At 45.2% G+C, this 55,650-nt stretch carries 71 protein-coding genes, 1 rRNA gene and 1 other annotated feature (2 of these 73 only partly in view); of the genes, 69 read left to right on the top strand and 3 right to left on the bottom strand.

What is annotated here, in order from left to right; translation table 11 throughout:
- From radA to rpsI, 62 genes are all read left to right on the top strand, one after another.
- Positions 1–1,147, top strand: the 3' portion of a protein-coding gene (gene radA, locus NSQ58_RS01720; RefSeq protein WP_013312184.1) for a DNA repair protein RadA. 227 nt of this gene lie to the left of the window's left edge; the window shows 1,147 of its 1,374 coding nt (coding positions 228–1,374); its start codon lies off the left edge, out of view; its stop codon occupies positions 1,145–1,147.
- Between the two features lie 12 nt (positions 1,148–1,159).
- Positions 1,160–2,236 (top strand): DNA integrity scanning diadenylate cyclase DisA, encoded by a 1,077-nt coding sequence (gene disA, locus NSQ58_RS01715; protein ID WP_013373290.1) that lies wholly within the window; start codon positions 1,160–1,162, stop codon positions 2,234–2,236.
- Between the two features lie 54 nt (positions 2,237–2,290).
- A complete protein-coding gene (gene pssA, locus NSQ58_RS01710) occupies positions 2,291–3,037 on the top strand; it encodes a CDP-diacylglycerol--serine O-phosphatidyltransferase (RefSeq protein WP_023990570.1) in 747 nt (248 codons plus the stop codon).
- A gap of 193 nt (positions 3,038–3,230) precedes the next feature.
- Positions 3,231–4,316 carry a PIN/TRAM domain-containing protein gene (locus NSQ58_RS01705; RefSeq protein WP_023990569.1) on the top strand — a complete coding sequence of 362 codons (1,086 nt, stop codon included), beginning with the start codon at positions 3,231–3,233 and terminating at the stop codon, positions 4,314–4,316.
- Between the two features lie 70 nt (positions 4,317–4,386).
- Positions 4,387–5,085 carry a 2-C-methyl-D-erythritol 4-phosphate cytidylyltransferase gene (gene ispD, locus NSQ58_RS01700; protein WP_023990568.1) on the top strand — a complete coding sequence of 233 codons (699 nt, stop codon included), beginning with the start codon at positions 4,387–4,389 and terminating at the stop codon, positions 5,083–5,085.
- Positions 5,082–5,558: a 2-C-methyl-D-erythritol 2,4-cyclodiphosphate synthase gene (ispF, locus tag NSQ58_RS01695; RefSeq protein ID WP_023990567.1), complete on the top strand. Its 477-nt coding sequence runs from the start codon at positions 5,082–5,084 to the stop codon at positions 5,556–5,558. The genes ispD and ispF overlap by 4 nt, the downstream gene beginning before the upstream one ends.
- Before the next feature lie 39 nt (positions 5,559–5,597).
- A complete protein-coding gene (gene gltX, locus NSQ58_RS01690) occupies positions 5,598–7,058 on the top strand; it encodes a glutamate--tRNA ligase (RefSeq protein WP_028542624.1) in 1,461 nt (486 codons plus the stop codon).
- A gap of 488 nt (positions 7,059–7,546) precedes the next feature.
- Positions 7,547–8,227, top strand: a complete 681-nt coding sequence (gene cysE / locus NSQ58_RS01685) for a serine O-acetyltransferase (protein ID WP_013312176.1) — start codon at positions 7,547–7,549, stop codon at positions 8,225–8,227.
- Positions 8,228–8,251: 24 nt separating this feature from the next.
- Entirely contained in the window at positions 8,252–9,655 is a 1,404-nt protein-coding gene (gene cysS / locus NSQ58_RS01680; protein WP_025723808.1) for a cysteine--tRNA ligase, read from the top strand.
- Positions 9,652–10,110 carry a Mini-ribonuclease 3 gene (locus tag NSQ58_RS01675; RefSeq protein WP_341056775.1) on the top strand — a complete coding sequence of 153 codons (459 nt, stop codon included), beginning with the start codon at positions 9,652–9,654 and terminating at the stop codon, positions 10,108–10,110. Before cysS ends, NSQ58_RS01675 begins: the two co-directional genes overlap by 4 nt.
- Positions 10,111–10,165: 55 nt before the next feature.
- The gene (gene rlmB, locus NSQ58_RS01670) at positions 10,166–10,912 is read left to right on the top strand and encodes a 23S rRNA (guanosine(2251)-2'-O)-methyltransferase RlmB (protein ID WP_023990564.1); all 747 of its coding nucleotides are present in this window, start codon (positions 10,166–10,168) and stop codon (positions 10,910–10,912) included.
- Between the two features lie 4 nt (positions 10,913–10,916).
- Positions 10,917–11,438: an NYN domain-containing protein gene (locus NSQ58_RS01665; protein WP_023990563.1), complete on the top strand. Its 522-nt coding sequence runs from the start codon at positions 10,917–10,919 to the stop codon at positions 11,436–11,438.
- A 162-nt stretch (positions 11,439–11,600) separates the two neighbouring features.
- Positions 11,601–12,245, top strand: a complete 645-nt coding sequence (gene sigH / locus NSQ58_RS01660; protein WP_016324748.1) for an RNA polymerase sporulation sigma factor SigH — start codon at positions 11,601–11,603, stop codon at positions 12,243–12,245.
- 334 nt (positions 12,246–12,579) lie between these two features.
- The gene (gene rpmG / locus NSQ58_RS01655) at positions 12,580–12,729 is read left to right on the top strand and encodes a 50S ribosomal protein L33 (protein ID WP_023990562.1); all 150 of its coding nucleotides are present in this window, start codon (positions 12,580–12,582) and stop codon (positions 12,727–12,729) included.
- Between the two features lie 20 nt (positions 12,730–12,749).
- The gene (gene secE, locus NSQ58_RS01650; RefSeq protein ID WP_013312170.1) at positions 12,750–12,941 is read left to right on the top strand and encodes a preprotein translocase subunit SecE; all 192 of its coding nucleotides are present in this window, start codon (positions 12,750–12,752) and stop codon (positions 12,939–12,941) included.
- Positions 12,942–12,963: 22 nt separating this feature from the next.
- On the top strand, positions 12,964–13,497 hold the full coding sequence (gene nusG / locus NSQ58_RS01645; RefSeq protein ID WP_007432596.1) for a transcription termination/antitermination protein NusG: 534 nt from the start codon (positions 12,964–12,966) through the stop codon (positions 13,495–13,497).
- Between the two features lie 73 nt (positions 13,498–13,570).
- Complete coding sequence (gene rplK, locus NSQ58_RS01640; RefSeq protein ID WP_007432595.1) at positions 13,571–13,996, top strand: 50S ribosomal protein L11; 426 nt, start codon at positions 13,571–13,573, stop codon at positions 13,994–13,996.
- An 87-nt stretch (positions 13,997–14,083) separates the two neighbouring features.
- The gene (gene rplA / locus NSQ58_RS01635; protein WP_013312169.1) at positions 14,084–14,776 is read left to right on the top strand and encodes a 50S ribosomal protein L1; all 693 of its coding nucleotides are present in this window, start codon (positions 14,084–14,086) and stop codon (positions 14,774–14,776) included.
- A gap of 68 nt (positions 14,777–14,844) precedes the next feature.
- Positions 14,845–14,996, top strand: a sequence feature (ribosomal protein L10 leader region).
- Positions 14,997–15,070: 74 nt separating this feature from the next.
- Positions 15,071–15,574: a 50S ribosomal protein L10 gene (gene rplJ / locus NSQ58_RS01630; RefSeq protein WP_013312168.1), complete on the top strand. Its 504-nt coding sequence runs from the start codon at positions 15,071–15,073 to the stop codon at positions 15,572–15,574.
- Between the two features lie 68 nt (positions 15,575–15,642).
- Positions 15,643–16,008, top strand: coding sequence for a 50S ribosomal protein L7/L12 (gene rplL / locus NSQ58_RS01625; protein ID WP_010348819.1), 366 nt, complete (start codon positions 15,643–15,645; stop codon positions 16,006–16,008).
- Positions 16,009–16,156: 148 nt separating this feature from the next.
- A complete protein-coding gene (locus NSQ58_RS01620; protein ID WP_071558184.1) occupies positions 16,157–16,759 on the top strand; it encodes a class I SAM-dependent methyltransferase in 603 nt (200 codons plus the stop codon).
- A 355-nt stretch (positions 16,760–17,114) separates the two neighbouring features.
- The gene (rpoB, locus tag NSQ58_RS01615; protein ID WP_028542620.1) at positions 17,115–20,660 is read left to right on the top strand and encodes a DNA-directed RNA polymerase subunit beta; all 3,546 of its coding nucleotides are present in this window, start codon (positions 17,115–17,117) and stop codon (positions 20,658–20,660) included.
- 140 nt (positions 20,661–20,800) lie between these two features.
- On the top strand, positions 20,801–24,415 hold the full coding sequence (gene rpoC / locus NSQ58_RS01610; RefSeq protein ID WP_013312165.1) for a DNA-directed RNA polymerase subunit beta': 3,615 nt from the start codon (positions 20,801–20,803) through the stop codon (positions 24,413–24,415).
- A 217-nt stretch (positions 24,416–24,632) separates the two neighbouring features.
- A complete protein-coding gene (locus tag NSQ58_RS01605) occupies positions 24,633–24,884 on the top strand; it encodes a ribosomal L7Ae/L30e/S12e/Gadd45 family protein (protein ID WP_007432588.1) in 252 nt (83 codons plus the stop codon).
- A gap of 144 nt (positions 24,885–25,028) precedes the next feature.
- Positions 25,029–25,451: a 30S ribosomal protein S12 gene (gene rpsL / locus NSQ58_RS01600; protein WP_007432587.1), complete on the top strand. Its 423-nt coding sequence runs from the start codon at positions 25,029–25,031 to the stop codon at positions 25,449–25,451.
- A gap of 51 nt (positions 25,452–25,502) precedes the next feature.
- Entirely contained in the window at positions 25,503–25,973 is a 471-nt protein-coding gene (rpsG, locus tag NSQ58_RS01595) for a 30S ribosomal protein S7 (protein WP_007432586.1), read from the top strand.
- A gap of 47 nt (positions 25,974–26,020) precedes the next feature.
- Positions 26,021–28,099 carry an elongation factor G gene (gene fusA / locus NSQ58_RS01590; protein WP_023990559.1) on the top strand — a complete coding sequence of 693 codons (2,079 nt, stop codon included), beginning with the start codon at positions 26,021–26,023 and terminating at the stop codon, positions 28,097–28,099.
- A gap of 94 nt (positions 28,100–28,193) precedes the next feature.
- Positions 28,194–29,384, top strand: a complete 1,191-nt coding sequence (gene tuf / locus NSQ58_RS01585) for an elongation factor Tu (protein ID WP_028542619.1) — start codon at positions 28,194–28,196, stop codon at positions 29,382–29,384.
- 338 nt (positions 29,385–29,722) lie between these two features.
- Positions 29,723–30,031: a 30S ribosomal protein S10 gene (rpsJ, locus tag NSQ58_RS01580; RefSeq protein ID WP_005544556.1), complete on the top strand. Its 309-nt coding sequence runs from the start codon at positions 29,723–29,725 to the stop codon at positions 30,029–30,031.
- Positions 30,032–30,063: 32 nt separating this feature from the next.
- Complete coding sequence (rplC, locus tag NSQ58_RS01575) at positions 30,064–30,687, top strand: 50S ribosomal protein L3 (RefSeq protein WP_013312161.1); 624 nt, start codon at positions 30,064–30,066, stop codon at positions 30,685–30,687.
- Positions 30,688–30,713: 26 nt separating this feature from the next.
- Positions 30,714–31,337 carry a 50S ribosomal protein L4 gene (rplD, locus tag NSQ58_RS01570; RefSeq protein WP_013312160.1) on the top strand — a complete coding sequence of 208 codons (624 nt, stop codon included), beginning with the start codon at positions 30,714–30,716 and terminating at the stop codon, positions 31,335–31,337.
- Complete coding sequence (gene rplW, locus NSQ58_RS01565) at positions 31,337–31,627, top strand: 50S ribosomal protein L23 (protein WP_013312159.1); 291 nt, start codon at positions 31,337–31,339, stop codon at positions 31,625–31,627. Before rplD ends, rplW begins: the two co-directional genes overlap by 1 nt.
- 30 nt (positions 31,628–31,657) lie before the next feature.
- Positions 31,658–32,488: a 50S ribosomal protein L2 gene (rplB, locus tag NSQ58_RS01560; RefSeq protein WP_023990557.1), complete on the top strand. Its 831-nt coding sequence runs from the start codon at positions 31,658–31,660 to the stop codon at positions 32,486–32,488.
- Between the two features lie 72 nt (positions 32,489–32,560).
- Positions 32,561–32,839 (top strand): 30S ribosomal protein S19, encoded by a 279-nt coding sequence (gene rpsS, locus NSQ58_RS01555; RefSeq protein WP_007432579.1) that lies wholly within the window; start codon positions 32,561–32,563, stop codon positions 32,837–32,839.
- A gap of 36 nt (positions 32,840–32,875) precedes the next feature.
- The gene (gene rplV / locus NSQ58_RS01550) at positions 32,876–33,208 is read left to right on the top strand and encodes a 50S ribosomal protein L22 (protein ID WP_013312157.1); all 333 of its coding nucleotides are present in this window, start codon (positions 32,876–32,878) and stop codon (positions 33,206–33,208) included.
- A 13-nt stretch (positions 33,209–33,221) separates the two neighbouring features.
- Positions 33,222–33,887, top strand: a complete 666-nt coding sequence (gene rpsC, locus NSQ58_RS01545) for a 30S ribosomal protein S3 (protein WP_013312156.1) — start codon at positions 33,222–33,224, stop codon at positions 33,885–33,887.
- Positions 33,888–33,889: 2 nt separating this feature from the next.
- Positions 33,890–34,324, top strand: coding sequence for a 50S ribosomal protein L16 (gene rplP, locus NSQ58_RS01540; RefSeq protein WP_007432576.1), 435 nt, complete (start codon positions 33,890–33,892; stop codon positions 34,322–34,324).
- Positions 34,314–34,511: a 50S ribosomal protein L29 gene (gene rpmC, locus NSQ58_RS01535; RefSeq protein ID WP_007432575.1), complete on the top strand. Its 198-nt coding sequence runs from the start codon at positions 34,314–34,316 to the stop codon at positions 34,509–34,511. Before rplP ends, rpmC begins: the two co-directional genes overlap by 11 nt.
- A gap of 50 nt (positions 34,512–34,561) precedes the next feature.
- Positions 34,562–34,825, top strand: coding sequence for a 30S ribosomal protein S17 (gene rpsQ / locus NSQ58_RS01530; RefSeq protein WP_007432574.1), 264 nt, complete (start codon positions 34,562–34,564; stop codon positions 34,823–34,825).
- A 34-nt stretch (positions 34,826–34,859) separates the two neighbouring features.
- Positions 34,860–35,228 carry a 50S ribosomal protein L14 gene (gene rplN / locus NSQ58_RS01525; RefSeq protein WP_007432573.1) on the top strand — a complete coding sequence of 123 codons (369 nt, stop codon included), beginning with the start codon at positions 34,860–34,862 and terminating at the stop codon, positions 35,226–35,228.
- A gap of 36 nt (positions 35,229–35,264) precedes the next feature.
- Entirely contained in the window at positions 35,265–35,618 is a 354-nt protein-coding gene (gene rplX / locus NSQ58_RS01520; protein WP_013312155.1) for a 50S ribosomal protein L24, read from the top strand.
- Positions 35,619–35,649: 31 nt separating this feature from the next.
- Positions 35,650–36,195, top strand: a complete 546-nt coding sequence (gene rplE / locus NSQ58_RS01515; RefSeq protein ID WP_007432571.1) for a 50S ribosomal protein L5 — start codon at positions 35,650–35,652, stop codon at positions 36,193–36,195.
- Positions 36,196–36,271: 76 nt separating this feature from the next.
- Positions 36,272–36,457: a type Z 30S ribosomal protein S14 gene (locus NSQ58_RS01510; RefSeq protein ID WP_013312154.1), complete on the top strand. Its 186-nt coding sequence runs from the start codon at positions 36,272–36,274 to the stop codon at positions 36,455–36,457.
- Positions 36,458–36,489: 32 nt separating this feature from the next.
- Positions 36,490–36,888 (top strand): 30S ribosomal protein S8, encoded by a 399-nt coding sequence (gene rpsH, locus NSQ58_RS01505; protein ID WP_007432570.1) that lies wholly within the window; start codon positions 36,490–36,492, stop codon positions 36,886–36,888.
- A gap of 33 nt (positions 36,889–36,921) precedes the next feature.
- Positions 36,922–37,464 (top strand): 50S ribosomal protein L6, encoded by a 543-nt coding sequence (gene rplF, locus NSQ58_RS01500; RefSeq protein WP_013312152.1) that lies wholly within the window; start codon positions 36,922–36,924, stop codon positions 37,462–37,464.
- A gap of 115 nt (positions 37,465–37,579) precedes the next feature.
- Positions 37,580–37,948, top strand: coding sequence for a 50S ribosomal protein L18 (rplR, locus tag NSQ58_RS01495; RefSeq protein ID WP_007432568.1), 369 nt, complete (start codon positions 37,580–37,582; stop codon positions 37,946–37,948).
- A gap of 27 nt (positions 37,949–37,975) precedes the next feature.
- Positions 37,976–38,473, top strand: coding sequence for a 30S ribosomal protein S5 (gene rpsE, locus NSQ58_RS01490; RefSeq protein WP_013312151.1), 498 nt, complete (start codon positions 37,976–37,978; stop codon positions 38,471–38,473).
- Between the two features lie 12 nt (positions 38,474–38,485).
- Positions 38,486–38,671, top strand: coding sequence for a 50S ribosomal protein L30 (gene rpmD / locus NSQ58_RS01485; RefSeq protein ID WP_013312150.1), 186 nt, complete (start codon positions 38,486–38,488; stop codon positions 38,669–38,671).
- Positions 38,672–38,714: 43 nt separating this feature from the next.
- Positions 38,715–39,155: a 50S ribosomal protein L15 gene (gene rplO, locus NSQ58_RS01480; RefSeq protein ID WP_013312149.1), complete on the top strand. Its 441-nt coding sequence runs from the start codon at positions 38,715–38,717 to the stop codon at positions 39,153–39,155.
- Complete coding sequence (gene secY, locus NSQ58_RS01475) at positions 39,155–40,453, top strand: preprotein translocase subunit SecY (RefSeq protein ID WP_013312148.1); 1,299 nt, start codon at positions 39,155–39,157, stop codon at positions 40,451–40,453. The genes rplO and secY overlap by 1 nt, the downstream gene beginning before the upstream one ends.
- A gap of 90 nt (positions 40,454–40,543) precedes the next feature.
- Positions 40,544–41,188 (top strand): adenylate kinase, encoded by a 645-nt coding sequence (locus NSQ58_RS01470; protein WP_013312147.1) that lies wholly within the window; start codon positions 40,544–40,546, stop codon positions 41,186–41,188.
- Positions 41,189–41,193: 5 nt separating this feature from the next.
- On the top strand, positions 41,194–41,733 hold the full coding sequence (locus tag NSQ58_RS01465; protein WP_023990556.1) for a M24 family metallopeptidase: 540 nt from the start codon (positions 41,194–41,196) through the stop codon (positions 41,731–41,733).
- A gap of 9 nt (positions 41,734–41,742) precedes the next feature.
- Positions 41,743–42,051: a KOW domain-containing RNA-binding protein gene (locus tag NSQ58_RS01460; protein ID WP_013312145.1), complete on the top strand. Its 309-nt coding sequence runs from the start codon at positions 41,743–41,745 to the stop codon at positions 42,049–42,051.
- Between the two features lie 2 nt (positions 42,052–42,053).
- Complete coding sequence (infA, locus tag NSQ58_RS01455; RefSeq protein ID WP_006212898.1) at positions 42,054–42,269, top strand: translation initiation factor IF-1; 216 nt, start codon at positions 42,054–42,056, stop codon at positions 42,267–42,269.
- Between the two features lie 117 nt (positions 42,270–42,386).
- Complete coding sequence (gene rpmJ, locus NSQ58_RS01450) at positions 42,387–42,500, top strand: 50S ribosomal protein L36 (protein ID WP_003333770.1); 114 nt, start codon at positions 42,387–42,389, stop codon at positions 42,498–42,500.
- Between the two features lie 21 nt (positions 42,501–42,521).
- The gene (gene rpsM / locus NSQ58_RS01445) at positions 42,522–42,890 is read left to right on the top strand and encodes a 30S ribosomal protein S13 (RefSeq protein ID WP_007432560.1); all 369 of its coding nucleotides are present in this window, start codon (positions 42,522–42,524) and stop codon (positions 42,888–42,890) included.
- 19 nt (positions 42,891–42,909) lie between these two features.
- Entirely contained in the window at positions 42,910–43,305 is a 396-nt protein-coding gene (rpsK, locus tag NSQ58_RS01440) for a 30S ribosomal protein S11 (protein ID WP_013312144.1), read from the top strand.
- 135 nt (positions 43,306–43,440) lie between these two features.
- A complete protein-coding gene (locus NSQ58_RS01435) occupies positions 43,441–44,385 on the top strand; it encodes a DNA-directed RNA polymerase subunit alpha (protein ID WP_007432558.1) in 945 nt (314 codons plus the stop codon).
- A 34-nt stretch (positions 44,386–44,419) separates the two neighbouring features.
- Positions 44,420–44,785 carry a 50S ribosomal protein L17 gene (gene rplQ / locus NSQ58_RS01430; RefSeq protein WP_013312143.1) on the top strand — a complete coding sequence of 122 codons (366 nt, stop codon included), beginning with the start codon at positions 44,420–44,422 and terminating at the stop codon, positions 44,783–44,785.
- A gap of 151 nt (positions 44,786–44,936) precedes the next feature.
- Positions 44,937–45,722 carry a tRNA pseudouridine(38-40) synthase TruA gene (gene truA, locus NSQ58_RS01425; RefSeq protein WP_023990555.1) on the top strand — a complete coding sequence of 262 codons (786 nt, stop codon included), beginning with the start codon at positions 44,937–44,939 and terminating at the stop codon, positions 45,720–45,722.
- Between the two features lie 183 nt (positions 45,723–45,905).
- Positions 45,906–46,343 carry a 50S ribosomal protein L13 gene (gene rplM, locus NSQ58_RS01420; RefSeq protein ID WP_013312141.1) on the top strand — a complete coding sequence of 146 codons (438 nt, stop codon included), beginning with the start codon at positions 45,906–45,908 and terminating at the stop codon, positions 46,341–46,343.
- 20 nt (positions 46,344–46,363) lie between these two features.
- Positions 46,364–46,756, top strand: coding sequence for a 30S ribosomal protein S9 (rpsI, locus tag NSQ58_RS01415; protein ID WP_013312140.1), 393 nt, complete (start codon positions 46,364–46,366; stop codon positions 46,754–46,756).
- A 507-nt stretch (positions 46,757–47,263) separates the two neighbouring features.
- Here the strand turns inward: rpsI and NSQ58_RS26720 are convergent.
- Positions 47,264–47,506, bottom strand: a complete 243-nt coding sequence (locus tag NSQ58_RS26720; protein WP_279836224.1) for a hypothetical protein — start codon at positions 47,504–47,506, stop codon at positions 47,264–47,266.
- A gap of 969 nt (positions 47,507–48,475) precedes the next feature.
- On the opposite strand from NSQ58_RS26720, the gene NSQ58_RS01410 reads away from it, so the two are divergent.
- From NSQ58_RS01410 to NSQ58_RS01395, 4 genes are all read left to right on the top strand, one after another.
- A complete protein-coding gene (locus tag NSQ58_RS01410) occupies positions 48,476–49,168 on the top strand; it encodes a phosphoadenylyl-sulfate reductase (RefSeq protein WP_264454483.1) in 693 nt (230 codons plus the stop codon).
- A gap of 53 nt (positions 49,169–49,221) precedes the next feature.
- Positions 49,222–50,391 (top strand): sulfate adenylyltransferase, encoded by a 1,170-nt coding sequence (sat, locus tag NSQ58_RS01405; RefSeq protein WP_341056774.1) that lies wholly within the window; start codon positions 49,222–49,224, stop codon positions 50,389–50,391.
- Positions 50,392–50,459: 68 nt separating this feature from the next.
- The gene (gene cwlD / locus NSQ58_RS01400) at positions 50,460–51,236 is read left to right on the top strand and encodes an N-acetylmuramoyl-L-alanine amidase CwlD (RefSeq protein ID WP_341056773.1); all 777 of its coding nucleotides are present in this window, start codon (positions 50,460–50,462) and stop codon (positions 51,234–51,236) included.
- A 59-nt stretch (positions 51,237–51,295) separates the two neighbouring features.
- Entirely contained in the window at positions 51,296–52,402 is a 1,107-nt protein-coding gene (locus tag NSQ58_RS01395; RefSeq protein ID WP_068939388.1) for an Mrp/NBP35 family ATP-binding protein, read from the top strand.
- 34 nt (positions 52,403–52,436) lie between these two features.
- Here the strand turns inward: NSQ58_RS01395 and gerD are convergent, their stop codons facing one another.
- Together gerD and pdaB are read right to left on the bottom strand one after the other, a co-directional pair.
- Positions 52,437–53,171 (bottom strand): spore germination lipoprotein GerD, encoded by a 735-nt coding sequence (gene gerD, locus NSQ58_RS01390; protein WP_341056772.1) that lies wholly within the window; start codon positions 53,169–53,171, stop codon positions 52,437–52,439.
- Between the two features lie 106 nt (positions 53,172–53,277).
- Entirely contained in the window at positions 53,278–54,057 is a 780-nt protein-coding gene (pdaB, locus tag NSQ58_RS01385) for a polysaccharide deacetylase family sporulation protein PdaB (RefSeq protein ID WP_023990485.1), read from the bottom strand.
- A 95-nt stretch (positions 54,058–54,152) separates the two neighbouring features.
- Here pdaB and NSQ58_RS01380 point away from each other — a divergent pair, with 95 nt between their 5' ends.
- From NSQ58_RS01380 to NSQ58_RS01370, 3 genes are all read left to right on the top strand, one after another.
- Positions 54,153–54,767 carry a stage II sporulation protein M gene (locus NSQ58_RS01380; RefSeq protein WP_338532885.1) on the top strand — a complete coding sequence of 205 codons (615 nt, stop codon included), beginning with the start codon at positions 54,153–54,155 and terminating at the stop codon, positions 54,765–54,767.
- Positions 54,768–54,959: 192 nt separating this feature from the next.
- Positions 54,960–55,190 carry a hypothetical protein gene (locus tag NSQ58_RS01375; RefSeq protein ID WP_013312131.1) on the top strand — a complete coding sequence of 77 codons (231 nt, stop codon included), beginning with the start codon at positions 54,960–54,962 and terminating at the stop codon, positions 55,188–55,190.
- A 423-nt stretch (positions 55,191–55,613) separates the two neighbouring features.
- Positions 55,614–55,650, top strand: a 16S ribosomal RNA gene (locus NSQ58_RS01370); it runs 1,519 nt beyond the window's last position.

Genomic DNA, 55,650 nt, shown 5'->3' with positions numbered 1-55,650 from the left:
AATTGGCGAATTGAATCGAGTACTCGGTGGAGGTGTGGTGCCGGGTTCACTCGTTTTGGTGGGCGGTGATCCGGGAATCGGTAAATCTACGCTTATGCTGCAAACATCTAATGAGCTAGCTTTAACTGGTTTAAAGGTGCTGTACGTGTCTGGTGAGGAATCTGTCCGTCAAACGAAACTACGTGCAGATCGGCTCGGTGCCTTGTCCCCCAGCCTATACGTATTATGTGAGACGAATTTGGAGACGATTGAAGAAGCGGTGGACAGCTTGAAGCCGGAATTTTTGGTCATCGACTCGATACAGACCGTATATTTGCCTGAGGTGACGAGTGCACCAGGTAGTGTGGCTCAGGTGCGGGAGTGTACTTCACGCTTTATGCGAATTGCCAAGGGGCTAGGTATTGCTACGGTATTGGTAGGACATGTGACCAAGGAAGGGGCCATTGCAGGTCCACGTTTGTTGGAACATATGGTTGATTGTGTGCTTTATTTTGAAGGAGAGCGTCATCATACGTATCGGCTTTTGCGTGCAGTTAAAAACCGTTTCGGTTCTACAAATGAAATTGGTATTTTTGAAATGGCTGAAAGCGGTTTGCGTGAGGTGTCAAATCCTTCTGAACTATTCCTGTCTGAACGACCACTGGGGGTAGCGGGTTCTACTGTTGTAGCCAGTATGGAAGGAACCCGACCTGTATTGGTTGAACTGCAAGCATTGATTGCAGCTACGCATTTTCCATCTCCGCGCCGAATGGGCACAGGAGTCGATCATCATCGAATGGGATTAATCATAGCCGTGCTAGAAAAGCGGATGGGCATGTTTTTGCAAAACCAGGACGCCTATCTCAACGTAGCTGGAGGCGTGAAGTTGGATGAACCGGCGGTGGATTTGGCTATAGCTGTGAGCATTGCTTCCAGCTTTAGGGATGCTCCTACCAAGCCGTACGACGTGATTTTTGGCGAGGTGGGACTGACAGGTGAGGTGCGTGCGGTATCCCGAGCAGAACAGCGAGTACGGGAAGCGGAGAAACTAGGTTTCAAACGGGTGATCATGCCGGAGAAAAGCTTGAAGGGCTGGACACATCCGAAAGGGATTCAAATTATAGGAGTAGGAACGGTGGCAGATGCACTGGCAGCCGCATTAGATTAGGGGGCATTGAGAATGAAAGAAGCGAGCCAACTGGATAAAATGAACGATTTGCTGCGGCTTGTGGCACCGGGAACTCCCTTTCGCGACGGGTTGGAAAACGTTTTGCGTGCCAAAACGGGTGCTCTTCTGGTCGTTGGCTATAGCCCAGAAGTTATGGAAGTGGTGGATGGCGGTTTCTCCATTAATTGTGATTTTTCGCCGAATTATTTGTATGAGTTGGCTAAAATGGACGGCGCAATCATATTGAGCGAGGATTTAAAACGAATTTTATATGCCAATACGCAACTGATTCCGGACTCCTCCATTTCTTCAATTGAAACAGGAATTCGGCACCGGACAGCAGAACGAGTTGCAAAGCAGACTGGCAAACTAGTGGTTTCTATTTCCCAGCGGCGTAATATTATTACCTTGTATCAGGGGACATTACGGTATGCGCTCAAGGAAATCGGGGTTATTTTGACGAAAGCCAATCAGGCTATTCAGACGTTAGAGAAATATAGATCCGTGTTGGGGCAAGCCTCTACGAATTTGACAGCTTCTGAATTTGAAGAGCTGGTTACCATGCCGGAGGTCGTTAATGTCATCCAGCGGATCGAAATGGTGCTGCGCATCAAAATGGAGATCAAACGATTTATTAACGAGCTCGGAAATGAGGGCCGTCTGATTAGTATGCAGATGGAAGAGCTTGTCAGCAACATTGAGGAAGAAGCATGGTTGCTGTATAAGGATTATGCCAAAGACGATAGCGACGAGAAGATTCGTGAAATTATATTGGGACTCAAACGTTCTACGGACGACGAATTGTTGGATGTGAATCATATTGTACGTTTACTAGGCTACCCTTCTTCAGCTGCGACATCAGAAGAGTATATTGCTGCACGCGGCTATCGGGTACTGAACAAGATACCGCGTTTGCCGAATGTGATTATTCATAATCTGGTGGAGCGGTTTGGACGTTTTCCGCATGTCATGACAGCAACGATAGAAGAACTGGATGAAGTGGATGGTATTGGAGAGGTTCGTGCGCGTACGATTAAAGAAGGTCTTAAACGTTTGCAGGAACAAGTTTTCATTGACAGGCAAATGTAAATGTAATACAGTGAAAGGATTATAATGGAACAATTCATACATTGAGGTGAAGAGATGATTACCAAATCAATTCCGAACATGTGTACCTTAGGTAACTTGTTTCTCGGAATGATCGCCATTTTATTGGCTGTAGACGGAAAATACAGTCTTGCCGCTATTATGGTTATTGTCGCCATGTTGTTGGACGGACTGGATGGAAGGATGGCCCGGGTCCTGAATGCCCAAAGCGAATTCGGTAAAGAACTGGACTCCTTATCAGATATGATATCTTTTGGTGTTGCTCCCGCAGTTATTATGTACATGGTTGCTTTTCATGATGCGAATTCGGCTCTCGCTTGGACGGTTACTGCCATTTTCCCGATGTGCGGAGCGTTGCGTTTGGCTCGATTTAACGTACGTCCTGGTGTACCAGGTTATTTTACGGGTTTGCCAATTCCGGCAGCAGGTGGGGTATTAGCGACTTTGTCCTTATTCCATAACGATATTTCATTGTTATACATGTCGATTGCCATGTTGCTGGTTTCTTATTTGATGGTCAGCTCCATGAGATATCCTAATTTTAAAAAGGTCGGCCTCCCAAAAAAAGCGATCTGGGTTGCTCCATGGGTCGTAATTGCAGCGGTGGTGTTGGCTGTTAAATTCCCTGACCAGCTGTCGAAGCTGATTTTTGTACCGCTGGTGCTGTATGCATTGTATGGCATGAAGCTGAACATTCGTAAGCTGTCACGCAGACGTGGACGTGGTCGGGAGCGTTCCAGTCAGGAAGAACAGGACGATCAATATCGTCATTCACAGCGTTAGTATCAAGCAAGAATAAGAATAAGCATTTATTTCCTTGAAGCATTTCAGGGAGATAAATGCTTTTTTTTATGCATAAAAAGTGAAAATACAGGGTTAGTTATGTTGGAAATGGATCATACTGGTAAGAGAAATGCTATGTATCCAATAAATAGCAGACTATATGAAAAGAAAATAAAGGAGGTATAGAGACTCAATGTGGAGAAAGGCTATTTTAACTTTTACAGGATTGTGCGGAGCATGGTTTGGCTATACGTTATACCAGCGGGTAGGAGGCATTGTAACGTGGATGCCGCAATGGTTGAGTGATGGGTCTTTACCAGGAATGATTGTTTGGATGATGGCGGGAGCAGTGCTATTTATGGCTGGGTGTTCATTCGCAGGGGCATCCGTGGCGAATCGGTTGCAGCAGGGCATTGAAGGCTTGGTACGAATTCCGATGAACGAGATGATGGCAGGTGTGATTGGTTTAGCGGTGGGATTGATACTTTCCTTAGCAGTTTACCCGCTTTTTTCATGGTTGGGGGCCCCGGGTCAACTTATCCAGACGGCTGTTACCGTGATATGCGGATATGTAGGATTGATGGTTGGGCTAGAAAAGCGGGACGAGCTGTCATCCTTTTGGAGTTCTGGTTTTTTTGGTCGGGGAACGGGTGTAGAAGAACGCAAGCTGGAGGAACATAAAATATTGGACACCAGCGTCATTATAGATGGGCGTATTGCGGATATTTGCAAGACAGGTTTTATTGAAGGAACAATTGTAATTCCTGAATTTGTGCTGGAGGAGCTTCAGCATATTGCAGATTCATCAGATTTACTTAAGCGTAATCGTGGACGGCGAGGTCTGGATATTTTGAATAAAATCCAAAAAGAACTGGATGTAAATGTACTCATTTACGAAGGTGATTTTGAGGAAATTTCAGAGGTCGACAGTAAGTTGGTTAAGCTGGCAAAGGTGTTACAGGGTAAAGTTGTAACTAATGATTTTAACCTGAATAAAGTATGCGAACTTCAAGGTGTATCAGTGCTGAATATTAACGATTTGGCGAATGCAGTGAAGCCTGTCGTACTGCCCGGTGAGGAAATTATGGTGCAGATTATTAAAGACGGCAAGGAGCATGGGCAGGGTGTAGCCTATCTGGATGATGGCACGATGATTGTTGTAGAAGGCGGACGTGACTATATTGGCTCTCTGATGGAGGTGCTGGTCACGAGTGTACTTCAGACCTCCGCCGGCCGTATGATCTTTGCCAAACCGAAATTATTGGAAAAAGCTCAATAAACGCGGTATGATGAAGTAGATGTGTTATCATACGGATCGTCCAAGTGCGATCAGGGCAGGAGTTATTTGAATGAACAATCGGGTAGGAGTTGTCATTGTGGCAGCAGGGCGCGGCTCCCGTATGGGGACGCAGGAGAGCAAGCAATTTCTGCTTTTGCGGGACAAGCCCATCTTCATACATACACTTGAAATATTCGCAGCTATGCCCGAAGTGGATGAAATGGTGATGGTGACTGGGACAGGAGATGTGGAACGCTGCCGAGATTGGATTCATCAATACAAAATCGGTAAAAATGTACGGGTGGTGGCTGGTGGCAGTGAACGCCAGCATTCGGTTTATCGCGGTCTGCGCCACTTACAAGCGGGTTGGGTGATGGTGCATGATGGTGTGCGTCCACTAATTCAACCTGAGCTTGTACGTTCATGCCTTGAGGCAGCCCAGCGTACTGGTGCTTCTGTAGCAGCAGTACCTGTAAAGGATACAGTCAAGCAAGTGAACGGGGATGGTATCATTACAGCAACGCCGGATCGCCGAAGTCTGTGGAGTATTCAAACGCCACAGACTTTTCGTCTTTCCGATCTGCTGCGAGCCTATGAGGAAGCGGAGCAGTCGGGATTCTTGGGAACAGATGATTCTATGCTGATAGAGCGGCTAGGAATTCCGGTTACTGTCGTTCAAGGCAGCTACAAGAACATCAAAATTACTACGCCTGAGGATTTGGATATGGCGGCGTTATGGGTAAAAACAGAGGGAGAGGATATCAAGTGATCAGAGTGGGACAAGGATTTGACGTCCACCAGCTGGTGGAAGGAAGGCCATGCATCATCGGAGGTATAAACATTCCGTATGAAAAAGGTTTGTTGGGCCATTCCGATGCAGACGTGCTGCTACATGCCATTAGCGATGCCATCTTGGGCGCGCTTGGCTTGGGAGACATCGGGAAGCATTTTCCGGATAACGACCCAGAATTTAAGGATGCTGACAGTCTTAAGCTACTGGAGCATGTGTGGGGACTAGCTAAAGAGCGAGGATATCGCTTGGGGAATATTGATTCTACGATTATCGCACAAAAGCCCAAAATGGCATCGTATATTCCGCAGATGAATGAAGTCATCGCTCGGGCGCTGGAAGCAGAGGAGCTATCCCAGGTGAACGTCAAGGCGACCACGACAGAGCAACTCGGGTTTCCCGGACGGGGTGAAGGAATCGCGGCTCAATCGGTTGTCTGTCTTATCAAGTAAATGCTATCATCTTGAGTAATTCAATTTGGAGGAGATTATATGAGCACGGAAGTTCGTGTACGTTATGCACCAAGCCCTACAGGGCATCTGCACATTGGAAATGCCAGAACGGCATTATTTAATTATTTGTTTGCCCGCAATCAAGGTGGGAAATTTATTATTCGTATCGAAGACACAGATGTGAAGCGCAATATTGAGGGCGGAGAAGAAAGCCAACTTAAATATTTGAAATGGTTGGGTATGGACTGGGATGAGAGCGTAGACGTGGGAGGCGAGTTTGGACCTTATCGTCAGACTGAACGCTTGGACATATATAAAACGTACTGGCAGGATTTGCTGGACCGTGGTTTGGCTTACCGTTGTTACTGCACTGAAGAAGAGCTGGAGCGCGAGCGTGAAGAGCAGACGGCACGTGGGGAGACACCACGCTATTCTGGGAAACATCGTGATCTAACAGAAGAACAGTGCCAAGCATTTGAAGCAGAGGGCCGTGTACCAAGTATTCGTTTTCGCGTACCGGAAGATCGTGAATATACGTTTGACGATATCGTAAAAGGTCAAATTACATTCAATTCCAAGGAAAGCGGCGATTTTGTTATCGTCAAAAAGGATGGTATTCCGACATATAACTTCGCTGTAGCAGTTGACGATTATTTGATGAAAATATCGCATGTACTACGGGGCGAAGACCATGTTTCCAATACACCGCGGCAGTTGATGATCTTTGAAGCTCTTGGCTGGGAGCCGCCACGCTTCGGTCATATGACGCTGATTGTAGGTGAGGATCACAAAAAGCTCAGTAAGCGTAACGAATCCATTATTCAGTTCATGGAGCAGTATGACAAGTTGGGCTATCTGCCAGAAGCTATATTCAACTTTATTGCACTGCTGGGCTGGTCCCCGGAAGGCGAAGAAGAGATCTATGATCGGGAACAACTGATTTCGATTTTCGATCCTAATCGTTTGTCTAAAAGTCCGGCTGTGTTTGATACAAATAAGCTTGCTTACCTGAACAATCACTATATTAAAAAGGCTGATCCTGAGCGAATTGCCAGCATGGCGATTCCACATCTCCAGGCAGCGGGGCTGTTGCCGACTGAACTGTCTGCGGAACAACTGGATTGGGCTAAGGCCCTGGTTCGCTTATACCAGGAACAGATGACTTCTGCAGCCGATATTGTAGCGTTGTCTGAGTTGTTTTTCCGTTCACATCTGGAACTGGATGCTGAAGCAGCAGCTGTATTGGCCGAAGAGCAGGTTCCGGAGGTACTTAGAGCTTTTGCAGGTAAAGTTGAAACGAGCGAGGAATTTACAGCTCCACAAATGGCTAAGCTGATCAAGGAAGTTCAAAAGGAAACCGGTTTTAAGGGAAAACAACTATTCATGCCGATTCGTGTGGCTCTTACAGGCCAAACTCATGGACGGGATCTGAATGAAACTATCTTTTTGCTCGGACGTGACAAGGTACTGGATCGTCTTAAGGCACAAATTAAAGGCTGATGTTTCTTGTCAATTTGTTGTCTTTTCGCTATAATGACTCCATTGATACGGATTGATATTTACGTGTAAAGGCTGCGAACAGGAGAAGTACACTGCATAAGGGCATCTGCCAGAGAGGACGGTCGAGGGGAAACCCCAGGCTGAGAGCCGTCCAGATGACCTGCGGAGGAAATGCGCCTGGGAGCCGTGCGCCCGAACTCTCATTAGCGTCAAATGCTGATGTGACAAGGGCGTGCCGAGTCGTTCCCGTTACAGGACGCTAAAGACGAACTGCTCTGCTTTTTTATGCAGCAGGTATGTTCGAAGCAGAGTGGGACCACGTTCATGCGTCTCTGCAGCTTAGGCTGCGGAGGCGCTTTTTCTTTTTTATCAGACTCAGACTCATTATAGATAGAAAAATGTCGAAGAGTGCTGGTGGATGCGAAAATTGGCGGAACGTGAAGTGTTGTGATGATGCGGCAAGGATATGAAGGGAATAGGAGGGCGACATGTTCAGACATTTCAAATCCGACATTCAGACTGTTTTGGATAATGATCCGGCCGCCCGGAGTAAGCTTGAGGTCATTTTTACGTATTCCGGCGTTCATGCCCTTTGGGCACACCGAATCGCACATTGGTTTTATTTGCGAAACTGGTGTACTCTAGCCCGTGTTATATCCCAGGTATCGAGGTTTATGACAGGCATTGAAATTCATCCTGGCGCTCGTATCGGAGATCGGCTGTTCATTGACCATGGCATGGGAGTTGTCATCGGTGAAACCTGTGAGATTGGCGACGATGTCGTATTGTATCAGGGGGTCACACTCGGCGGGACTGGGAAAGAGAAAGGGAAGCGCCATCCGACCATTGGGAATAATGTTGTTATCGGCTCTGGTGCGAAGATATTGGGCTCTTTTACGATTGGGGCACAGTCCAACATTGGCTCCAACTCGGTTGTGCTCAAAGAAGTCCCACCAAACAGTACGGTGGTGGGCATCCCGGGGCGAGTTGTCAGACAGGATGGTAGGCGGCCAGACCGACTTAGTCATCAATTGCCTGATCCGGTTGTGGACTCTATGAGAGAACTTCAACGGGAAATTGAACGTTTGCGTGCTGAAATATCTGATTTGAAGGATGGGCCATCCGCTCAGAAACATCAGGTGACCCAAGAGAATAAATTAGAAAAATGATTTTCATGAGGGAGGAACATAACAATGCCGCTTCAAATTTATAATACAATGACGAGGAGTCGGGAGCCTTTTGTGCCACTGGAGCCTGGAAAGGTTAAAATGTATGTATGCGGACCTACCGTGTATGATTACATTCATATTGGCAATGCACGACCTGTAATTGTATTTGACGTGGTGCGGAGCTACCTGGAGTACTTGGGCTATGATGTAAACTATGTGGTGAATTTTACGGATGTCGATGATAAACTAATCCGCAAAGCTCGGGAACTTGATATGGATGTTTCGGCAGTTGCTGAGAAATTTATTGCTGCCTACCATGAGGATCTGGCAGGATTGAATGTTCCTGCTGCCAGCATGAACCCTCGTGTAACAGAGAGTATGGACCTGATTATTGATTTTATTAAGGAATTGGTAGACAAAGGCTATGCTTATGAAAATGATGGCGATGTATTCTATCGGACCAAAAAGTTCAAAGATTACGGACAACTATCAGGTCAAAATCTGGAAGAGCTTCAGTTCGGAATTCGCATCAATGTGGATGAACGCAAGGAAAATGCCGAGGATTTTGTACTCTGGAAGGCAGCGAAGCCGGGTGAAATTCATTGGTCGAGCCCTTGGGGAGATGGACGACCAGGCTGGCATATCGAATGCTCTGCTATGGCTCGCCATTATTTGGGGGATACACTGGATATTCATGGGGGCGGACAGGATCTGCAATTTCCGCATCATGAATGTGAATGCGCACAATCTGAAGTGATTACGGGTAAGCCTTTATCTCGCTACTGGATGCATAACGGATATATTCGCATAGATAATGAAAAAATGTCGAAATCACTCGGTAATGGTATTTTGGTTAAAGATTTGCGCGCTCACCACAAGCCGGAGGCTTTACGTTATTTTATGTTGTCGACACATTACCGGAATCCGTTGAACTATAACCAAGAGACTATGAGTCAGGCGGAGAACAGTGTCGAGCGGATCGCCAATGCAGTTGCCAATGTGAAGCATCGTTTAGCTAATGCGCTGGAAGGTAATGGGGGAGTATCGACGGAACTGCAAACGAAGCTCGACGGAATTTTGCAGCAGTTTGGCGAAAAAATGAATGATGATTTCAATACACCTGATGCGATTACTGCTGTATTTGATTGGGTTAGCGAAGCAAACCATTTGTTGCAGCGAGATGTCGTACATCAGGCGGAACTACAAGCTGTATTGCATACCTTTCATTCGATGAATAGCGTACTTCGCATTTATTCGGAACCGAGTGAAGAGTTGCTGGATGACGAAATCGAGCAGTTAATTGCAGAACGTGTCGAAGCTCGTAAGACCAAAAACTGGGGTAGAGCTGACGAAATTCGCGATCTGTTGGCTGCAAAAGGCATTGTGCTTGAAGATACGGCGCAGGGTATGCGGTGGCGGCGAAAATGAGTGATAAGCCAATGAACTCAGAAGCATCGGAAGGTACGGGGAACTGGTTCCCGTACCCTGCATCCAAGCCAGCCCGTTTGATGCCCCCCATTGCACTAGCTTACATTGGTGATGCAGTGTACGAGGTAGCTGTCCGGCAATATTTGTTGGCTCAGCCTAACCTGCGTCCAAACCATCTGCATCGGCGAGCCACAGGGCTAGTCTCCGCCAAGGCGCAGAGTCGCATGTTGGGGCTATTGGAAAAGGTACTGACGGAAGAAGAACGCGATATTGTCCGACAAGGAAGAAATGCTAAATCAGGAAGTTTGCCCAAAAATGCTGATGTGCTTGAGTATCGGCATGCCACTGCACTGGAAGGGTTGGTTGGATATCTTTATTGTGATGGACATTTGGACAGATTAAGAGAGTTGATTACGTTCGGAATTGCACAAATGGAAAATACAGAAAAATCATAAATGGGAACGGACTGGATGGAACAAGCATCGTCCGTTTCCCGGGAGGAAGCTAGAGATGGAAGAAGAATGGATTGCCGGTAAGCATTCGGTAACGGAGGCATTGCGTTCAGGCAGAACGATAAATAAAATATGGATTGCGGATAATGCACAAAAACATTTGACGCTGCCGATTACAGCTGAGGCGAAAAAAGCAGGAATCATTGTTTTGCAGGTGGACAAGCGTAAGCTGGATCAAATGGTTCCGGGCATTCAGCATCAGGGAGTGGTCGCGCAAGCTGCGCCTTTTGCCTATGTTGAAGTGGAAGAATTGCTCGCCACTGCTCGTGATAAGGGAGAAGAGCCGTTTTTAATTTTGCTGGATGAGATTGAAGACCCTCATAATTTGGGCTCCATCCTTCGTACAGCGGACTGTACTGGAGCGCATGGTGTTATTGTGCCGAAAAGGCGTTCTGCAGCTGTAACTGTAACGGTGTCCAAAACATCGGCAGGTGCTGTGGAGTACGTCCCGGTGGCGCGTGTAAACAATCTGGGACAAACCATTGACCGTCTTAAAGAAGAGGGTGTATGGGTAGTTGGTACGGATGTTACAGCGAAAGACCCTGTCTTTGGGAATGGAGTATTCACGGGACCGGTAGCCATTGTCATTGGTAACGAAAATAAAGGGATGGGCCGTTTGATCCGTGAGAAATGCGATGTACTCGTCAAGCTGCCAATGGCGGGGCAAATTAATTCCCTTAATGCTTCTGTAGCTGCAGGTGTTGTCATGTACGAAGTATTGCGCGGACGACAGGCACGGGGCTAACGATATGGCTGACATGCGGGATGTTCTGCTTGTGGACGGTTACAACATGATTGGAGCCTGGCCCGAACTTTCCGCACTGGTACAATCTGGTATGCAGGAAGCGAGGGACAGACTTCTTGAACGGCTGGCGGATCATCAGGCGTATTCCGGCAGAAGAGTCATCGTCGTATTTGATGCTTACAGGGTGCCAGGATTGGGTAAAACTTTTGCCCAGAGCAAAGTCCAGATTTATTTTACCAGAGAAAAAGAAACTGCTGATGAGTGCATCGAGCGATTAGTTCGGGAGCTGAGCAGTAAAAGAAGAAGTATTTACGTAGCCACAAGCGATCAGGTAGAACAACATGTCGCATTTGGACAAGGTGCACTCAGGGTGTCGGCGCGGGAATTACTGATCGAGATTGAGGAATCCGAAAGGGAAGTGCAGAAGCGAATCCAGCAGGATAGTGCCAAATTGTCCCGTAACTCGCTAGATGCCAAACTGAGTCCGGAGCTTCGAAAGTTGTTTGAACGATGGAGAAGAGAATAAACCAATAATTGGACCCTCCTCCATTTTGAAACCATTGACAATTTTGTTAGCGCTCTTCTTTTTTAGGTTGTTGTGGTTGACGGTATCAGGTTACATCGCGTATACTTGTCGTATATTTGAGAGAGTAACGGGTACCTTGCGTTGCAGCCGGAGGGATTGTTAGTGAGTGTGGACCTCAAGGATATCATGTTGTCAAAGTTTGATTACAAAAATGATGAAGACATTGTCGGAGCAGTCCATGAAGGTGATGGGGAAGCGCTGGAGTTTCTGATTAACAAATACCGAAACTTTGTGCGGGCCAAGGCCAGATCCTACTTCCTGATTGGTGCTGATCGCGAGGATATTATTCAGGAGGGCATGATTGGTCTCTACAAATCCATTCGTGATTTTAAGGGAGACAAGCTTGCTTCGTTCAAGGCTTTCGCCGAGTTGTGCATTACACGACAGATTATTACGGCAATTAAGACGGCTACACGACAAAAGCACATTCCTCTGAACTCTTACGTATCTCTGGACAAGCCCATCTATGATGAAGAGTCAGACCGGACGTTGCTCGATGTGATTTGCGGAACACAAGTAAGTGACCCTGAAGAGCTGATAATCAATCAGGAAGAGTTTGTGGGCCTTGAGGACAAGATGTCCGAGATTCTGAGCGAGCTGGAACGCAAGGTACTTATGTTGTATCTAGACGGACGTTCGTATCAGGAGATTGCAGAGGATCTTGACCGCCATGTGAAATCCATTGATAACGCGCTGCAACGGGTCAAGCGTAAACTTGAAAAGTATCTGGAAGTAAGAGATAGTTGAAAGTAGAGGCTGACAAGGAAAAGGCTCGAGTCCGAGTCTTTTTTTATTCGTTATAGGTAGGCTATGCAGGTTTATAAGTGTTACAAATGATTTATACTAAAAAAGATGAATAATAGATATCGCCTTGATTTTTGAAGCAGCTTTTCAGAGAACAGTTTTAAAGGATGCACAGATGTTAAAATGCACCACAGCCGGGACTGCGAATTGTATGCAAACATTCGTTGACATGGAAAACCCCGTGTGATAAAGTGTTTTAGGTAGGCCTAAATTCGCGGTTTTTTTTAGGATCAATTATGAGACTTCCGGTGTTGGATGTCTTCGGGAGGTGCACATCATGCGGGTAATTATTACTTTGGCTTGTACAACATGCAAACAAAGAAATTACACAACGACGAAAAACAAGCGTAATCACCCCGACCGCATGGAGATGAAGAAATTCTGTAAGTCCTGTAACGAACAGACTTCTCATCGGGAAACCAGATAGTTTTTGGAGGTGTAGTCGGCGTGAAACGCAGTTTCAAGTCTCTGTTTTCCTTTTTCTCTGAAAGCTGGGCTGAACTCAAGAAGGTTCGCTGGCCCAATCGTAAAGAACTGACCAACTATACGCTGATTGTCATAGGGACAATTGCGTTCGTCACGATTTATTTTTGGGTTCTCGATATCGGCATTTCCGCTGTGATCGAAGCGATTATCTAGGAAGGGTTCCAGGTGGCTTGATATGGAAAAAAGATGGTACGTCGTTCATACCTATTCAGGGTATGAGAACAAAGTCAAAGCCAATTTGGAAAAACGCGTTGAGTCCATGGGCATGGAAGACAAGATATTCCGTGTTCTTGTTCCTATGGAAGAAGAACTGGTAACCAAGGACGGTAAGAAAAAAACCGTTATGCGTAAAGTCTACCCTGGTTATGTCTTAGTCGAAATGGTCCAAACCGACGACTCTTGGTATGTTGTACGCAACACACCAGGTGTTACGGGATTTGTAGGGTCGACAGGCTCGGGTTCCAAACCGACGCCATTGCTTCCAGAAGAAGTTGAACAGATTCTGAAGCATATGGGCATGGTAGAGCCGAAACCGAAGATTGAATTCGATGTTAAGGAATCCGTGCGAATTAAAGTTGGTCCTTTTGCGAATTTTGTGGGCTCCGTGGAAGAAATTTTGGTTGAGAAGAGCAAGCTTAAGGTTCACGTCAACATGTTTGGACGGGAAACCCCGCTTGAGTTGGATTATACTCAAGTGGAGAAAATATAGATTTTTCTTACAGGTTTCTTGTGGGAGGATCGATAGGTCCGTCTACCACTATTGAGTCAAGGAGGTGTCATCCATGGCAAAAAAGGTAATTAAAATGGTAAAACTGCAGATTCCTGCAGGGAAAGCTAATCCAGCGCCTCCAGTAGGTCCAGCTTTGGGTCAAGCAGGTGTCAACATCATGGCATTCTGTAAAGAGTTCAATGCTCGTACTGCTGATCAAGCAGGCCTGATTATTCCGGTTGAAATTTCGGTATTTGAGGATCGTTCTTTTACGTTCATCACCAAAACTCCACCGGCTGCTGTTCTGTTGAAAGTTGCTGCTAAAATCGAAAAAGGTTCCGGTGAACCGAATAAAACGAAAGTTGCAACTGTAAATCGCGCTGCTGTTCGTCAAATTGCAGAGCAAAAAATGCCTGACCTTAACGCAGCTTCCGTAGAATCGGCAATGCGTATGGTTGAAGGTACTGCTCGCAGCATGGGTATCACCATCGTAGATTAATTTTATTAATCTACGTGTGCCGGCAGTTTGACTGTCCGGCAAGTGTGGGAGGAATATCCGCTAATACCACATAAGGAGGAAAACATTATGGCTAAACATGGTAAGAAGTACCTGGAAGCTGCTAAGCTGATTGACAGCGAAGCAACTTACGAGCCTTTAGAAGCCGTTGAACTGGTGAAAAAGGCTGCGACTGCTAAATTCGACGAAACCGTTGAAGCAGCAGTTCGTCTGGGCGTAGATTCCCGTAAACAAGACCAGGCTGTTCGTGGTGTTGTTGTTCTGCCGCATGGTACGGGTAAAACACAACGCGTTCTGGTATTTGCAAAAGGTGACAAAGTGAAAGAAGCGGAAGCGGCTGGCGCTGATTTTGTTGGTGATCAAGATATGATCAACAAAATCCAACAAGGCTGGTTCGAATTCGACGTCTGCGTTGCGACACCTGATATGATGAGTGAGGTTGGTAAACTGGGTCGTTTGCTCGGTGGTAAAGGTTTGATGCCTAACCCTAAAGCAGGCACAGTTACTTTCGACGTTGCCAAGGCTGTTCAAGAAATTAAAGCCGGTAAAATCGAATACCGTCTCGACAAAGCCGGTCAAATTCATGCGCCAATCGGCAAAGCTTCCTTCAGTGCTGAACAGCTGAACGAGAACCTTAAAGCCTTGGTTGAAGCCTTGAACCGTGCGAAGCCAGCGGCTGCTAAGGGTGTATACCTGAAAAACATCGCTATTTCTTCGACTATGGGACCAAGTGCACGTGTGAACGCATCTGTTTACAGATAATATTTTGATTGACACACTCAATCAAATTTGTTATTCTATAAAAGTTGTGAGTCCTTGTGACTGACCATTAAAGTTGAATATGCTTACCGTAGACAGTAGGTGCCTTCGGGCTTAATTTCCTACCGAGGTGTTATGATAGAACGTTTCATGTGACGGGCTTGTCCCGTCCATGTAGATTTATCAAGCCTTCGTACTCTACGGAGGCTTTTTTCATGCTTATGAAAGCAAGCTTTGTAAGATCACCAGATCGGGTGCTTCGAACAAAGCGGATAAATTGATCAGGAGGTGTACAGTTTGGCAAATGCAAAGGTGATTCAAGCAAAACAAGAAGCTGTTGAAGTTGTAGCTGCAAAATTGCGCGAGAGCGTAACAACTGTGGTTGCAGACTATCGCGGTCTGAATGTTGCCCAAGTAACTGAGCTGCGTAAGCAGCTTCGCGAAGCCGGAATCGAATTTCAAGTGCTGAAAAACACACTGCTCCGCCGTGCAACTGCGGCAGCAGAATTGACTGAACTGGACGCAGTATTGACAGGTCCTACTGCAATCGCGTTCGGCAAAGATGATGCAGTGTCTGCAGCTAAAATCTTGAACGATTTCGCTAAGAAGAACAATGCACTGGAACTGAAAGGTGCAGTTGTAGAAGGTCGCGTTATCGGTGTTGAGGAAATCAAAGCACTGGCAGAACTGCCATCCCGCGAAGGTCTCCTTTCCATGCTCCTCAGCGTGCTTCAAGCTCCTGTGCGCAACTTCGCGCTTGCAGTTAAAGCTGTTGCAGAAAAAGAAGAGCAAAGCGCATAAGTTAGGGATTAAACCTGCTGTATAGCAGTTGAAAACAAAAAAATACGAATTTAAATGGAGGTTCAACCATGAGTAAAGAGCAAATCTTGGAAGCAATTAAAGGTATGTCCGTATTGGAACTGAACGATCTCGTGAAAGCAATCGAAGAAGAATTCGGCGTAACTGCAGCAGCTCCAGTAGCTGTAGCAGGTGGCGCAGCAGGTGGCGCAGCAGAAGCTGAGCAATCCGAGTTCGACGTAATCTTGACAAGCGCTGGCGCTTCCAAAATCAACGTTATCAAAGCAGTTCGCGAAATCACAGGTCTTGGCCTGAAAGAAGCAAAAGAACTGGTTGACAACGCTCCAAAACCACTGAAAGAAAAAATCGCTAAAGAAGAAGCTGAATCCATTAAAGCAAAATTGGAAGAAGCAGGCGCTTCTGTAGAAGTAAAATAATTGACTGCTTTCTAGCAGACAATGAACTAAAACAAACCCCTTGAGGTGATCTTCAAGGGGTTTGTTGCTGTAAAACGGTAGTACCAGCATGTCTGAAAGGTTATTGTAAAGGCTATGATGGTAGTACAACCGAAAGAGGTGGGCATGAATGGCTGATCATTATTACTCCAAGCGGCCAGAGACGGCGCATGAACGACGGAGCCTGGAAACAGTGCTTCGGGGGCGGTCATACCGTTTTGCCAGCGATTCAGGCGTTTTTTCGAAGCAGGGAATTGATTACGGGAGTCGTGTGCTGATTGAAGCGATGCAGCTTCCTGCACAAGCCACGGTATTGGATGTAGGATGCGGTTACGGGCCGATTGGTCTGGCGGCAGCCGCGCTTGTCCCAGAGGGACACGTCACAATGGTTGATATTAATGAGCGAGCCGTTCAACTAGCGGTAGAGAATGCGGAACGTAACGGGGTTAAGAATGTCACCATTAAGCAAAGCGATTTGTTTGCGGAAGTGAAGAATGAACGTTTTGACGTGATCTTGACGAATCCTCCTATACGTGCAGGGAAAGAAACAGTGCATACTATTTTTGAGCTTGCTTATGAGCATTTAAACGAGGGTGGAGCTTTGTGGGTAGTCATTCAAAAAAAGCAAGGGGCCCCTTCGGCGAGTGCTAAGATAGAGAGCCTTTTCGGTCATGTAGAGGAAGTTACAAAGGATAAAGGTTATCGAATTTTGAAGGCTGAAAAAAGTTTTTGAGAAAATGCAATAGGACCATTGACTTGAATCCTGGTCTGTGATATTATTATAAAATGTCAGTATTAGGATGCCCTCCATGGCTTTAGTTTGTTGAAATGTCAATAGATTTATGCGTAGTAGGTATAGTATTTATCTCTATTACGTATAATACAACCATTTTGGGCAAATCTACAAGTGATGAAGATCTTCCGGTAAGAGGATTCTGCAGATACGTTGCTCTTTTTTCGAATGCATTCGAGTAAGGGCTTTTCTGTATTTGTAAGATTGAATCTTCTGTATGTGTCTTATTATAAGGTCACAAACAGAGGTTCGCAATGTATTTTTAAAGTGAGTAGACATGAGGGGTGAGTTTAAGTTGGCAGGACATCTTGTTCAATATGGTCGACGCACTCGGCGCAGTTATGCACGTATTAATGAGGTACTCGAGGTTCCGAACCTGATTGAGATCCAACAAAAATCCTATGATTGGTTTTTGGAGGAAGGATTACGGGAAATGTTTCGGGATATTTCGCCAATTCAGGATTTCACTGGAAACCTGATTCTGGAGTTTATCGACTATTCTCTCGGAGAACCCAAATATACCGTTGACGACGCAAAGGAACGCGACGTTACGTATGCAGCACCGCTTCGGGTAAAAGTCCGGCTTATTAATAAAGAAACCGGGGAAGTGAAAGAGCAGGAAGTATTCATGGGAGACTTCCCGCTGATGACTGAAACGGGTACGTTTATTATTAACGGTGCGGAACGGGTTATTGTCAGCCAGTTGGTTCGCTCTCCCAGCGTCTATTTCAGCACAAAAGTCGACAAGAATGCGAAAACAACATACACCGCAACGGTAATTCCTAACCGGGGGGCTTGGCTCGAACTGGAGATGGATGCGAAGGATATTATCTATGTCCGGATTGACCGTACCCGTAAAATTCCGGTTACGGTGTTGCTGCGTGCGCTTGGCTTTGGCACTGATGCTGAGATTCTGGATTTGCTCGGCAATGACGAATATATCCGCAACACACTTGATAAAGACAACACGGATTCCACCGAGAAAGCGCTGATTGAAATTTATGAGCGTCTTCGTCCGGGTGAGCCGCCTACACTGGATAACGCAAAGAGCTTGCTAGTTGCGCGCTTCTTTGATCCAAAACGTTATGATCTGGCCAACGTAGGCCGTTACAAAATCAATAAAAAGCTTCACATCAAAAATCGTCTGTTCAATCAACGACTTGCTGAGACTTTGATTGATACAACAACTGGTGAAATCATCGCTGAAGCCGGGCAAATGGTAGATCGCCGCCTGTTGGACGAGATTTTGGCCCAACTGGAGGAATCAGTAGGACATCGTACGTATCATGTTGCGAGTGGTGTGCTAGAAAGCAATGATATTCCACTTCAAACGATCGATGTATTCTCACCAATTGAGGATGGTAAAGTAGTAAAACTGATTGCTAACGGAAATATTGATAAATCGGTTAAGAATATTACGCCTGCCGATATTATTTCCTCCATCAGTTATTTTATTAACTTGCTTCACGGAATCGGAAGTACGGACGATATTGACCATTTGGGTAACCGTCGTTTGCGTTCTGTAGGTGAGTTGCTCCAAAACCAGTTCCGTATCGGTTTGTCCCGTATGGAACGCGTGGTGCGTGAAAGAATGTCGATTCAGGATGCTAATGTAATTACGCCACAAGCGCTGATTAACATACGTCCGGTAATTGCTTCGATTAAAGAGTTCTTTGGTAGCTCGCAGCTGTCTCAGTTTATGGATCAGACGAACCCGCTTGCTGAATTAACGCACAAACGTCGTCTGTCCGCACTCGGACCCGGCGGTTTGACGCGCGAACGCGCGGGCATGGAAGTGCGTGACGTCCATCCGAGTCACTACGGCCGCATGTGTCCTATCGAGACACCAGAGGGACCAAACATTGGTTTGATCAACTCTTTGTCCACTTTTGCACGCATCAACGAGTACGGATTTATCGAAGCACCTTATCGTTGGGTAGATCCAAAAACCGGAAAAGTTACAGAGCAGATTGATTACCTGACTGCTGATGAAGAAGATAACTACATCGTAGCTCAGGCGAATGCGGAATTGACGGAGGAAAACACCTTTAAGGATGAGGTCGTCATTGTCCGTTATAACAAACAGTCTGATAACATTATTCCGATGGCTAGTAGCCGTGTCGATTACATGGACGTATCGCCTAAACAGGTCGTATCGGTCGCGACTGCATTGATTCCGTTTCTGGAGAATGATGACTCTAACCGCGCATTGATGGGTTCCAACATGCAGCGTCAGGCTGTCCCACTTCTGATTCCGAAGTCTCCATTGGTCGGAACAGGAATGGAGCACAAGTCTGCGAAAGATTCTGGTGTTTGCGTTGTATCCAAATACAACGGAGTTATCGAACGTTCTTCGGCTAACGAAATTTGGTTGCGTCGTATCGAAACTGTAGATGGCGCTGAAGTGAAGGGCGACATTGTTAAGTATAAATTACACAAATTTATGCGATCTAACCAAGGAACTTGCATCAACCAACGTCCGATTGTGAACAGAGGAGATATTGTCAAAGTTGGCGATATTCTTGCGGATGGTCCATCTACAGAGATGGGTGAGTTGGCGTTGGGACGTAACGTTGTCGTTGCCTTCATGACTTGGGAAGGTTACAACTACGAGGATGCGATCCTGCTGAGTGAGAAACTGGTTAAGGAAGATGTATACACCTCGATCCATATTGAGGAATACGAATCCGAGGCTCGTGACACGAAGCTTGGACCTGAAGAAATCACTCGCGACATTCCAAATGTCGGTGAAGAAGCGCTTCGCAACTTGGATGAGCGTGGAATCATTCGTATTGGTGCCGAAATCGGCGCAGGTGACATTCTCGTTGGTAAAGTTACACCTAAAGGTGTGACTGAATTGACAGCTGAAGAACGTCTCTTACACGCAATCTTTGGTGAGAAGGCACGCGAGGTTCGCGATACTTCTTTGAGAGTTCCTCACGGAACAGACGGGATTGTTGTAGATGTAAAGGTGTTTACACGTGAAAATGGTGATGAACTGCCACCAGGTGTAAATCAGTTGGTTCGTGTATATATTGCTCAAAAACGTAAAATCTCCGAAGGCGATAAAATGGCTGGACGTCACGGTAACAAGGGTGTCGTTGCCCGTATTTTGCCTGAAGAAGATATGCCGTTCCTGCCGGATGGCACACCAGTACAGGTCGTTCTGAACCCGCTGGGCGTACCTTCACGGATGAACATCGGACAGGTGCTTGAAGTCCATCTGGGTATGGCTGCAATGCGTCTTGGTATTCATGTGGCAACTCCAGTATTCGATGGTGCCAAGGAGTATGACGTATTCGATACAATGGAAGAGGCAGGCATGCAACGTAATGGTAAGACTGTGTTGTATGACGGACGTACGGGTGATCGTTTTGAACGTGAAGTTACTGTCGGTGTCATGCACATGATCAAACTGGCGCACATGGTCGATGATAAAATCCATGCTCGTTCTACAGGTCCTTACTCTCTCGTTACGCAACAACCATTGGGTGGTAAAGCTCAATTCGGTGGACAGCGCTTCGGGGAGATGGAAGTATGGGCATTGGAAGCCTACGGCGCAGCGTACACGCTTCAGGAAATTTTGACTGTGAAATCCGATGATGTGGTTGGACGTGTTAAAACTTACGAATCCATTGTCAAAGGTGAAAATGTACCTGAACCGGGTGTTCCAGAATCATTTAAGGTCTTGATCAAAGAGCTGCAAAGCTTGGGTATGGACGTGAAGATTCTGTCTGAAGACGAACAAGAGATCGAAATGAGAGAGCTTGATGATGAGGATGACACAACCGGCGATAAGCTGAGTTTGAATCTGGAAGGCTCTGAGGTTGGCGTAGAGTAGTTTGACTGCTGACTGACTCATATCAGCTTTGTTATATACCTTGATCCATTCTAGAATGGATCAGGTTTCTTGATACCGCCCGGTGTTGCTGGGCGGTATCAAACCTAAAAACTCAGGATTTGGTTAAGGAGGGTTGCTCCTTGTTGGACGTTAACAATTTCGAATATATGAAAATCGGGCTTGCTTCCCCCGAAAAGATTCGTTCTTGGTCCCGCGGAGAAGTCAAAAAACCGGAGACGATTAACTATCGTACGCTTAAACCGGAAAAAGAAGGACTATTTTGCGAGAAAATTTTCGGACCTACGAAAGACTGGGAATGTCATTGCGGTAAGTACAAACGTGTACGCTATAAAGGTGTTGTCTGTGACCGTTGTGGAGTAGAAGTTACTCGCGCTAAGGTTCGCCGTGAGCGTATGGGCCATATTGAGTTGGCTGCTCCTGTATCGCACATTTGGTACTTTAAAGGCATTCCAAGTCGTATGGGTCTTGCTCTTGATATGTCTCCAAGATCTCTGGAAGAGATCATTTACTTCGCATCTTATGTTGTAACCGATCCAGGAGATACGCCTTTGGAGAAAAAGCAACTCCTGTCCGAGAAAGAATACCGTAGCTATCGTGAAAAATATGGCTATGGCTTCCAGGCAGGTATGGGTGCTGAAGCGGTTAAAAAGCTTCTTCAAGATTTGGATATAGACAAAGAGTTGGAATTCTTGAAAGAAGAGCTGCGTACAGCTCAAGGACAACGTCGTAACCGTGCAATCAAACGCCTTGAAGTTATTGAGGCATTCCGTAACTCCGGCAACCAACCGGATTGGATGATCATGGACGTACTTCCTGTTATTCCTCCTGAGCTTCGTCCAATGGTACAGCTGGATGGTGGTCGTTTCGCTACTTCTGACCTTAACGACTTGTATCGTCGTGTTATTAACCGTAATAACCGTCTGAAACGTCTGTTAGATCTAGGTGCGCCAGATATTATCGTACAAAATGAAAAACGGATGTTGCAGGAAGCTGTTGACGCCTTGATTGATAATGGTCGTCGTGGTCGTCCTGTTACAGGTCCAGGTAATCGTCCTTTGAAATCCCTCAGCCACATGCTGAAAGGTAAACAAGGACGTTTCCGTCAGAACTTGCTCGGAAAACGTGTTGACTACTCTGGTCGTTCCGTTATCGTTGTAGGTCCGTACTTGAAAATGTATCAATGCGGTTTGCCGAAAGAAATGGCACTTGAACTGTTCAAACCTTTTGTTATGAAAGAACTAGTGAACAAAGGTTTGGCGCACAATATCAAGAGCGCGAAGCGTAAAGTAGAACGTGTGAGTGCAGAAGTATGGGATGTGCTGGAAGAAGTAATCAAGGAGCATCCAGTTCTTCTGAACCGTGCCCCTACGTTGCATAGACTCGGTATCCAGGCGTTCGAACCGATTTTGGTTGAGGGTCGTGCGATTCGTCTGCATCCGCTCGTATGTACTGCATATAATGCCGACTTTGACGGTGACCAAATGGCTGTTCACGTTCCGTTGTCTGCGGAAGCTCAAGCTGAAGCTCGTTTGCTTATGCTAGCATCCGGCAACATTTTGAATCCGAAAGACGGCAAGCCAGTTGTTACACCTTCCCAGGATATGGTTCTTGGTTCTTTCTATCTGACTATGGATAACAAAGAAGAAGAAGGAAGCAATATGATCCTTCGCAACATGAATGAAGCTATATCAGCTTACCAACGCGGTACAGCTGGTCTTCATGCTCGTGTAGCTATTCCGGTTAAAGCTTTGAATAAAACGAGCTTTACGGAAAAACAACAGGAAGCGATGTTGATCACAACGGTTGGTAAAATTATCTTTAATGAAATTTTCCCGGCAAGCTTCCCGTACATCAATGATGCGACCCGTGCGAACCTGCTTTATGGTACTGCGGAGGAGTTCTTTGTTTACGAGAAGGGTGTAAATCTTACAGAAGCCATTCAAAACGCTCCGCAAGCTAACGGAGTAGGCAAGGATTACCTTGGTAATATCATTGCCCGTTGTTTTGAGACTTACCATACAACAGAAACAGCTGTAATTCTGGATAAAATCAAGCAGCTTGGCTTTACGTATTCCACTCGTGCAGGGGTAACCGTTGCTGTATCGGACGTAATCGTGCCGGTGGAAAAACAAGAGATTCTTAAGGGATCTGAGGACAAAGCGCAAGTTGTGACGAATCAGTATCGTCGTGGTCTGATTACGAATGAAGAACGCTATGACCGGATTATCGACATTTGGTCTAAAGCGAAAGATGATATTACCGAAGTATTGATGAAGTCCATGGATCGCTACAACTCTATCATGATGATGGTGGACTCCAAAGCGCGGGGTAACAAGTCACAGATTACTCAGCTCGGCGGTATGCGTGGTCTGATGGCCAATCCATCCGGACGTATTATCGAACTCCCAATCAAATCAAATTTCCGTGAAGGTCTGACAGTACTCGAGTACTTCATCTCCACTCACGGAGCGCGTAAAGGTTTGGCGGATACAGCCCTCCGTACGGCTGACTCCGGTTACCTGACTCGTCGTCTCGTAGATGTGGCACAGGATGTTATCGTGCGCGAAGAAGACTGCGGAACGGATAAAGGCTTCACAGTAAGTCGTATTCAGGACGGTAAAGAAGTGATTGAGGATCTCTATGACCGTCTGGAAGGTCGCTATTGCTTTGAAACGGTACGTCATCCTGAGACTGGCGAGATTTTGGCTAGACGTAACGAACTGATTGACTCCGACAAAGCTGAAGCGATTGTTAAAGCCGGTGTACACAAAGTTCAGATTCGTTCTGTACTAAGTTGCCGTGCTAAACATGGCGTCTGCAAGAAATGCTACGGTCGCAATCTGGCTACTGGTAAACACGTTGAGATTGGTGAAGCAGTTGGTATTATCGCTGCACAATCCATTGGTGAGCCAGGAACACAGCTTACTATGCGTACGTTCCACACAGGCGGCGTAGCGGGTGACGATATTACACAAGGTTTGCCTCGTATCCAGGAGCTTTTTGAAGCACGTAATCCTAAAGGTCAGGCAACTATTAGTGAAATTGACGGTACAGTTAAAGAAGTTCGTGAAGGTAAAGACCGCCGTGAGATTGACATTCAGGGTGAAGCCGAAACGAAAACATATTCAGTAACGTATGGTTCCCGCCTGCGCGTAAGCGAAGGTATGACTGTTGAAGCTGGGGACGAACTGACGGATGGTTCGATTGATCCTAAAGAAATGCTGCGTATTAAAGGTATTCGCGGGGTGCAGAACTATATCCTTCAGGAAGTTCAACGCGTATACCGGAACCAGGGCGTGGAAATCAACGACAAGCACGTAGAAGTTATGATTCGTCAAATGTTGCGTAAAATCCGTATCATTGATGCGGGCGACACGATCTTACTTCCAGGCTCCTTTGTTGATGTCCATGAGTATGAAAATGCAAACAAGATAGCGATTCTCAGCGGTCAAGAACCAGCGGTAGCTAAGCCGGTACTGCTCGGTATTACCAAGGCCTCTCTGGAAACTGACTCCTTCTTGTCAGCAGCATCCTTCCAGGAAACTACTCGTGTCTTGACTGATGCAGCTATTAAAGGCAAGGTCGATCAGTTGCTTGGGCTGAAAGAGAACGTAATTATTGGTAAGTTGATTCCTGCGGGAACAGGTATGAACCGTTACCGTAGCGTGAAATTTGCCCAACCGGAAGAGGGGCAGTCTCCATCTGAGGAGCTCGAACCAATTTCGGCCGAGTAATATAAAAATAGTATGATTGCCGGAACACCGTAGACATAAGCTTTGCATAAAAGCTATAGCAGACGGTGCTCCGGTGTTTTTTCAAAAATGAATCGTACTATTCTGTTTAAATGGATTATAGTTTATAATTGTCTTGACATTACTTATAGTCAATGCTAATATAGCAAAGGTGCGTGAGCAGCCTATATGCTATTGGGTCTTTTCGGAGGAATGAGATATGTCTAAAGAACAGGGACTGCAAGATGCTCATGTCAAAATCGGTACCAAACAAACCATTCGTATGGTAGAATTGGGCTTTGCCTCAGAAGTATATGTGGCAGAAGACGCAGATCAGCGTCTCACTTCCAACATCATTGCTTTGTGCAACAAGCAAGGAGTCAAAGTGACTCTCGTAGACACAATGAAAAATCTCGGAGCTGCATGTGGGATTGAAGTGGGAGCCGCAATGGCTGCTATCGTAAAACAATAGGGTAAGGAACGTTTTTGTCTAAGGAATTGTTATTCTTGGCGGCAAAGACTTTTCATTTGTTCTTTTATGAACCGCCTGGGTCTGTGGGCTTAGATAAGGTTTGTAAAGTAACAGCAAAAATTGAGGAAGGGGGTGGCAACCAACATGCCAACTATTAACCAACTGGTTCGTAAAGGACGTCAAGCCAAAATCGAGAAATCGAAATCACCGGCTTTGCAAAAAGGTTTTAATGCCTTGAAACGTGAAGCTACCGACATCAGTGCCCCGCAAAAACGCGGAGTGTGCACTCGTGTAGGTACTATGACTCCGAAAAAACCAAACTCCGCACTTCGTAAATATGCTCGTGTTCGCTTGACGAACCGTGTAGAGGTGACTGCTTACATTCCAGGTATTGGACATAACCTTCAAGAACACAGCGTAGTGCTGATTCGCGGCGGTCGTGTAAAAGACCTTCCGGGTGTGCGTTACCATATCGTTCGCGGTGCTTTGGATACTGCAGGCGTAAACAACCGCATGCAAGCTCGTTCCAAATACGGCGCAAAACGCCCTAAAGCTAAAAAATCCTAATGAGATATAAACCGCATATGTCGGTTTAACATGTAAGAAAGGGGGATATCCATGCCACGCAAAGGTCCAGTTACCAAAAGAGACGTGTTGCCAGATCCGGTATACAACAGCAAGTTGGTTACCCGCTTGATCAACCGCATCATGCTCGACGGAAAACGAGGCGTTGCTCAAAGCATTCTGTACAATGCGTTCAAGCTTATCCAAGAACGTACGGGGAATGACCCGATGGAAGTTTTTGAAGCAGCTATCAAGAATATCATGCCAGTCCTGGAAGTTAAAGCACGCCGTGTCGGCGGTGCCAACTACCAAGTACCAATCGAGGTAAAACCAGAAAGACGTACGTCCCTGGGATTACGTTGGCTCGTAAACTACTCCCGCAACCGCGGTGAGAAAACCATGGAAGAGCGTTTGGCGGCTGAAATTATCGATGCTTCCAACAACACAGGCGCTTCCGTGAAAAAACGTGAAGACACGCACAAAATGGCTGAAGCAAACAAAGCGTTTGCTCACTATCGTTGGTAGGATTCAGCTCAAAAAAATAACTTCAATTTTGAAGGGAGACCCATTTCATGGCAAGAGAGTTCTCCTTGAAAAATACACGTAATATCGGGATCATGGCTCATATTGACGCGGGTAAAACCACAACAACAGAGCGGATCTTGTTCTACACAGGCCGTACGCACAAAATCGGTGAAGTTCACGAAGGCGCTGCGACAATGGACTGGATGGAACAAGAACAAGAGCGCGGAATCACGATTACTTCCGCTGCGACGACCGCTGCCTGGAAAGGTCACCGCGTCAATATCATCGACACCCCGGGGCACGTTGACTTCACTGTTGAAGTTGAACGTTCCCTTCGTGTATTGGACGGAGCAGTTGGTGTTTTCAGTGCGAAAGAAGGCGTTGAGCCTCAGTCCGAAACCGTATGGAGACAGGCTGATCGCTACGGCGTTCCACGGATCGCATATGTAAACAAAATGGATATCATTGGTGCCGACTTCCTGAATGTTGTCTCCGACATGCGTGATCGCCTTCAAGCGAACGCAGTTGCGATTCAATTGCCAATCGGCGCAGAAAATGATTTTACTGGTATTATCGATATCGTTGAACAAAAAGCTCATATGTACAAAGATGATCTTGGTCAAGATATCGAAGAAGTAGAAATTCCTGCGGAATTCAAAGATCAGGTTGAAGAACTCCGTAATGAATTGATCGAGAAGGTTGCTGAACTGGACGAAGAATTGACAATGAAATACCTGGAAGGCGAAGAAATTTCGGTTGCCGAAATTAAAGCCGCTCTCCGTAAAGGTGTTGTAGAAGTTAAAATCTTCCCAGTTATCTGTGGATCTTCTTACCGCAATAAAGGTGTTCAGCTGATGTTGGATGCTGTTCTCGACTATTTGCCGGCTCCTACTGACGTGCCAAGTATTCAAGGGCATTTGGAAGACGGTACGGAAGTTGAACGTCACTCTTCCGATGAAGAGCCATTCTCCGCATTGGCCTTCAAAATCATGACGGATCCTTACGTTGGTAAGTTGACATTCTTCCGCGTATACTCCGGTGTTCTTCAATCCGGTTCTTACGTATTGAATGCAACAAAAGGTAAACGCGAACGTATCGGACGTATTCTTCAAATGCATGCGAACAGTCGTCAAGAAATCACTGTAGTTTACTCTGGTGATATTGCGGCTGCCGTAGGTTTGAAAGATACAGGTACAGGTGATACACTGTGTGATGAGAAGAGTCCTGTTATTCTCGAGTCCATGAATTTCCCTGATCCGGTTATCGAAATCGCGGTTGAGCCTAAAACCAAAGCTGACCAAGATAAAATGTCTGTAGCTCTCGGTAAGTTGACTGAAGAGGATCCAACTCTTCGCGCTCATACTAACGAAGAAACAGGTCAAACCATCTTGGCAGGTATGGGTGAGCTTCACTTGGACATCATCATTGACCGTATGCGTCGTGAGTTCAAGGTAGAAACGAATGTGGGTAAACCACAGGTTGCTTACCGTGAAACGTTCCGTGCTCCAGCACGTGTCGAAGGTAAATTCGTTCGTCAGTCCGGTGGTCGTGGTCAATATGGTCACGTATGGGTTGAGTTCGAACCACTCGAACCAGGTACTGGTAGTCAATTCGAAAGTAAGGTAGTCGGCGGCTCTGTTCCTAGAGAGTACATCGCACCTGCTCTTGCTGGTATTGAGGAACAAATGAAAAACGGCGTTATCGCAGGCTTCCCGCTTGTGGACGTTAAAGCTACAATCGTGGACGGATCATACCATGATGTCGATTCCAATGAAATGGCATTTAAAATTGCCGGATCAATGGCGCTGAAAGCAGCGAAAGACAAATGTAAACCAGTTTTGCTTGAGCCGATTATGAAAGTTGAAGTAACGGTTCCTGAGGAATACATGGGTGACGTAATGGGTATGTTGAACTCCCGTCGTGGTCGGATTGAAGGTATGGATTCCCGTAGTGGAGCTCAAATCATTCGTGCGAAGGTGCCTTTGTCCGAAATGTTCGGATACTCGACTACACTTCGCTCCGGTACACAAGGACGCGGCGTGTTCTCTATGGAACTTTCTCATTATGAAGAAGTGCCGAAGAGCATTGCTGAAGAGATCGTTGCCAAAACCAAAGGCGGCGAGTAATACAATGTATCAGCTGACCGGTATACTTAAGGTTTTACCAAAAGGGCATCCGGCAGCCTAAAATAAAACAAGTTATTGAGGAGGAATTGTTCAAATGGCAAAGGCTAAGTTTGAACGTAACAAACCGCACGTTAATATCGGTACTATTGGTCACGTCGATCATGGTAAAACTACTTTGACTGCTGCAATCACAACTGTATTGTCCAAAACTTACGGTGGTGCTGCTGTAGCATTCGATCAAATCGATAAAGCTCCAGAAGAGCGCGAACGCGGTATCACAATCTCCACTGCACACGTGGAATATGAAACACCTAACCGTCACTATGCACACGTTGACTGCCCAGGTCACGCCGACTATGTTAAAAACATGATCACTGGCGCTGCACAAATGGACGGAGCGATTCTGGTTGTATCCGCAGCTGACGGCCCAATGCCGCAAACTCGCGAGCACATCCTGTTGTCCCGCCAAGTTGGTGTTCCTTACATCGTTGTATTCCTGAACAAATGCGACATGGTTGAAGACGAAGAGTTGCTGGAATTGGTTGAAATGGAAGTTCGTGACTTGCTGAGCGAATATGACTTCCCAGGCGACGACACTCCAATCATTCGCGGTTCCGCTCGTGAAGCTCTGCAAAACCCGGAGGGCGACTATGCTAAGAAAATCGTTGAAATGTTCGAAACAATCGACACTTATATCCCAACTCCAGAACGCGATACTGACAAGCCTTTCTTGATGCCTGTCGAGGACGTATTCTCCATCACTGGTCGTGGTACAGTTGCAACAGGCCGTGTAGAGCGTGGTACTGTTAAAGTGGGCGACGAAATCGAAATCATCGGTATTCAAGAAGAATCCCGTAAATCCGTAGTAACAGGCGTAGAAATGTTCCGTAAATTGCTTGACTCTGCTCAAGCTGGCGATAACATCGGCGCATTGCTTCGCGGTGTAGATCGTGCACAAATCGAGCGTGGCCAAGTATTGGCTAAACCAGGTTCTGTTAAACCTCATACAGAATTCTCTGCTCAAATCTATGTTTTGACTAAAGAAGAAGGTGGACGTCACAAACCTTTCTTCACTGGTTACCGTCCACAGTTCTACTTCCGTACAACTGACGTAACTGGTATCATTACTTTGCCAGAAGGTTCCGAAATGGTAATGCCTGGTGATAACATTACGGTTACTGTTCAACTGATCAACCCGATCGCTATCGAAGAAGGAACTAAGTTCTCTATTCGTGAAGGTGGACGTACAGTTGGCGCTGGTGCCGTAGCAACAATCTCCAAATAAGAAGGCTTTAGCCTTTAAATAGAGCAACAGTGTACTGGAACGAGTAACATTGTATTGGAACGAAGCTAAACGAGCCCCTGCCCTGGTGCGGGGGCTTTTCTCTTGGAAAAATCGCAAGCTGCGAACACAATTGTATCTTTTGAAAATAAGATGCATTGTTTTTTCGTTTTTGCTTGCAATAGGCAGAACTATTCGATATAATAACTAATGTTGTTTGTGACTGTGCGATGATGTGAGAGGTTACTGACACACCCGGCCCCTTTGCCATGGGAGGGCTGTCGGAAAATTTTCACGGAGTATGTCCGATACCAAATTGGGCGATAGAAGGAGGGACTAAAATGGCAAAGCAAAAAATTCGTATTCGTTTGAAAGCTTACGATCATAGAATTCTTGATCAATCCGCTGAGAAAATTGTTGAAACAGCTAAACGTTCGGGCGCAGGTGTATCCGGGCCAATTCCGCTGCCAACTGAAAAACAAATCATTACTATTCTCCGTGCGGTACACAAGTACAAGGATTCCCGGGAGCAGTTCGAAATGCGCACACACAAGCGTTTGATCGACATTGTTAACCCGACTCCACAAACTGTGGATGCCTTGATGCGCTTGGACCTGCCGTCCGGTGTAGATATCGAAATTAAATTGTAATATGTAATTAGGAAAAGAAATGAGGTGTCAACATGAAAGGTATCTTAGGAAAAAAACTCGGAATGACTCAAGTGTTTACCCCTGAAGGTAACGTACTTGCTGTTACGGTTATCGAAGCAGGTCCTTGTGTTGTTCTGCAAAAGAAAGATCTGGAAAACGATGGATACGAAGCTATTCAACTCGGTTTCTCTGATAAGAAAGAAAAAAGATCCAACAAACCTGAAGCAGGACATGCGAAAAAAGCAAATACTGCACCTAAGCGCTACGTTCGTGAACTTCGTGGCATCGACCTTGCTGCGTACGAGGTTGGCCAAGAACTGAAGGCTGATGTCTTCACAGAAGGCGAGTTCGTTGACGTAACAGGTATTTCTAAAGGTAAAGGTTTTGCCGGCGTTATCAAACGTTGGGGACAAAGCCGCGGACCAATGGCACACGGCTCGCGTTACCACAGAGGTCCAGGTTCTATGGGTTCCATTCAAGCTAACCGCGTTCCTAAAGGTAAACACCTTCCAGGACACATGGGGCATGAAACGGTAACGATCCAACGTCTTGAAGTTGTTAAGATCGATACAGAACGTAATGTATTGCTCGTGAAAGGTTCCATTCCAGGACCTAAAAATAGCTTCGTTAAAGTATTAGAAACGGTGAAAAAATAAACAACTGAAGAAAGGAGGAACACGAAATGCCAAAAGTAGCACTATTTAATATTAGCGGCAGCCAAGTTGGTGAAATTGAATTGAACGACGCAGTGTTCGGTATCGAGCCGAATAAGCACGTTCTTCATGACGCTGTTGTTATGCAATTGGCTTCCCTGCGTCAAGGTACTCACAAAGTAAAAGGACGTTCTGAAGTACGTGGTGGCGGACGTAAACCTTGGAAACAAAAAGGTACTGGCCGCGCTCGTCAAGGTTCGATCCGTGCACCGCAATGGGTTGGTGGCGGTACTGTATTTGGTCCGACTCCACGCAGCTATGCTTACAAATTGCCTAAAAAAGTTCGTCGTCTGGCGATCAAATCGGCGTTGTCATCCAAAGTGATTGAGAATGAAATTATCGTATTGGACGCTCTTACACTGAACGGACCTAAAACGAAAGAATTCGCAGCCATTTTGAATAACCTTAAAGCTGATCGTAAAGCATTGATCGTAGCTCCTAGCTATGATGATAATGTAGCACTTTCCGCTCGTAATATTCCTGGTGTGAAGTTTGTAGCCGCAGACGGCATTAATGTTCTTGATGTGCTCGGACACGACAAACTGATCATTACGAAGGAAGCAGTTCAGAAGGTAGAGGAGGTGCTCGCGTAATGAAGGATCCTCGTGATATTATCAAACGTCCGGTTATCACCGAACGTACGGCTGGTATGATGAATGACTTGAAATACGTTTTCGAGGTTGACATTCGTTCTAACAAAGTCGAAGTTAAAAAAGCAATCGAAGCCATTTTTAACGTGAAAGTAAGTAACGTAAATACGCTTCGTGTTCCTGCAAAACCAAAACGCTACGGACGTCATTCCGGCTATACGAGCGAGTGGAAGAAAGCGTTCGTAACGCTGAGCAAAGACAGTAAGCCGCTTGAGTTTTTTGAAACGGTATAATTGAAACTGTAAAGTAAGGAGGGAAACTCAGTGCCAATTAAAAAGTATAAACCAACGTCCCCGGCCAGACGTGCTATGTCTGTATCTACTTTCGAGGAGATTACAACTAATCAGCCCGAGAAATCGTTGCTGGCACCTCTGAGCAAGCAAGCTGGACGCAATAACCAAGGTAAAATTACAGTTCGTCATCAAGGCGGCGGACACAAACGTAAATACCGTATTATTGACTTCAAACGTAACAAAGATGGAATACCGGGCCGCGTTGCTACGATCGAATATGATCCAAACCGTACGTCCAACATCGCACTTATCCACTATGTGGATGGTGAAAAACGTTACATCATCGCTCCTAAAGGTCTGAAAGTAGGAGACGAAGTGGTATCCGGTGCAGGTTCCGATATCAAAATCGGTAACTCCTTGCCATTGGAAAACATTCCAGTAGGTACGGTTATCCACAACATCGAATTGAAACCGGGTAAAGGTGGCCAACTCGTTCGCGCTGCTGGTACGGAAGCCCAACTTCTTGGTAAAGAAGAAAAGTATGTTACAATTCGTTTGTCTTCTGGTGAAGTTCGCCGCATTCTGAAAGTTTGCCGCGCTACAATCGGTTCTGTAGGTAACGAAGACCACGAACTGGTGAAAATCGGTAAAGCCGGTCGTAGTCGCTGGTTGGGACAACGTCCTGAAGTTCGCGGTGTTGTAATGAACCCTAACGATCATCCACACGGTGGTGGTGAAGGTCGCGCTCCAATCGGACGTAAATCTCCAATGTCTCCATGGGGTAAACCAACCCTTGGTTACAAGACACGTAAAAAAGGTAAAGCATCTGATAAGTACATCGTTCGTCGTCGTACTAAGTAATAAAACGTGCGCTTAAGTCGCACGTTAACATATTAAGGAACGACTACGTTTTAACGAAGGGAGGATTCATAAATGGGTCGCAGTCTCAAAAAAGGACCATTCATTGATGGTTACCTGTTGAAAAAAGTAGAGGTTTTGAACGAGTCGGACAAAAAAGTGGTAATCAAAACTTGGTCCCGTCGCTCTACGATTTTCCCACAATTTATCGGACATACGTTTGGTGTATACGATGGTCGTAAACACGTGCCAGTATACGTAACGGAAGATATGGTCGGACACAAATTGGGCGAATTCGCTCCAACACGTACGTACAAAGGCCATACGGATGACGATAAGAAAACAAGAAGATAATCAACACAGCGTAGTGTTTGAGAGGAGGTAAACTCAATGGAAGCAAAAGCACATGCTAAATCCGTGCGGATTTCTGCTCGCAAAGTGAAACTTGTTATCGATTTGATTCGCGGTAAGCAGGTTGGTGAGGCGATTGCAATTCTTCGTCACACTCCAAAGTCCGCTTCTCCAGTCGTTGAGAAATTGTTGAATTCTGCGATTGCGAATGCAGATCACAACTACTCTTTGGACGTAAATAAATTGGTAGTATCTCAGGTTTTTGTAAACCAAGGTCCTACAATGAAACGATTCCGCCCGCGTGCAATGGGTCGTGCAAGCCGTATCAACAAACGCACCAGTCATATTACTCTGGTGGTATCTGAAAAATAAGGAGGGAAAACGTGTGGGCCAAAAGGTAAATCCCGTCGGACTCCGAATCGGTATTATCCGTGATTGGGAATCCAAATGGTATGCAGGCAAAGATTTCGGTGATCTTTTGCTGGAAGACGTTAGAATTCGTGAACATCTGAAAAAAAGATTGAAAGACTCCGCTGTATCCCGTGTTGAAATCGAGAGAGCAGCTAACCGTGTCAACGTAACGATTCACACTGCGAAACCAGGTATGGTTATCGGTAAGGGTGGTTCTGAAGTTGAAAATCTGCGTAATGAAATTACTAAAATCGCAGGCGGTAAAAAGGTACACATCAATATTTCTGAAATTAAAAATCCTGAACTGGACGCAATTCTGGTTGCTGAAAGCATTGCACAACAATTGGAACGTCGTGTTTCTTTCCGTCGTGCTTTGAAACAAGCGATTCAAAGAACTATGCGCTCCGGAGCAAAAGGAATTAAAACTCAAGTAGGCGGACGTCTTGGCGGTGCCGAAATCGCTCGTTCCGAAGGGTACAGCGAAGGAACTGTTCCACTGCATACGCTTCGTGCCGACATTGACTATGGTACAGCGGAAGCTCATACTACTTACGGTCGTCTTGGCGTAAAAGTATGGATCTATCGTGGAGAGGTTCTTCCTCCAGCTAAGAAACAAGCTCCTCAGGAAGGAGGCAACTAATCATGTTGGTACCAAAACGCGTAAAACATCGTAAACAACAACGTGGTCATATGAAGGGTCGTGCAAAAGGCGGTACTACACTGAACTTTGGTGAGTACGGTTTGCAAGCTACTGAACCTGCATGGATTACTAACCGTCAAATCGAAGCTGCTCGTATTGCGATGACTCGTTACATCAAACGTGGTGGTAAGGTTTGGATTAAAATTTTCCCTGACAAACCAATTACTCAGAAGCCTCTTGAGGTTCGTATGGGTAGTGGTAAAGGTAACGTAGAAAAATGGGTTGCAGTAGTGAAACCAGGCAAGATTATGTTCGAACTTGCTGGTGTTCCGGAAGAGATTGCTCGTGAAGCAATGCGTCTTGCCGCTCACAAACTGCCAATCAAAACTAAGTTTGTGAAACGTGAAGAATTGGGTGGTGAAGCAAATGAAGGCTAGTGAATTCCGCAACCTAACCACTGCTGAAATCGAACAAAAGATCTCCGGTTTTAAAGAAGAACTTTTCAACCTTCGTTTTCAACTCGCTACCGGTCAGCTTGATAACCCGACTCGGATCGGCGCTGTGCGTAAGGAAATTGCTCGTGCTAAAACTGTGATCCGTGAAAGAGAACTTGGGATTAGCTAAGATATCAGACCGGGTGGAAAATCCGCCTGTAATTAGGAAGGAGGCCAACAATGAGCGAACGTAATGCCCGTAAAGTATTAGTCGGTAAAGTAGTCAGCGACAAAATGGATAAAACGATTGTGATTGCTGTAGAAACTTACAAAAAACATGATCTCTACCATAAACGTATTAAAGTAACTAAGAAATTCAAAGCTCATGATGAAAACAACACTGCACAAATTGGTGATACTGTTAAAATCATGGAAACTCGCCCTTTGTCCAAAGACAAAAACTGGAGACTGGTCGAAATCGTTGAAAAAGCTGTTATAATCTAATGTAGTGTAGTTTTTCCGAAAGGAGGATAAATAAATGATTCAACCATTTACACGTTTGACTGTAGCTGACAATTCCGGCGCGAAGGAACTGATGTGTATCCGTGTGCTCGGTGGTACGGGACGTCGTACAGCTCAAATTGGTGACCTGATCGTTTGTTCCGTAAAACAAGCAACACCAGGCGGCGTTGTCAAAAAGGGTGATGTAGTAAGAGCGGTTGTTGTTCGTACTAAACGTTCTATCCGCCGTAAAGACGGTTCCTACATCGGATTTGACGAGAACGCAGCAGTGGTCGTTAAAGAAGACAAGAGCCCACGTGGTACTCGTATTTTCGGACCAGTTGCTCGCGAACTTCGTGACAAGGACTTCATGAAAATCGTTTCCTTGGCTCCGGAAGTGATCTAAACTCACCTTAAAATGTGCCCGTAGGAGGTGTACGAAATGCCAAAAGTGAAAAAAGTTCTGGAATCCCATAACAACAAGCTTCACGTCAAAAAAGACGACACTGTTCTGGTGATTACAGGTAAAGATAAAGGTAAAAAAGGTCGCGTTATCGCTGCTTACCCTCGTCAAAACCGTGTGCTTGTGGAAGGTGTTAACATGATTAAAAAACACCAAAAGCCTAATCAGCTGAATCCACAAGGCGGCATCATCGAGAAAGAAGCTCCGATTCACGTTTCCAACGTTATGCACATTGATCCGAAGAGCGGAAAAGTAACCCGTGTTGGTTACAAAGTTTTGGACAACGGAAAAAAAGTGCGCATTGCAAAACGTTCTGGCGAAGTGATCGACTAATTATTTTTTGAAGAAAGGAGGTATATGATTCATGGCTACAACAAGAATGAAAGAACGTTTCTTGAAAGAAATCACTCCTGCTTTGATGCAGAAGTTCAACTATACAACAGTGATGCAAGTGCCTAAAATCGAGAAAGTTGTAATCAACATGGGTGTTGGCGACGCAGTCCAAAACTCCAAAGTACTTGATTCAGCTCTCAACGACATGCAGCTGATTGCTGGTCAAAAACCAGTAATCACTCGCGCAAAAAAATCTATTGCAGGTTTTAAATTGCGTGAAAACATGCCGATCGGTGTAAAGGTAACACTTCGTGGCGAGCGTATGTATTATTTCTTGGACAAATTGTTCAACATTACTCTTCCTCGCGTACGTGACTTCCATGGTGTATCGACAAAAGCTTTCGACGGACGTGGTAACTACACGCTTGGTCTGAAAGAACAGTTGATCTTCCCGGAAATCGAGTATGATCAAGTTGATAAAGTTCGTGGTATGGACATCGTTATCGTAACGACTGCCAAAACTGACGAAGAGTCCCGTGAGCTTCTGACTCAGCTGGGCATGCCTTTCGCAAAATAATGTTGGCATAACGTTTCGGGCGTCTGATTTTAAAGACACCCTGTTCTCCGAAACTATTTAGGAGGTGTCAGGCTAAGTGGCAAAAACTTCAATGAAAGTCAAACAACAACGCACACCAAAGTTTAAAGTTCGTGCTTACACTCGTTGCGAGCGTTGTGGTCGTCCACATTCGGTACTGCAAAAGTTTAAGATCTGCAGAATTTGCTTCCGTGAATTAGCTTATAAAGGCCAGATTCCTGGCGTGAAAAAAGCAAGCTGGTAAAAAGTCCTGTTTGGGAAGGAGGTTTATACACAATGACTATGTCTGATCCAATTGCAGATATGCTTACTCGTATTCGTAACGCGAACACAGTTCGTCACGAAACAGTAGAAATGCCTGCATCTACAATGAAAAAACAAATCGCCGACATCCTGAAACGTGAAGGATTCATTCGTGATGCGGAATTTGTTGAAGATAGCAAACAAGGGATTATCCGTATTTTCTTGAAATACGGTGCGAACAACGAGCGTGTTATTACAGGTTTGAAAAGAATCAGTAAACCAGGTCTTCGCGTTTACACGAAGAGCAATGAGATTCCACGCGTATTGGGTGGACTCGGGATCGCAATCATTTCAACATCCAAAGGTATCATGACCGACAAAGAAGCACGTCAGTCCAAAGCCGGCGGAGAAGTTGTTTGCTACGTTTGGTAAGATAACGTTTAAAAGATAGGAGGTGCAACAGATATGTCCCGTATTGGTCGTAAACCAATCACAGTACCAAGTGGTGTTGACGTGACTTTGAACAACACAGCGATCACAGTTAAAGGTCCTAAAGGAACATTGACTCGTGAGCTTCATAAAGACATGTCCGTTACTGTGGAAAACAATGAAATTAATGTAGTTCGTCCTTCGGACAACAAACTTCACCGCTCTTTGCATGGAACAACCCGCAGCGTTGTCAACAACATGGTAAGTGGTGTAACTGAAGGGTTTTCAAAATCTCTGGAGCTGGTTGGGGTCGGATATCGTGCAAGCAAATCCGGAGATAAAATCGTTCTGAACGTTGGATACTCTCACCCGGTTGAAATCACACCGGAAGCGGGCATCGAATTCGAAGTTCCTTCGAACACTAAAATCATCGTTCGCGGAATTGATAAAGAGCGTGTAGGTGCCTACGCTGCTAAAATTCGTTCCGTTCGTGAACCTGAACCGTACAAAGGTAAAGGGATTAAATACGAAGGCGAGCGCATCATTCGTAAAGAAGGTAAAGCCGGTAAGAAGAAATAAGTTTCTTACCGACTTTGTGCGGTCTTTCTGCAGGAAAGACTTCGTACTTCTTTTTTACCCAGTGCGTCTTAGTATAAAGTTTTAAAAGGCAAACTGAAGGGAGTGAAAACTTGAGATGATTACAAAACAAGATAAAAATAAAGCACGTGTCAGAAGACATCTGCGTGTACGTAAGAAAATCGAAGGTACGGCTGTACGTCCTCGTTTGAACGTATTCCGCTCTTCCAAGCATATCTACGCACAACTGATTGATGATGTAGCTGGTGTAACATTGGTATCTGCATCCACTATGGATAAAGAACTGAGCAGCGAAATCAAAAACGGCGGTAGTGTAGAAGCAGCTCGTAAAGTTGGCGAACTCGTTGCTAAACGTGCGAAAGAAAAAGGCCATGCTAACATCGTATTTGACCGTGGTGGATACTTGTATCATGGACGGATTCAAGCTTTGGCTGATGCAGCTCGCGAAGCAGGCCTTGAATTCTAAGACATTTCTCAAAAGGAGGTTAACGACTTGCGTGTAGATCCGAATACTTTGGAACTGACTGAAAGAGTAGTAAATATTAATCGTGTAGCTAAAGTTGTCAAAGGCGGACGCCGTTTCAGCTTCAGTGCTCTGGTAGTAGTGGGCGACGGCAACGGCTGGGTAGGCGCTGGAATCGGTAAAGCTGGCGAAGTACCTGATGCAATTCGCAAAGGTATTGAAGATGCTAAGAAAAACCTGGTTCACGTTCCACTCGTAGGAACAACAATTCCTCACCTTGTTACAGGTAAGTTCGGTGCTGGCCGGGTTCTGTTGAAACCGGCATCGGAAGGTACTGGAGTTATCGCTGGTGGTCCGGTTCGTGCTGTACTGGAACTTGCTGGTGTAGGTGATATCTTGACAAAATCTTTGGGTTCTTCGAATTCCATGAATATGGTCAATGCGACTTTGGAAGGTTTGTCCCGCTTGAAACGCGCTGAAGAAGTTGCAAAATTGCGCGGCAAATCCATCGAAGAGCTGCTGGGCTAAGGAGGGAATATCATGGCGAAATTAGAAATTACCCTCGTTCGTTCGTTGATCGGCCGTCCTGGTAATCAGAGAACGACTGTTAAAACGCTCGGCTTGCGTAAAATCAACCATAAAGTAGTTCAACCCGACAATGCAGCTATTCGCGGGATGATTAATCAAGTTAGCCATTTGGTTTCTGTTAAAGAAATTGAGGCTTAAGAAATAAAGTATTTTAACAATAATCAAGGAGGTGCAACGAACGATGAAGTTACATGAGCTTTCCCCAGCTCCAGGCTCCCGCAAAGAACGTAAACGTTTGGGTCGTGGTCCTAGTAGCGGTACGGGTAAAACTTCTGGTCGTGGTCATAAAGGTCAAAACGCTCGTTCCGGCGGTGGTGTACGTCCGGGCTTCGAGGGTGGTCAAAACCCACTGTATCGTCGCTTGCCTAAACGCGGTTTCGTAAATCCTACTCGTAAAGAGTATGCGGTTTTGAATATCGAAGATTTGAACAGTTTTGCAGCGGGTACAGAAGTAAGCCCTGAGTTTTTGCTGAACAATGGCATTGTGAAAAACGCTAAATCCGGAATCAAAATTCTGGGTAACGGTGAAATCACTGTAAAATTGACAGTTAAAGCGAACAAGTTCTCTCAATCTGCGGTAGAGAAAATTGAAGCTGCCGGCGGTAAAACCGAGGTGATCTAATGTTCAAGACCCTGAAAAATATATGGCGGGTTGAGGATCTTAGAACCCGAATCCTGTTCACCCTGTTTATACTCTTTGTATATCGTATTGGCTCCTTTGTGCCGGTTCCCGGCGTGAACAAGCAAGTCTTTACTTCTCAGGATCAGGCAGGAAGCGAGTTGTTTGGACTCCTTAACACCTTCTCAGGGGGCGCATTGTATCAGTTTTCGATCTTCGCCCTCGGGATTATGCCATATATTACAGCGTCCATCATTGTACAGTTGCTGTCAATGGACGTGATTCCGAAACTTGCGGAATGGGCTAAACAAGGAGAGCATGGTAAAAAGAAGTTGGCTCAAATTACGCGTTATGGTACGGTAATACTTGGCCTGATTCAAGCATTCGGAACGTCGATTGGCTTTAATCGACTGTACGGTGCAGCGATGATTCCAGGAGCCACTTTTGCAGATTATCTGGTCATTGCCATTGTGCTTACAGCAGGAACTACGTTCCTTATGTGGCTCGGTGAGCAAATTACCGAAAAGGGAATCGGCAATGGTATCTCTATTGTTATCTTCGCAGGGATTGCAGCGGGTATTCCAAGACATATTCGGACGGTTGTAGAATCTCAGTTTATTCAGGCAGATCAGCTGTTTATGAATATTCTGAAGGCAATTATAATTGCCCTGGTGATTGTTCTGATTATTGTTGGTGTTATCTACATCCAGCAAGGTATTCGGAAAATCCCGGTACAATACGCGAAACGTGTAGTTGGCAACAAAATGTACGGTGGCCAGAATACGCATATTCCGATGAAAATTAATGCGGCAGGCGTTATTCCGGTAATCTTTGCGGTATCATTGCTGCAATTCCCGACAATTATTGCGAGTTTCTGGGCAGATCATGTTTGGGCTAAGTGGGTTACCACTTACTTGTATTATGACAAGCCGCTGGGCATGGTTTTGTATGTCGTAATGATTATCGGTTTCACATTCTTCTATACCTTTGTACAGATGAATCCGCAGCAAATGGCCGACAATATGAAGAAAAACGGCGGTTATATTCCGGGAATTCGCCCGGGTAAAGCCACGGAGAAATACTTGACACGAGTAATGTCACGTTTGACAATGACAGGAGCCTTGTTTCTGGCAGTCATATCCGTTTTGCCGGTATTCTTCGGTTCGCTTTCGGGCTTGCCTCGTTCCGTGCAAATTGGCGGTACTTCATTGCTCATCATCATTGGTGTAGCATTGGATACAATGAAGCAAATCGAAAGCCAACTGATCAAACGCCATTACAAAGGCTTCATCAACAAATAGGCAATAGGTACCGGCTTAGGATGTTCGCATGCTTACCGGCACCTTTTGTGCTGTTTCTTGTGTAGGGGTCGTCTTGAGGAGTGACAGATTGTGAATATTTTGATCATGGGCCCTCCGGGGGCTGGTAAAGGTACACAAGCAGATGTCATTGTGAAGGAATTCGGCATTCCTCATATCTCGACAGGTGATGCTTTTCGCCTAGCGATGAAACAGGGAACACCTATTGGCATTAAAGCTAAAGAATATATCGACAAGGGTGAACTTGTTCCGGATGACGTAACAATCGGTATCGTTGAAGAACGGCTACAACAGCCAGATTGCAAGAAAGGGTTCTTGCTGGACGGTTTTCCAAGAACTTTGGCTCAAGCTGAAGCCTTGGATCAAATTTTGGGTCGTTTGAATACGAAGCTAGATGACGTCATCAACCTGAAAGTGGATAGTGACAACTTGTTGGCACGAATCACAGGACGGCGGGTTTGTAAAAGCTGCGGAACTAGCTATCATATTGTCTTTAATCCTCCTAAGGTTGAAGGCATTTGCGATAAAGACGGTGGGGAACTCTATCAGCGTCCTGACGATAATGAAGATAGCGTAAGAACACGACTTGACGAATATAGTAATAAAACAGCACCACTCCTCACGTTTTATGAGAACCAGAATCTTCTGCGTCATATTGACGGAGAACAGGATATTGATGTGGTTTCCCAAAATATCGTGTCCTTGTTGCGGGGTTAGCTGTAATGATCATTTGCAAGTCGGGGACGGAATCAAGCTTTATGAGGAAAGCTAAGAGAATAGATACGGAAACGGATCATCTCTTGGCAGGACACATCGAGCCCGGTATTACGACCGGTGAACTTGATCATTTAGCTGATCGGTATATTCGCAGTCAGGGAGCTGTGCCGTCTTTTAAAGGTTATAACGGTTTTCCTGCTAGCATTTGCGCTTCAGTCAACGAACAACTGGTGCACGGATTTCCCGGCAAACGCAAGTTAAACAAAGGCGATATCATCGCGAAAACTCGCCAGTTTACAATGTCGCATGCCATTCAGCAATATATTGAGAATCCAAACCGTGGTATTCCTGAGCAGGGGCCGAGGCTGAAAACCGGCATTGGGCTGGCTATTGAATCAATGATTCAGATAGGTTCTCACCATGTAGGGACGCTGGAAGACAACTGGACGGTCGTTACGATGAACGTAACCTCATGTGCTCATAACGAGCAAGCGGTGACGTGCGAAACGGGCGGCATGGACATTTTCACGAAACTGAGTGCGTAGGTGATTGTAATGATTCAGCAAGGAAACCTGCAAATCGGTCAGCTGGTGAAGATTCTGAAAGGCAGAGGTGCCGGACAGATTGCGGTTGTCGTTTCAGTAGCAGATAGCAGGTTTGTATATATTGCGGATGGGGATAAACGAAAGTTTGATCAAGCGAAGAAGAAAAATGTTCTTCATTTGGTGCCTCAGCCAAAGATTAGTAGCGAGATTGTAAACAGTTTAAACGAAAGCGGTCGGGTGACGAATGGAAAGCTGCGCCATGCAGTGAAAACTTTCCTGGACTCGTCCGAATACCAAGCTGAAGAGAAAGGAGACTGACTTTGGCCAAAGAAGATGTCATTGAGGTTGAAGGTACGGTAATCGAGCCACTGCCGAACGCTACGTTCAAGGTAGAGCTGGAGAACGGTCATCAAATTCTTGCTCATGTTTCCGGAAAGCTGCGGATGCACTTTATCCGTATTTTGACAGGCGACAAGGTGGTTGTACAGTTATCGCCTTACGATTTAACCAAAGGCCGTATAACGTACCGCAAGTAATTCATGCAGGTTTTTATTAAACGTATGTCATTTAAAAAACTTGTTTTGCTCGGCAAAACGATGTGAATGTTCACGAAGCGAGTTTTACCAGGGTAAAGCTTGGAGGAGGTAATCAACATGAAGGTAAGACCTTCTGTAAAACCTATTTGCGAAAAATGCAAAGTCATTCGCCGCAAAGGGAACGTAATGGTTATTTGCGAAAATCCGAAACACAAACAAAAACAAGGTTAATAGAAGGGGGTGTAGCGTAAAATGGCTCGTATAGCTGGTGTGGATTTGCCACGTGACAAACGCGTTGAGATCGCCTTGACTTACATTTTCGGAATCGGTAAAACGACTTCTCAGAAAATCTTGAAGGAAACAGGCATCAGTGCAAACACGCGTGTTCGTGATTTGACTGAAGATGAAGTGAGCAAATTACGTGAAACGATCGACAAAGAAGTTAAAGTAGAAGGCGATCTGCGTCGTGAAATTTCCTTGAATATTAAACGTCTGACTGAGATTGGCTGCTACCGTGGTGTTCGTCACCGTCGTGGGTTGCCTGTTCGCGGACAACGTACTAAAACTAATGCTCGTACCCGTAAAGGTCCTCGTCGGACTGTAGCGAACAAAAAGAAATAAGAAGGGAGGATAACATTCAATGGCTAAACCGAAAAAAGTTGTACGTACAAAACGCCGTGACCGTAAAAATATCGAAACTGGCGTGGCACACATCCGTTCCACGTTCAACAACACGATCGTTACGATCACAGATCCACACGGTAACGCAATCTCTTGGGCCAGTTCAGGCGGCATGGGATTCCGTGGTTCCCGTAAATCTACTCCATTCGCAGCGCAAATGGCCGCAGAAACTGCTGCTAAAGCTGCTATGGAACACGGCATGAAAACTGTCGAAGTCATGGTTAAAGGACCTGGTGCAGGTCGCGAAGCAGCAATCCGCTCTTTGCAAGCTGCTGGTTTGGAAGTTAACCTGATCAAAGACGTAACTCCGGTACCTCATAACGGATGCCGTCCTCCAAAACGTCGTCGCGTCTAATGAGATTTCTCCTCTGCGTGTAGTATAGATCCGGCACAAACTGCCAAGAATGGATGTTTAGGTATACTGCATGATAGACTATGGATAAGGTGAATGTTTCATATAGGAGCGACGTTTTGAAGGAGGGATATTGCAGTGATAGAAATCGAAAAGCCGAAAATTGAGACGGTTGACGTCAATGATGATGGCACCTATGGAAAATTCGTAGTAGAACCGCTGGAACGCGGATACGGTACGACGTTGGGAAACTCGCTTCGCCGTATTCTGTTATCCTCGTTACCGGGGGCAGCAGTCACATCGGTTCAGATCGATGGGGTTCTGCACGAGTTTGCAACGGTTCCCGGTGTGAAGGAAGACGTAACGGAGATCATTCTGAACTTGAAAGCTTTATCGCTTAAAATCCACTCGGATGAAGAGAAAGTACTCGAAATCGATGCGGAAGGCGAAGGAGTTGTAACGGCAGGAGATATCCGTGCGGATAGTGATGTGGAAATTCTTAATCCGGATCTTCACATTGCTACGCTCGGACCGGGTTCGAGACTTCACATGCGTATTTTTGCCAATCGCGGTCGCGGTTACGTTAAGCAGGATCGGAACAAACGTGATGACCAGCCGATCGGCGTCATTCCCGTCGACTCCATCTACACTCCGATTGCACGCGTGAACTACGGCGTAGAAAATACGCGTGTCGGCCAGGTTACGAATTATGACAAGCTGACACTTGAGGTTTGGACTGACGGAAGTATTCGTCCCGAGGAAGCAGTGAGCCTTGGAGCCAAAATTTTGACCGAGCATGTGATGTTGTTCGTGGGTCTCACGGACGAGGCAAAAGATGCTGAAATTATGGTTGAAAAAGAAGAAGACAAGAAAGAAAAAGTTCTTGAAATGACGATCGAAGAGCTGGATCTCTCCGTCCGTTCCTATAACTGCCTTAAGCGCGCTGGTATCAATACGGTACAAGAACTCACGACTAAATCTGAAGAAGATATGATGAAGGTCCGTAACTTGGGTCGCAAATCTTTGGAAGAAGTACAAGAGAAGCTCGAGGAACTTGGTTTAGGACTTCGTACGGAAGAATAGTACAGCAACGTTTTTGTGAAGGAGGGGAAATTACATGGCATACCAAAAATTGGGCCGTAACTCCAGTGCCCGTAAAGCTTTGTTTCGTGATTTGGTAACCGATCTGTTCTTGTATGAGCGTATCCAAACTACTGAGGCTAAAGCGAAAGAAGTTCGTTCTATTGCTGAAAAACTGATCACCAAAGCGAAAAAAGGAGATCTGCACGCACGTCGTCAAGTGGCTGCGTTCGTTCGCCGTGAAACTTTGGATGGTGAGCAGGATGCAATCCAAAAGCTGTTTAGCGAATTGGCTACACGTTACACTGAGCGTCCAGGTGGATACACTCGTATCCTGAAATTGGGACCTCGTCGTGGCGACGCCGCTCCAATGGTATATCTGGAATTGGTTGACCGCGCGTAAACAGGCGAAGATGAGGGAAGGGTGGACAGAATCGGCTTGATTCTGAACAACCCTTTTTTTCTCTTGGAGGAGTCCTTGAGGGGCTTCTCCTTTGTTATGTTCGGTTATTCCTTGCAAGGCCAGAGACTACCCCTACAAAGGTGTGAGAAGCATGCGGAACTTGTGCATGAAGGTGAACTATGACGGAACCCACTATGATGGCTTTCAGACGCAGCCTAACGGTAACACCATTCAGGACTGCCTTGAACATGCTATTTACTCATTGACGGGCGAGCGTCTTAAAATTACAGGCTCAGGCCGTACAGATGCAGGTGTACATGCATACGGGCAGGTATTCAATTTTCACACTGAATCGCCGATTCCGTTGCAGCGCTGGTGTCTGGCACTTAATGCCTGGTTGCCTCGTGATATCATCGTTACGGATGCGAGAGAGGTGCCACTGTCCTTTCATGCACGCCGCATGGCGAAGCGGAAGACATATCGGTACAGTATTAATGCGAACCGGTTTCCGGACATCTTTCACCGTCGTACACAGGCCCATCATCCAACGAGTCTGGATGTAAGAGCGATGGAGGAAGGGTTAGCTCATTTAGTTGGCACCTTTGACTATACTTCGTTCGCATCTCGACGTTCCCAAAAGACGAATCATGTTCGCACTATTTACGAAGCCTATATGACAGTAGACCATTCCTTTTCACGTCCGGACTCGGATGATCAGGGAATTATCCATACTTATATTACAGGTAGCGGATTTTTGCAGCACATGGTTCGGATTATTATGGGTACTTTGCTGGAAGTGGGAGAAGGCAAAAAATCGTCGGATGATATTCCTTCCATTTTAGAGGCGAAAAATCGTTCAAAGGCCGGACCTACGGCCGTTGGACACGCTTTAACGCTCTGGAATGTAGAGTACGACGAAAACATCAAAAAACATTGATTTTACCCTTGCGGAATTGATGGTTATCCTGTAATATAAAAGTTGTGTTTTCTTAATGGCTTTCCCACAGCCCCAATTAAGATAATCACTTTAAATTAACATCTAATCCATCAATAATGCAGCAACTTAACGAACGAAGATAAATGATGATTTCTGTTAACGAACTTAAGGAGGATACTTTTCATGCGTACTACGTATATGGCGAAGCCAAATGAAGTTGAGCGCAACTGGCACATCATTGATGCCGAAGGCAAAACGCTCGGCCGTCTGGCAAGCGAAGCGGCTGCGTTGATTCGCGGCAAACACAAGCCACAATTTACACCACATGTGGACACAGGTGATTTTGTTGTTGTAATCAATGCGGAAAAAATCGTATTGACCGGTAAAAAAATGGAGAACAAGAAATACTACCGTCACTCCCTGCATCCGGGTGGTCTGAAAGTAACGGTTGCACAAGAAATGGTTAAGAACAAGCCTGAGCGTATGTTGGAATTGGCTGTTCACGGTATGCTTCCTAAAACTCGTCAAGGCGAGAAAATGAAGCTGAGACTTAAAGCTTACAGAGGCACTGAGCATCCACATGCAGCACAAAAACCTGAAGTTTACGAACTTCGCGGATAATTAAAAGGGAGGACAGTTTCATGGCACAAGTACAATACTATGGGACAGGTCGTCGTAAACATTCGGTAGCTCGTGTTCGTCTCGTACCGGGTGAAGGACGCATTGTCATCAATAAGCGTGATATTAATGAATATTTCGGTTTGGAAACTCTCAAACTGATCGTAAAACAACCACTGAACCTGACAGAAACAGTTGGCAGCTATGACGTACTCGTTATCGCTCATGGTGGTGGTATCTCTGGTCAAGCCGGCGCAATTCGCCACGGTATTTCCCGTGCTCTGTTGAAAGCAGATCCGGAATTCCGTCCAGCTTTGAAAAAAGCAGGCTTCTTGACTCGTGACCCACGTATGAAAGAACGTAAAAAATACGGTCTCAAAGCCGCTCGTCGTGCACCACAGTTCTCGAAACGTTAATATTTCGAATACAGAAGAACCTTTTCCTTATGGAAAGGGTTCTTTTTTATTTAGTCATTTCCTGATTATTATCCACATGTGGATAAGTAGACCTACTCTAAAATTCATGGGCTTCAGCATGTTTCTGCGAATACATAAATAACCGCATGCAAATGCATGGAACACGAAAAGTTATCCACGATGTAATTGAAGACGATATTGTTATACACAAATACAGTTGGCTATTTCCACGGAGTTTATTCTGTAATGTTTATAACCTGTGACTAAAATATAATGTTCGACTATCAAATTAGCCTCATCTTAATATTCTCTGCTAAGTGCTGTTTCACGAGACACTTTGCTTTCAGTTGTTTATGTAAAGTCCCTTGATATGTTCTGGCTGGTACTGTCTATGCCTCTTGTGCAGTTGTTTTGGGCGTAGCTAGGGATACGGCAAGGAATACCTCTTTTTATTTGTGTGCACTGAGAGAAGGACGCTCGTTAGCCTAGCACTGTCCGCTTTCTATGCTACTGCAATGGCAACGGCGATTTACATGTTACTGGTAATGGAAATAGTCTACACAGCAATCGCTCCAAACTATAACCGGGAGCACCCTGTATTGTCCGACTGTGTCTACCCTCATAAAATTGACCCTCCTTGATGACAGGCTTTAAATAGGCTTCCAGTAGCGATAAGAGTCTTGCTTGTGTCCAGTGGATCAATTCCTCGGGAATTGCCTCTACAAGCGCTTTAGGATTGGATAGAGGCATAATAAGAGTTCAGCGCGCAGTCATTTCTTTTATAATTTCCACAATGAAAGCATCGCTGACGCCAGAGCTCCAGAATAGTGTAGTCGATTTCATCTGGCTAAAAATTCGAGTAAAGGCTAGTTTGCCTTCATCTGAACTCGTCCACATACGGACTTCATCTTTGGAATGCAAAATAAGAGCTTTGAAACCTAAAGTTATTTTCAATTCCCTCGGTTAGCACCCTTCGATAATCTTAGATTCAGAAACGATGTTGCTTTCTTCTACAGATGATTCTTGCTTGATCAAGCAACCCAAAGCTGTTCAGCATTATCGATGGCTGCCGCGCACTAGGCCAAGATTAGGATACGCTGCTCCTAGATGCCTCTAAAGCATTTCACTCAGAAGATCCACAAGCATATGTATAGTACAATAATACATTTTGGCTATAGAAATCATTCAACTAAGTAATTTTGCGTAGCAAGGTAGGTTGTCAAAAAAATGCTTATCCGCACGTTCGGCTTGCTCTTCCAAAGTCAAAACTATAGGATGTATTCCTTCAAGGACCAAACTATTCCCATATAATGTTATATAAGAAAGCCCTTTGTTTAAAAGCGTACTGGTGGTACGCCTTTGTCTTCAGCAGAGTAGAGAACAAGCCGTCTTTGTTGACGTAAAAAGCCTCCATTCAAGCATACCTTCAGCTACACTAGTTATTTTTAGTAACCAAAGAGCCTATGGACCATTTTCAAGTGTTTGGTATAAGAATATTTTATATAAAGCCAATGAACTTGGTTGGATACGCAAGAAAGCATTAAAGAATGCTGACAGAACAACATTCCTGCAAATTTGGGTGGATAAATGCTTACATCAGGACATTTTGCCTTGGATTGACAATGATTGTGAAAGTTTTATACTGTATTTAATCTTATTAGTTTAGTCGGTATTGAAATGACACTTATTTATGAATCTTCATATGGAGGCGCATTGATAATGAATTTATTGGAGAAAGAAGCGTTGATTAGAATCAAGGCAATTGAACTGGAAGAGGCTACGCCAGAGGAAGTTATCCAGTATGCTGTTCTTACATTTCCCAATCTTACCTTTGCTTGTAGCTTCGGAGCAGAAGATGTAGTACTAGTAGATATGCTTCAAAAAATTAGCCCTTCCACCGACATTTTTTACTTGGACACCGACTTTCATTTTCAAGAAACTTATGATACGCGAGATCAGATGAAAGCCAGATATAATTTGGATTTTGTCAGGGTCTCTCCCTTAATTACTCCTGAAGAGCAAGCGGCTGAGCATGGAGAGGAACTGTGGAAAACAGATCCTAACACATGTTGTGGTATACGCAAAGTTGAGCCACTGACACGCATTTTGTCACAATACGATGCATGGATTACTGGTATTCGCCGGGATCAGGCCCCTACCCGTGCGAATTCAAAAAAGGTAGAGTATGATGAAAAGTTTGGACTCGTTAAATTTAATCCCTTGGCAAGCTGGACATCCGAGGATGTATGGAACTATATCCGTACTCATGAAGTACTGTATAATCCATTGCATGACCGCAATTATCCCAGTATCGGTTGTGAGCAATGTACCCGTGAAGTTCTACCAGGTGAAGACCCTCGTGCAGGTCGCTGGTCAGGCAATGAGAAAACAGAGTGTGGGCTCCATCAATAAAATGGTATTCAGGTAACTATGAGTCGTATTTATGAAGAGAAGGGAAGTGCATTATGACTGCAATTCTTCCGCATGGCGGAACACTTGTTGATAAAATCATTACAGGACCGGAGCAAAAAGCACTTTTGCAGGCTGCAGGAGAATTGTTTCCTATCCGTGTAAACTCATGGACCATTTCTGATCTGGATTTGATTGGAGTGGGAGCTTTCTCTCCTTTGACGGGGTTTATGAATGAATCTGATTATCGGTCGGTGGTAACAGATATGCGTCTTGCCGATGGTACAGTCTGGAGTATTCCCATTACTCTTGCAGTTGTAGAAAGTGTAGCCAGTGAACTGAAATTAGGTCAGCAGGTGGCTTTGGTGGGTGAAACAGACGATACTATCTATGCTGTACTTGATATTGAAAGTATTTATCAGGTAGATCAGGCTGAGGAAGCCAGACGAGTATTCAAGACCGATGACCCTGCTCATCCTGGCGTAAACAAACTGTTAGATCGACCTGCTACGTATGTTGGTGGATCTGTGCAAGTGCTGAATCGGCCGGAGCCCACACAATTTAGTGAGTTTTACTATACACCATCACAGACACGCGACTATTTTGTAGAAAAAGGCTGGAAAACAGTGGTCGGTTTTCAAACACGAAATCCGGTACACCGGGCGCATGAGTACATCCAGAAAAGCGCGATGGAGATTGTGGATGCTTTGTTTCTAAACCCACTCGTTGGTGAAACCAAGTCAGATGACGTTCCGGCAGATGTGCGTATGAAGAGCTATCTGGTGCTGCTGGACAATTATTATCCGGCTGATCTGACTTTTCTGGGGGTATTTCCTGCTGCCATGCGATACGCGGGTCCTAGAGAGGCCATTTTCCATGCTATTGTGCGAAAAAACTATGGCTGCACCCATTTTATTGTTGGAAGGGATCATGCCGGGGTAGGAGACTATTATGGTACCTACGAAGCACAGGAAATTTTCAGGCACTTTACACCTGAAGAGCTGGGGATTACTCCATTGTTCTTTGAACACAGCTTTTATTGCACTCGATGTGGAAATATGGCCTCAAGTAAAACATGCCCACATCCCAAGGAGCATCATTTGACGCTCTCGGGCACCAAGGTACGGGAATTGTTGCGCTCTGGGGTTTGCCCGCCACCTGAATTTACACGACCGGAAGTCGCTCAAGTGCTGATTGAAGGTATGAAAGAATTTGTTCATGCCTGAGTTGTACTATCTACACGCCTCGTCCCATATAGATTATTAGTATCTGTATAGGACGGAGGCGTTTTGTTATGCAAAAAAATAATCGTAAACACGAGGTTACACTGTGGATTCGCTATCGGACGTTGCAAAAAATGCTGTTGGGCTGTTGTCTCGCCGTTCTGTTTATTACACTGGCATTGTATGAGATACCTGCTTCGAGAGCTTGGACCCATTGGAGTTTACCCCTTACTGGTAAAGTAATTGCTATAGATGCTGGACACGGAGGGCCTGATGGAGGGGCGGTTAGCAAAGAAGGAATTATTGAAAAGGATATTAATCTGGCAATCGCTTTTTATTTGCGGGATTATTTGCAGCAAGCAGGTGCTGTTGTTGTCATGACACGTGAGGATGACCGCGACCTGGCGCAGCAAGAAACGAAAGGTTACGCCAGAAGGAAAACGGAGGATTTGAAGCAGCGTGTGCGTATAATTGAGGAGCAGAAAGCAGACCTCTTTCTAAGTATTCATATGAACAGTATCCCGTCGAGCCGTTGGAGTGGAGCACAGACCTTTTTCGTCCCTAACCATGCAGATAACGAGAATTTGGCGTCCTTAATTCAGGAAGAGATCAAGCGTAACTTGGAAAACACGAATAGAGTAGCTAAGACCGTGAACACAGTTTATTTATTGAAAGCTCTCAAAATGCCATCAGCCCTTGTAGAAGTCGGATTTTTGTCCCATCCAGAGGAAGCCAGACGACTAAGTGACGTGAACTATCAAAGGCAGGTGGCGGCGTCCATATATAAGGGGATTTTGCGTTACAGTGCCGGGGAAAAGGGGATCTCACCAGCACCTGAGGCCAGATAGTGGTATACTGTAAGTGTTTACCACTCCGTAATTCATTAAAGCAGAGGTGCTGATAATTCATGCAATCAAGAGAGCAAGTTATAGAGCTACTTCAACAAGTACGGGAGCCTCAAACAGGACGCCGTCTAGTCGATCTCCATTTTATTCGGGATGTGGTTGTTAAAGAGGATCGGGTATCCTTGACCGCTATTAGTTTGAATAGCCAGGAAGAAACGTGTGCAGAACTGGAGCGGGAAATCCGGCAGACGTTAGAAGAGGCGGGATTAAGCCACGTCCATATTCGTATTCGTGAGGCATCTGAGCATGAAAAGTCCGCAATTCAAGCTGTGGAGAATACCGAGGAAGCCGCTGACCCGGTTTTGACCAAAGGACATGCTGTCGGTATGGAAGAACATGAGCTGCTTAGCCCAGCATCTGGCGTCCGGTTTATTGCCATTGCAAGCGGAAAAGGTGGTGTCGGAAAATCGACAGTAGCTGTAAATTTGGCTGCTGCTTTAGCTAGACAGGGGAAGCGTGTGGGTTTAATTGATGCGGATATCTATGGATTTAGCGTGCCGGATATGATCGGGGTGGAGGAGGTTCCTTCTGTCGAAGATGGTATCATTCAGCCGGTGGAGCGATTCGGTATCAAAATCATGTCTATGGGCTTCTTTGTCAGAGAGAACAATCCGGTGATTTGGAGAGGTCCCATGCTGGGGAGAATGCTCAGACAGTTTTTTAGTGATGTTGAATGGGGACAACTGGATTATATGATACTCGATTTACCACCAGGGACTGGCGATGTAGCGCTTGACGTACATCAAATGATTCCGCAGAGTGAAGAAATCATTGTCACTACCCCACATGCAACTGCAGCTTTTGTAGCTGCACGTGCAGGGGCTATGGCGCTCCAAACAGATCATAAGGTCATTGGTGTTGTGGAGAACATGTCCTATTATGTATCCTCCACCGGAGAAAAGGACTATGTTTTTGGACGCGGTGGCGGGGCTATGCTGGCAGATACCCTTCATACGAAGCTGCTGGCGCAAATTCCGCTGGGTATCCCAGACAATCACCCTTCAGAAGCCGACTTTTCTCCATCCGTATATAAATCCGAGTCGGCGACAGGGGAAATTTACAATGATATTGCTGCTCAAATTACGACGTTGCACGCGGAATTTGAATAAGAAAAAAAGGCTGGTTGTTGAACCAGCCTTTTTATTATTGGCCTCCACCTTGTTCTCCTTCGCCTCCACCACCACCATCTTGCTTCTGATCAGCAGAGCCACCTTGCTCACCGCTTTTTTTCTCAACCTTAGGTTGGAGTTCCTCTTGTACGACAGTTTTAAGTAAATTCATGACTTCAAGCCGAAAAATCGGATTCTGCATGGCATCATGCATGACTGTCATAGATTGTTTGCGATATTCAGGAGTTTTAGTTAAGTCCATATACATCTTGGTCAGTTCTGGCGACTTAAGCATCGCTTCAATTGATTTTTGATAAGAAGGGTCTTTTATAAGTTGCATATGAAGCTGTTTGCTTTGGCTGTTGATGGCTTTGGCAAATTCTCCCGCAAAACGCGGATCAGTCATAATTTTTTCGATTTCTTTTTTATATTCAGGTGATACCAAAGTATCTTTGACTGCGATCTTCATCTGTTCAGCCGATTGCATGGGCATAAGCATTTTCATTCCCATGCTGCCACCAGATCCACCACCAGCCCCACCCTCTTCACTGCTTTGACCGGATTGTCCTTCTTTTGAAGTGCTTTCCCCGGTTAAAGCCTCTTCTACGGCTTTTTTTCCGGCATCGCTTTTCAAGATATCGACAACCATCGTTTTCATCTCTTTATAACTGTTCTGGGGGGGCGCAGAACCCTGATCCGAGCCGCAGCCACTCAGTGCAACGCCCAGTACGCATACCGTGCTAACAAATCGCAAACGAGTCCAATTCATGGCCGTATTCCTCCTTCATCATGAATGTGGATAGTATGCGGATGAATGCGGAGAAATATGTCGATTTGCTTTTGGTTTTTAGCTGAGAACGATGTAAAATAACTCCTTAAAGACCCAGTGCTTGATCGCGTACCTCTTTGCCTTTTACTGTACCCTGTTGAAGCAGTTCAGATACAGTCACGAATTCATAGCCTTGTGCGCGCAACTTGTCGATAATGACGGGCAAGGCTTCATGTGTTTGTTTACAGGAATCACTGGCATGCAGAAGGACGATATCGCCAGGATGCGCTTTATTTACAACACGGTCGATTATGACCTGAGTACCAGGGTTTTTCCAGTCCAGGGAATCTGTATCCCACTGAATGGTTTTGTAGCCTAAAGTGCCGGCAACCTGAAGGACCCTTTTATCAAAGTCGCCATTAGGCATACGGATCAACTTCGGGGACTGTCCCGTCAGTTCGGTTAATGTGGTATGAGCAATGGAAATCTGCTTACGAATATCTTCATCGCTTAAGCTACTGTAATTTTCGTGTTTATGGCCATGACTGCCGATCTCAAATCCACTTTCTTTAATCTGATTCACAAGCTCTGGATGTGTTTTACTCCAAGGGGCAGAAAGAAAAAAGGTGGACTTAGTCACTTTTTTATCCTCAAGGACTTTTAAGATGGGGGCAGTACGCTTATCACCCCAACTAATATCAAAGGTGAGAGCGATCAGCTTTTTGTCCGTGGGTACACTATAAATAGCGGTTGGTGCTTCCTCGGAAAAAACCGTAACATTATCGGTTTCTACATAAATGACTCCAACAGTAAAGACGGCTGCAGCCATTACGATTAAGAATCGTTTGATTTTTTTACCGTTCAATACATAGAAAAAAGAATTCATGGTTAATAACGCCCCTTTCATCGAAGTGCTTGTTTACTTAAAGCTATGCCGGGGGTTGTCAATTATTCCATTGAACCAATAGGAGGAATTATCAAATGGGACTAAAAGCATTTTTTCACGATTTACACACGACAAGACGGTTAATTTTAATCTCTGCATTTCTTTTCTGCACAAGTATTATGGTGGGATGGTTAAGTACAGGCACTATTCAATCCATGCTGGCGCAACAAATGGAGGGACTGGGAGAAGTAGCGCAGCGCTTGCAGAATTCTGAGCATCCACAATGGAGTTTTTTTGTATTCATCTTTTTCAATAATGCAATTAAATGTGTGCTGGTTATATTTATGGGGGCAGTATTTGGAATCGTACCGTTTATATTTTTAATTGTGAACGGTATGGTTTTAGGGTTTGTAGTACACTTGCAGACAGATATGGGAAGAAGTATGTATGAAGTTGTTGTCAAAGGGTTACTGCCTCACGGTGTGATTGAATTGCCTGTTTTGATTATCGCCTGTGCCTTCGGATTGAAGTTTGGAATCAACATAATGTCTACTATAGGTACAAGCATAGGGCTAAAGCGCAAAGTAACTGGCCCAGTGTGGGATTTATTTATGAAACAAACGTTGAGGGTGTCCATATGGTCTGTCATCTTACTGCTTATAGCAGCTGCAATTGAGAGTGGCATAACTTATCGTTTATTGTCACAATAAAATATTATGGCCAATTATTTATATATTTCCTAAAAATTGAACATAACAAAGGGGAGAGCCTAAAGAGAAGCTGAAGATTAATCGGGGTAAGTTTGAAACCTTAGCAGTTGAGTTTAAAAACAGGTAAAGATTGGAACAATAGTTGAGCAAATATAAGTACTATATAATCTGCTGATAAGGGAGTATGGTCATATGTTGGGAATGCTGTTTAACGAAAAAGAATGCAAGGAACTTGACTACGTTCTTCGTAAGGAGCTAGATGAAATGCTGCTTGATATGAGCGATACTCGATTGGATCAAGATATTCGCTACGCAATCGCACTACGATATAAAACAGTCTTTCGCATGTATGCCCGTTTTGCACCCGCCAAGGAACTATCAAAATATGCTCGCAGAGGGCGAGTCCCACAAACCAAACAATGAAAAGATAAGATGAAACTATATCAGAGATATCAGGAAGTAAACTATTTTAAAAAGATTATACTTTCTGATATCAAAAAAAGTATTGACTCTATTCAATATTCATGGTAAATTAATTTTCGTTCCTTTTTGAAGGATTTGCTCGAAAAAAAGAAATTAAAAAAACTCTTGCAAATTCTAAAAAGAGATGATATATTATAAAGGTCGTCACTGAGACGCGGTGACGAAACAAAGTAAGACATTATGCAAGTTTGATCTTTGAAAACTGAACAACGAGTGAGTACGGATTTTGTTTACAAAATCCAACGCTGAAATTTTGGTACATGCCGTCAGGCTGTATAAGATGGAAGCAAACAAGAGATATTTAATCTCGTCAGTTTCAAAATGAGCTTATCGCTCTTTCTATAAACCAACTTCGGTTGGTCTTTAATGGAGAGTTTGATCCTGGCTCAGGACGAACGCT

The organism is Paenibacillus sp. FSL M7-0134 (assembly GCF_038007865.1).
Taxonomy (GTDB): domain Bacteria; phylum Bacillota; class Bacilli; order Paenibacillales; family Paenibacillaceae; genus Paenibacillus; species Paenibacillus polymyxa_B.
Note: the sequence above shows the minus strand (reverse complement) of the source record. Positions and strands in the feature narration are given on the sequence as shown.

Excerpts from the sequence above, each read along its gene's own strand:
- disA (WP_013373290.1), top strand. The coding sequence starts at position 1,160 with ATGAAAGAAGCGAGCCAACTGGATAAAATGAACGATTTGCTGCGGCTT.
- pssA (WP_023990570.1), top strand. The coding sequence starts at position 2,291 with ATGATTACCAAATCAATTCCGAACATGTGTACCTTAGGTAACTTGTTT.
- NSQ58_RS01705 (WP_023990569.1), top strand. The coding sequence starts at position 3,231 with ATGTGGAGAAAGGCTATTTTAACTTTTACAGGATTGTGCGGAGCATGG.
- ispD (WP_023990568.1), top strand. The coding sequence starts at position 4,387 with ATGAACAATCGGGTAGGAGTTGTCATTGTGGCAGCAGGGCGCGGCTCC.
- gltX (WP_028542624.1), top strand. The coding sequence starts at position 5,598 with ATGAGCACGGAAGTTCGTGTACGTTATGCACCAAGCCCTACAGGGCAT.
- cysE (WP_013312176.1), top strand. The coding sequence starts at position 7,547 with ATGTTCAGACATTTCAAATCCGACATTCAGACTGTTTTGGATAATGAT.
- cysS (WP_025723808.1), top strand. The coding sequence starts at position 8,252 with ATGCCGCTTCAAATTTATAATACAATGACGAGGAGTCGGGAGCCTTTT.
- NSQ58_RS01675 (WP_341056775.1), top strand. The coding sequence starts at position 9,652 with ATGAGTGATAAGCCAATGAACTCAGAAGCATCGGAAGGTACGGGGAAC.
- rlmB (WP_023990564.1), top strand. The coding sequence starts at position 10,166 with ATGGAAGAAGAATGGATTGCCGGTAAGCATTCGGTAACGGAGGCATTG.
- NSQ58_RS01665 (WP_023990563.1), top strand. The coding sequence starts at position 10,917 with ATGGCTGACATGCGGGATGTTCTGCTTGTGGACGGTTACAACATGATT.
- rpmG (WP_023990562.1), top strand. The coding sequence starts at position 12,580 with ATGCGGGTAATTATTACTTTGGCTTGTACAACATGCAAACAAAGAAAT.
- nusG (WP_007432596.1), top strand. The coding sequence starts at position 12,964 with ATGGAAAAAAGATGGTACGTCGTTCATACCTATTCAGGGTATGAGAAC.
- rplK (WP_007432595.1), top strand. The coding sequence starts at position 13,571 with ATGGCAAAAAAGGTAATTAAAATGGTAAAACTGCAGATTCCTGCAGGG.
- rplA (WP_013312169.1), top strand. The coding sequence starts at position 14,084 with ATGGCTAAACATGGTAAGAAGTACCTGGAAGCTGCTAAGCTGATTGAC.
- rplL (WP_010348819.1), top strand. The coding sequence starts at position 15,643 with ATGAGTAAAGAGCAAATCTTGGAAGCAATTAAAGGTATGTCCGTATTG.
- NSQ58_RS01620 (WP_071558184.1), top strand. The coding sequence starts at position 16,157 with ATGGCTGATCATTATTACTCCAAGCGGCCAGAGACGGCGCATGAACGA.
- NSQ58_RS01605 (WP_007432588.1), top strand. The coding sequence starts at position 24,633 with ATGTCTAAAGAACAGGGACTGCAAGATGCTCATGTCAAAATCGGTACC.
- rpsL (WP_007432587.1), top strand. The coding sequence starts at position 25,029 with ATGCCAACTATTAACCAACTGGTTCGTAAAGGACGTCAAGCCAAAATC.
- rpsG (WP_007432586.1), top strand. The coding sequence starts at position 25,503 with ATGCCACGCAAAGGTCCAGTTACCAAAAGAGACGTGTTGCCAGATCCG.
- fusA (WP_023990559.1), top strand. The coding sequence starts at position 26,021 with ATGGCAAGAGAGTTCTCCTTGAAAAATACACGTAATATCGGGATCATG.
- tuf (WP_028542619.1), top strand. The coding sequence starts at position 28,194 with ATGGCAAAGGCTAAGTTTGAACGTAACAAACCGCACGTTAATATCGGT.
- rpsJ (WP_005544556.1), top strand. The coding sequence starts at position 29,723 with ATGGCAAAGCAAAAAATTCGTATTCGTTTGAAAGCTTACGATCATAGA.
- rplC (WP_013312161.1), top strand. The coding sequence starts at position 30,064 with ATGAAAGGTATCTTAGGAAAAAAACTCGGAATGACTCAAGTGTTTACC.
- rplD (WP_013312160.1), top strand. The coding sequence starts at position 30,714 with ATGCCAAAAGTAGCACTATTTAATATTAGCGGCAGCCAAGTTGGTGAA.
- rplW (WP_013312159.1), top strand. The coding sequence starts at position 31,337 with ATGAAGGATCCTCGTGATATTATCAAACGTCCGGTTATCACCGAACGT.
- rpsS (WP_007432579.1), top strand. The coding sequence starts at position 32,561 with ATGGGTCGCAGTCTCAAAAAAGGACCATTCATTGATGGTTACCTGTTG.
- rplV (WP_013312157.1), top strand. The coding sequence starts at position 32,876 with ATGGAAGCAAAAGCACATGCTAAATCCGTGCGGATTTCTGCTCGCAAA.
- rplP (WP_007432576.1), top strand. The coding sequence starts at position 33,890 with ATGTTGGTACCAAAACGCGTAAAACATCGTAAACAACAACGTGGTCAT.
- rpmC (WP_007432575.1), top strand. The coding sequence starts at position 34,314 with ATGAAGGCTAGTGAATTCCGCAACCTAACCACTGCTGAAATCGAACAA.
- rpsQ (WP_007432574.1), top strand. The coding sequence starts at position 34,562 with ATGAGCGAACGTAATGCCCGTAAAGTATTAGTCGGTAAAGTAGTCAGC.
- rplN (WP_007432573.1), top strand. The coding sequence starts at position 34,860 with ATGATTCAACCATTTACACGTTTGACTGTAGCTGACAATTCCGGCGCG.
- rplX (WP_013312155.1), top strand. The coding sequence starts at position 35,265 with ATGCCAAAAGTGAAAAAAGTTCTGGAATCCCATAACAACAAGCTTCAC.
- rplE (WP_007432571.1), top strand. The coding sequence starts at position 35,650 with ATGGCTACAACAAGAATGAAAGAACGTTTCTTGAAAGAAATCACTCCT.
- rpsH (WP_007432570.1), top strand. The coding sequence starts at position 36,490 with ATGACTATGTCTGATCCAATTGCAGATATGCTTACTCGTATTCGTAAC.
- rplF (WP_013312152.1), top strand. The coding sequence starts at position 36,922 with ATGTCCCGTATTGGTCGTAAACCAATCACAGTACCAAGTGGTGTTGAC.
- rplR (WP_007432568.1), top strand. The coding sequence starts at position 37,580 with ATGATTACAAAACAAGATAAAAATAAAGCACGTGTCAGAAGACATCTG.
- rpmD (WP_013312150.1), top strand. The coding sequence starts at position 38,486 with ATGGCGAAATTAGAAATTACCCTCGTTCGTTCGTTGATCGGCCGTCCT.
- rplO (WP_013312149.1), top strand. The coding sequence starts at position 38,715 with ATGAAGTTACATGAGCTTTCCCCAGCTCCAGGCTCCCGCAAAGAACGT.
- secY (WP_013312148.1), top strand. The coding sequence starts at position 39,155 with ATGTTCAAGACCCTGAAAAATATATGGCGGGTTGAGGATCTTAGAACC.
- NSQ58_RS01465 (WP_023990556.1), top strand. The coding sequence starts at position 41,194 with ATGATCATTTGCAAGTCGGGGACGGAATCAAGCTTTATGAGGAAAGCT.
- NSQ58_RS01460 (WP_013312145.1), top strand. The coding sequence starts at position 41,743 with ATGATTCAGCAAGGAAACCTGCAAATCGGTCAGCTGGTGAAGATTCTG.
- rpmJ (WP_003333770.1), top strand. The coding sequence starts at position 42,387 with ATGAAGGTAAGACCTTCTGTAAAACCTATTTGCGAAAAATGCAAAGTC.
- rpsM (WP_007432560.1), top strand. The coding sequence starts at position 42,522 with ATGGCTCGTATAGCTGGTGTGGATTTGCCACGTGACAAACGCGTTGAG.
- rpsK (WP_013312144.1), top strand. The coding sequence starts at position 42,910 with ATGGCTAAACCGAAAAAAGTTGTACGTACAAAACGCCGTGACCGTAAA.
- rplQ (WP_013312143.1), top strand. The coding sequence starts at position 44,420 with ATGGCATACCAAAAATTGGGCCGTAACTCCAGTGCCCGTAAAGCTTTG.
- truA (WP_023990555.1), top strand. The coding sequence starts at position 44,937 with ATGCGGAACTTGTGCATGAAGGTGAACTATGACGGAACCCACTATGAT.
- rplM (WP_013312141.1), top strand. The coding sequence starts at position 45,906 with ATGCGTACTACGTATATGGCGAAGCCAAATGAAGTTGAGCGCAACTGG.
- rpsI (WP_013312140.1), top strand. The coding sequence starts at position 46,364 with ATGGCACAAGTACAATACTATGGGACAGGTCGTCGTAAACATTCGGTA.
- NSQ58_RS26720 (WP_279836224.1), bottom strand. The coding sequence starts at position 47,506 with ATGCCTCTATCCAATCCTAAAGCGCTTGTAGAGGCAATTCCCGAGGAA.
- NSQ58_RS01410 (WP_264454483.1), top strand. The coding sequence starts at position 48,476 with ATGAATTTATTGGAGAAAGAAGCGTTGATTAGAATCAAGGCAATTGAA.
- sat (WP_341056774.1), top strand. The coding sequence starts at position 49,222 with ATGACTGCAATTCTTCCGCATGGCGGAACACTTGTTGATAAAATCATT.
- cwlD (WP_341056773.1), top strand. The coding sequence starts at position 50,460 with ATGCAAAAAAATAATCGTAAACACGAGGTTACACTGTGGATTCGCTAT.
- NSQ58_RS01395 (WP_068939388.1), top strand. The coding sequence starts at position 51,296 with ATGCAATCAAGAGAGCAAGTTATAGAGCTACTTCAACAAGTACGGGAG.
- gerD (WP_341056772.1), bottom strand. The coding sequence starts at position 53,171 with ATGAATTGGACTCGTTTGCGATTTGTTAGCACGGTATGCGTACTGGGC.
- pdaB (WP_023990485.1), bottom strand. The coding sequence starts at position 54,057 with ATGAATTCTTTTTTCTATGTATTGAACGGTAAAAAAATCAAACGATTC.
- NSQ58_RS01380 (WP_338532885.1), top strand. The coding sequence starts at position 54,153 with ATGGGACTAAAAGCATTTTTTCACGATTTACACACGACAAGACGGTTA.
- NSQ58_RS01375 (WP_013312131.1), top strand. The coding sequence starts at position 54,960 with ATGTTGGGAATGCTGTTTAACGAAAAAGAATGCAAGGAACTTGACTAC.